The organism is Deefgea chitinilytica, assembly GCF_016881405.1.
GTDB classification, from domain to species: Bacteria; Pseudomonadota; Gammaproteobacteria; order Burkholderiales; family Chitinibacteraceae; genus Deefgea; species Deefgea chitinilytica.
In genome coordinates this window covers 1-43,144 of the sequence record NZ_WOFE01000013.1, presented here as the reverse complement: position 1 = coordinate 43,144, position 43,144 = coordinate 1, and the positions used below count along the sequence as shown (strand labels likewise).

Genomic DNA, 43,144 nt, shown 5'->3' with positions numbered 1-43,144 from the left:
CCTTTGGGTAAGTCGGCGGGCGCCAAATTGACGGTGATACGACGATTTGGAAATTCAAATCCCGCCACTTGTAAAGCCGCACGAACGCGCTCGCGCGATTCACGCACTTCGGTATCAGCCAAACCGACTAGACTGAAAGCAGGCAAGCCATTGGCTAGATGCACTTCTACTGTAACCGATTGGGCGCATAATCCATCTAGCGCCCTTGAATACAAAACGGCAAGCGACATAGTTTATTTCACGGTGCTATGCTAATTCATACAGTGTAAGCAGGAAATCAGAATTAAATGGAACAATCGACATCATCCATGCCTAATTTTCGCAATCTAGGGGTATTGTTGCGTGCCTTGGTGCTGATTCATTTGGGCGTGTTGATTTATGTATTGGTGACCATTAATCATTGGAGCGAATGGAGTAGCAAACTCACTGAGGCCAGCCTTTGGGTGGAGCCGATCCTATTGCTTTCCTTGGCTGGTCTGGCGTTTTTTAGTCCGCCTTTGCAGCGACTTAGTTATCGTCATGCCGTTGCGGCCGTGTTGATTTGGGTGCTGCTGGTATCGTGGTTTTTATCGGCCTTCTTCGAAACGATTTTGCCGACGGAACAAAAAACCATGCCATTCCGTTTTGAGCTGGTCTCAATGAGTGTGGCACTTTTGCTACTGCTGCATTATCAATTATGGATACGAGCCTTATCGCCCAGATTAGCCGAAGCTCGGCTAGTGGCATTGCAGGCGAGAATTCGACCACATTTTTTCTTTAATAGTTTGAATGCAGTGCTATCTTTAATACGCAGCCAACCGAAGCTAGCAGAAAAATTACTGGAAAATTTATCTGATTTATTCCGGGTGGCGATGGGGACCGAGACAGGGCTTTCCACAATGGCGCGCGAAGTCGAATTAGCGCAAGGTTATTTGGAAATTGAAAAAGTACGTTTAGGCGAGCGGCTACAGGTGGAATGGCATATTGATAAAATGCCTAAACAAGCGTCTATTCCACCATTGATTTTGCAGCCTTTACTCGAAAACGCGATTTACCATGGTATTGAGCCGAATATCGAGCCCGGCATTATTCAATTAAATGTATTTCGAGTCCGCGATGAAGTGCATATCGATATTCGAAATCCTTTGTTAAACCACATACCGCTCAGGCGGGGTAATGGCATGGCGCTAGACAATGTACGCGAACGTTTACTGCTTTATTATGATGCTGAAGCGAATGTCAGCATAAACTCAGGAAACGACTATTATCAAATACATATCACGCTACCCTATCGGGAGCTTTAACAATGAATACTGCGTTACGACTCTTTCTCGTTGATGATGAACTGCCTGCTCTGAATCGTCTGCAAGACATTTTGAGTGATTGCGCGCAAGAGTGCCCCAATCAAGTCATCGGTACCGCCACCAATGGCATGAGCGCCTTACCGCAAATTGCTGAGCACGATATTGATGTGGTGATTTTGGATATCCAAATGCCACAAATGAGCGGTATTGAAATCGCCAAAAAATTGATGAAGTTGGCAAAACCACCAGCCGTGATTTTCGCTACTGCATTTGAAGATTACGGCGTGGCCGCTTTTGATGTGCAAGCGGTTGATTATTTGCTCAAGCCAATACGCCAAGATCGTTTGCTCACCGCCTTAAAACGCGTTTTAGAGCTGCGTAAACCCACTAGCACCACAGAGACTCCACGGAACGAAGGCATGCGTAGTCACTTTAGCGTCACCGAACGCGGTCGTATTCATTTGATTCCCACTAGCGAAGCACGTTTTTTGAAAGCCGAGCAAAAATACATCACGCTGCGTACTCGCGATCGTGAGTATTTGCTAGAAGATTCGCTGACCAAACTTGAAGATGAATTTGGATCAAAGTTTGTGCGTATTCACCGCAATTGTTTGGTGTCTCGCGATAATATTGCAGGGTTCGAGCGCGAAGTTCAAGACGGCGGCGAAGCGCATTGGGTCGTCGTGTTGCGCGATGTGCCAGAGCGCTTGCCGGTCAGCCGTCGGCAGCAACACATCATCAAAGAATTCAAAAAAGGTCATGATGGATAATTTTAGTATTACCACCCCGTCGCTGCTTTTTCCTGCTATCTCCTTGCTGATGCTCGCCTACACCAATCGCTTTTTGGCGATTTCTAGCATTATTCGCCAGTTGTACGAGCATCACAGCAATAATCCTCATGAAAATATCTTGCGCCAACTTGGCAATCTTCGGCAACGTGTGTGGCTGATCCGCTATATGCAGGCATTTGGCATCAGCAGCTTGCTGCTGTGTATTGTGTCGATGATTTTGATTTCAATGAGCATGACCGATTACGCACAAGGATTGTTTGTCGCTAGCCTGGTTCTGATGACGGGCTCTTTGATTTTATGTCTGCTGGAAGTGATGGTCTCTGATTCCGCACTGAAAATTCTGTTGTCCGATATCGAAAAAGATCTCAAAAAGCCTTAAACCTCGTTGGGTGAATCTATGTCCAATCCAGTCAATGCCTATCCCATCGGTACGCTCGGTATCGCTTGGGGTGAGGTCGAGCGCGCCGCTTGGCTCGCGCAGCAAGTCGTTCAGCGCAGCTATCTCGCCGAAGTCGTCACGCCGCTGACGGTTATGCTGTTACATCGTGATTCGGGCTTGGCCGATGTGGCAGAGCTCGTTGAATACGGTGTCTTGGATTATCAGGCCCAAGGCTTCGCAAAATATCCCTTATATGCGGTGCGCAGCCGAAATTGGCAGCAAGAGCATCCGACCGTTTTAGTTACCGGCGGCGTGCACGGCTATGAAACTAGCGGTGTACAAGGCGCACTGCAATTTATCGCGCAATACTTTAGCCATTACAGCGCGCACGTTAATTTATTGGTTTTACCGTGCATTAGCCCGTGGGGCTATGAGACCGTCAATCGTTGGAATCCTGCTGCAATTGATCCAAATCGCTCATTTGTTGCGGCGAGTGCTTCTGCTGAAGCTGCCGCCGCAATGGACGTGGTGCAGTCGCATACAAGCAATCTGTTGGTACACATTGACCTGCACGAAACCACCGATACCGACAACAGCGAATTTGGCCCCGCCAAAGCCGCCCGTGATGGCGTGGCGTTTGAATATCACGATATTCCAGATGGTTTTTATTTGGTCGGCGACAGCGAAAACCCAGCGCCAGATTTTCAACGTGCGCTGATCGCTGCCGTTAGCCAAGTTACTCATATTGCCGAAGCCGACGCAGACGGTTGCCTGATTGGTGCGCCACTCGAGCAATGTGGTGTGATTAACTACGCTAAAAAAGCACTTGGCTTGTGCGGCGGCATGACTGAGGCGCGTTTTGTTACCACCACTGAAGTCTACCCCGACAGCCCGAGTGCAAGCCCCGCGCAATGCAATCAAGCGCAAGTTGTTACGATCTGCAAGGCGATTGAATTTGCACTACAACATTCCATCAGCAAATAAAGATCGCCCCTTATTGATTAAAAAGGTTGATGTATTGCCTTCTAGCTATTTAAAAACAATGCTTATAAGGCAATACTGGCAAAATTAATAGAAATAGGTGCTGAATCAGCTATGAAGAAAACTGCAAATTTGCTACAAGTCAGCTCTTAAACGCGAGCGGCGGCCGCACTAATGAATGCCAAATGTGCGGGAATTTGCAAAGATTTGGGGCGGATTTCTTGGATTTGCTCGATAACATTGATCAGTGGCACTCCGCGATGAATCAAGAGCATCGCCACCATTAAACCTGTGCGGCCAGAGCCGCCTTTGCAATGCACCGCGATCGTTCCTCCATCGGCCAAAATTTGCAATACTGTTGCTGCGTGAGCCGTCCACGCTGCGGCAAATTGTTCGGCAGGGGCTGCATCATCTTCGATGGGGAAGTGAAACCAAGCCAAATCATATTGCTGGCAAATATCGGGCAATGAGGCTGCGTGGTTACTTTGCAATTCCGGCGTCGGCATCAACGTCACAATTGCATTTGCACCAGCAGATTTTAATTGAGCGACTGAGCTTACCAAATCTGCTGTTTTGCTGCCGGGGCAAGGGGTAAATAAAATTTGCCCGCCCTCAGGCAAATCCAGTGTATCAAACGGATGCAAATTCATAGCCGAGCTCATCTGGAGAAAATAAATGACAATTTTACGACCGAGAAATTACAGAAATATGGCAATTATTCATTCTGGCCATGATTCAAGCGGCGCAGGGCGGCCGAAGAAATAGCCCTGCACACGCTGACAACCTAATTCACGTAAGCGATTGGCTTGCAATTCTGTTTCGACGCCTTCTCCGACGAGCAGCACTTTAAAACCCGAGGCCATACTAATAATCGCAGAGACAATCGCCTCGTCTTGGATGTTTTCCAGCATTCTGGCAATGAATGATTGATCAATTTTGAGATAATCAAAATCAAATTGGTGCAAATACGCCAGCGATGAATAACCAGTGCCAAAATCATCAATCGCAATACTCACCCCCAATTGACGCACTCGTTTTATTAAACTAGCGACAACCTCACTTTGCGTGACTAAACACGATTCGGTAATTTCAAGCGTTAGATTATGGGGTGGCAAACCGGTTTCTTGCAGAATTTGTACCAGTTGCTCATAAAAGTCAGATTGAATCATTTGTCGAACTGACACATTGACATGCACATCAAAGTCAGAGCGCCAACCTGCTTTGAGCTTATTGGCAATTTGCTGGCACGATTCGCGTAATACCCAGTTACCGATTTGCAAAATTAAACCGGAATCTTCTGCGGCAGGAATAAACACGCCTGGAGAAATCATTCCGCGTGGGCTTTGCCAACGAATCAACGCTTCAGCACCTATTGTTTCTCCCGTTTGCAAATCAATCACGGGCTGGAAATAAACGCGGAATTCTTGCCGTTCAATAGCCAATTTCAACTCATTAGTAATACGCGTTTTAGCAATCGACTGCTCAATCATGCTGACTTCAAACAGGGCATACGAGCCAAAACCTTTGGCTTTGGCTTTGCCGAGTGCAACACTGGCATTACGCAGCCAATCGTTGAGTTCGGCGCGTTTAAATTGACCATATACTAGACCAATCGAAGCGGTCACAACCACTTCATCAGCAGACTCTGCCGCTTTGAATGCTTCTGAAAAATAGGCTAAATAGCGCAGCGTGGTAAAAATTGCTTCATCATGGTTTTTGACGGCAGGAATTAATATCGTAAATTCGGCCCCAGCTGTGCGCGCCAGTAGGGCATCAGCAGGGATGTTTTCGCGCAAACGGTTGGCAATCGATTTTAATAAGGCGTCGCCCAAGGTATGACCAACGCTATCATTAATTGCTCGGTAACCATCCAAACCAATCAGGAGTAATAGCTGATGTTGTGCCGGTGAAAAGCCCCACTCATTCACAGCCACGGCCAAGCCATTCCGATTCATTAGGCCTGTCATGCTGTCAAAGCGAATCTGCCGATTCATTTGCTCAAATGACAGCGCTAATTTCGCTGCCATATCATTAAAGGTGCTTGTTAATAACGCTGTTTCGCGTAACTGAACTTTGGGCATCGGTAATGCTTGCCAATCAGCATGGCCTAATTTTTCGGCGGCTTTGGCTGCCAACAGAATTGGGCGAGTTATGCGCGAAAGAATAATCCAACCCAGCACAGCAATAACAGCACCAATTAACAGTATCAAGCCCATGGTGATCTTTTGCTCTTGCCGCAAATTACCAACTAAATCTGTTTCTGGCGTCACAATCACAATACGCCAGTGAAGATCATGATGATGATTCAGTGGCATCGACTTGAGAAACATCGCTTCGCCATTGAAGGAAAAACGAACTTTTCTATCGGTTTCATTAGCTAATTGTGCACTGGCGGCCTGAATCAGTGGATGCGTACTTTCGCTGGCTAACTTGCGCAGCCCAGTCGTAGCGGAAAAGATATTTTCATCATAAGAATTTGCTACTAAGCGTTGGGCTTGGTCGATGATAAAAATCACACCATGCCCGAGTGTCGCTTGGTCTTTTAAAAATTGATTAAATAAATCAACTCGAATATCACTGACGACGACGCCAATTAAATCATTCGCCGATGTATAAACCGGCTCGGAATAAGACAAATTGATTAAACGACGATTCGTTGGATTGGAGTATAAATCTGACCATCTTGATTGATTGGATTCGACGACAGGTTGATACCAAGGGCGCTGGCGTGGATCAAATAAAGCATTAATTCGCAGCGCTTGGCTGATCGAGATGCCAGGAAACACATGTAATTTATCCTGTGTTCTTTGATCTTTGACTAATAGTTGAGTGGTATTGCCATCGCGAGACAGGCCAATAAAAGCACCGTGTTGATTACCAAAACCAATAAAACTTAAAGCAGGCTGGGCGGCAAAGGTTTTGCGATATGTATTAATCAGTATGGGCTCAAGTTCTGCTAAATGATCGGTCGGATTTAGCCTTTGTGTTTCGATGTGACTCACAATCACTTTGTTGACGAGTTCTGGAACCGACAAAAATTGCGTTAGGCGAAAGTGAATATCATGAGCCTGCGCGGCCATGATTTTATTGCTTAGATTAAGCAATACCGTTTCTTCGTTGCGAAATTGGATCCAGCTGCTAAACAGTAAGGCGAGCATCAAAAGGCTAGCAAACGCAGCACTGACAGCAAAACGCAAAGAAATTCTAGTAATCAATTGAAGCTCGAAATCGAAACAAGGAGGCGATCTAAACTATAGCAGTATTGGCTAGGCTCTGTTGACGTTTGCTTTGCTTACTATGCTGCTCTGCGGTATAGCAGACACACCGCGCGCGTTAAACCGAATCTTAAAGCCGCAATCTTGCTAGATGGCAGATTCATATATCGACTTGATTGTCGTTAGCGCTTTGAACCTAAGCGTACACGCGGCTAGAATACAGGCCTAGATTCACTTTGGCCTTTGACCCATGTCTGATGATTTGCTCGATCCAGTAGAAACGCCTGAACTGATAGCGCCTAGCCCAAGTGGCCCAAGCCGATTTATTGAAACACAAGTCTCTGCTGTGCCCGATGATGGCGAATCGGTGCAGCTCGGTTTGTATGCCGAGAAAAGCTATCTTGAGTACGCAATGAGCGTAGTCAAAAGCCGCGCTTTGCCGCAAGTTGAAGATGGGCAAAAGCCGGTACAGCGGCGAATTTTATACGCGATGCATGAACTAGGTCTTAGCTCAACGGCCAAGCCGATGAAATCGGCGCGGATTGTCGGTGATGTACTAGGTAAATACCATCCGCACGGTGACCAATCGGCTTACGATGCTCTGGTGCGGATTGCGCAAGATTTCTCGCTACGCTATCCATTGATCGACGGTCACGGCAACTTTGGTTCGCGCGACGGTGACGGCGCGGCGGCTTATCGCTACACCGAGGCACGTTTAACGCCGGTGGCTGATTTGCTGCTCAGCGAACTTGATCAAGGTACCACCGACTTCACACCCAACTACGATGGCGCATTTGAAGAGCCAGTCTTGTTACCGGCACGCTTGCCGATGTTGCTATTGAATGGCGCGTCGGGAATTGCGGTGGGGATGGCGACCGAAATGCCGTCGCATAATTTGGGCGAAGTTGCAGACGCTAGTATCGCGCTGATTCGTAATCCGAAACTCTCTACCGCTGAATTACTCACTTACATCCAAGGCCCAGACTTACCGGGTGGTGGGCAAATTATTTCTTCGCACAAGGACATCGCTGCGGCATATGAAAATGGTCGTGGTAGCTTGAAAGTGCGTGCTCGCTGGGAAAAAGAAGACCTAGCACGGGGTCAATGGCAAATGATCGTGACCGAATTGCCGCAAGGGACTTCAAGCCAAAAAGTACTCGAAGAAATCGAAGAACTGACCAACCCGAAAGTAAAGAAGGGCAAAAAAGCGCTGACCCAAGATCAAGTGCAAACCAAGCAATTGATTCTCAGCGTACTGGATCGGGTGCGTGATGAGTCCGGTAAAGAGCAATCGGTTCGTTTGGTGTTTGAGCCTAAATCATCACGGCAGAATCCGGATGACTTGATGAATCTGTTGCTGGCGCACACCAGCTTAGAGAGTAGCCTCTCCATCAATCTGGTCACGATTGGTCGTGATGGCCGTCCGGGGCAAAAAACGCTGCGCGATTTGATTATCGAGTGGATTGATTTCCGCTTTGTTACCGTCACGCGTCGCTGTCAGCATCGCTTAGGGCAAGTCGATGACCGTATCCATATTTTGGAAGGCCGCTTAATGGTCTTGCTCAATATTGACGAAGTCATCCGCATTATTCGCAATGCCGACGAGCCTAAAGTTGATCTAATGGCGGCATTTCATTTGTCTGAGCGCCAAGCGGAAGACATTTTAGAGATTCGCCTGCGCCAATTAGCGCGTCTTGAAGGCATCAAGATTGAGCAAGAATTGAGCAATTTGCGCAATGAAAAAGCTGAGCTCGAAAACTTGCTCGCCAATCCAAGTGCAATGCAAAAACAAATCATCAAAGAAATCGAAGCAGACAAAAAGAAATACGCCGACCCACGCCGTACCTTAATCGAACAAGCTGAGCGTGCAGTGGCGGAAATCGCTGTCGTTGACGAGCCAGTGACGATTATTTTGTCGGAAAAAGGCTGGTTGCGAGCTCGCCAAGGACACGGCCTTGATTTGCAAAATCTGACATTTAAAGACGGCGATAGCCAGCTCTCGGCGATTGAATGTCGTACAGTTGATCAAATTGCGTTGTTTGGTAGCGATGGTCGGGTGTATTCGATTCAAGCCTCTGTTGTGCCGGGCGGTCGTGGCGATGGCGTGCCCGTAACGACCTTGGTAGATCTAGTGCCCAAAACACGCATTACACAAATGCTGGCGGCCAAACTCGGTGAATGGCTGGTGATTGCCAATTCAAGTGGCTACGGCTTTAGCTGCCAATTTGATAATCTGCTCAGTCGCCAAAAAGCTGGCAAAGCGTTCTTGACGCTGGAAGAGGGTGAAACGCTGTTACGCGTGACTACATTTGTTCCACGTGAAACATCGATCGTGGCCTGCCTCTCTAAAGCCGGCAAACTGCATTTGTTCCCGTACAGTGAATTTAAGCAACTCACCGGCGGTGGTCGTGGCGTGATTACGATGGCATTAGATGACAAGGATCAGCTCAATGCGATTACGATTTCCGATGGGATTACGCTGACGATTAATGTTGTCAATCGTGGTAAAGCGGCCGAGTGGGTACTGAACGAAAACGAAATGGCGCCGTACATCGGTAAACGCGCTCGCAAAGGCAAACCGATCAGCAGCGCATTTAAGTTTCCTGGATTTTAATGAGTGAGGCGAAAGGCGTTAGGAGTGAGGTGTAGAACCACTTCACTTCCATCAATAAGGTCAGTGATGAATTTACCCCCGCATTTACAAACCCTCTGGCAGCAACTCGGCATTGAGCCCGAAGTCTTGCAACATAAAGCTTTGTGCGTGTTTGATGAGGCGACCGAGCTGGTCAACGTCGAAACCGCCATCGATGGCCGCATATGGCAACTTACCCCAGCAGCTGCGCAAGCATGGTGGTCGATGCAAGCGGCCGCCTTGCATGATGGAATTGATTTAAAAATTGCCTCGGCGTATCGCGCCAGCTCACGGCAAGTTGAGCTGATTCAAAAGAAGCTCGACGCAGGAATTGGCATTGACGACATTTTGCAAGTGCTCGCACCACCGGGCTGCAGCGAACATCATACGGGTCGGGCGGTGGATATTTTCACGCCGGGTGGCCCCGTCGTTACCGAAGAATTTGAAACAACGGCCGCATTTGCTTGGCTAAGCGAACATGCAGGCGAATTTGGCTTTACGCTGTCTTTCCCGCGCAACAATCCCTATGGCTATGTGTATGAGCCATGGCACTGGTGTTTCCATCCGGCTGACGCAGCGCAGCATCTAGGGGATAGACGGTAGTTCAGATTAGGTAAATTGGTACGATATTGTGATTAAGCGCCTCGAAGAACGAGCTTTCCCCGTCCACGCGCTAAAGCGATAAAGATCATGACCTACGCTATTCACCCTGTGTGGAGTACCACCAACCAGCCGCAATCGATGCGCTATGGCCTGTATAAAGTCAGTGCCGATGGCGAACAAGAAATTGCGCAAGCGGCGCGCTTAGAGTCAGTTGAAGCCTTGCGCCAGCACTTGCTCCATCCACACCGAAATACGACAAAATAAAAGAGCACGAACTCGTGCTCTTTTTCCTGAATAATGTTGATTTACATTTCGCCGATATAATCGCTCTTACCGACATCAACCCCGTTATGGCGCAAAATTGCGTAGGCTGTGCTGAGGTGGAAATAGAGATTGGGCTGCACAAATGACAGCAGATAAAACTCTGCGCTCATCGGCTTATCTGGCATAAATGGCAGCGTAATGGTTCTTTTCTCCGCATCGACAAAAGCCGCTTGCGGTAGCGATTCTACAAAACGCAGTGTCGCGGCAATTCGCGCCTGCAGTTCGGCAAAACTATTTTCACTGTCATCGTGTTTTGGTGCTTGCGTTCCTGACAATCGTGCCACCGCGAATTTTGCGTTGTCACAAACGATTTGCACTTGTTTTACCAAGCTAAACATATCAGGCGCAAGGCGTAAACCGAGCATGGTTTCATCGCTAACTTTTTTCGCTGCAGCGTATTCAGCGGCTTTATCCAGAATATGAGCAAGCTGTTTAAGCGCGCGCGTGTAAACCGGTACGGTGAGCTGATAGTAATCGAACATGGCATTTCCTTACGGTGAGGACGAGGGGAGCACGAACCTTAATAGCATTGTTCTTTAACTATAAATATTCAAGTGCTCTAAGGTTTCAATTGCACCACGCCAAGATGGCTGACTAAGTATTTGCTCGTAAAGCTTGTTAGCCAATGCTTGCGGCTTGATACCTGCCGTATTTACTTCAATATCGTAAGTCATATCTTGATGGACAATCGGTGCTTGCCACGCGACTAAACCAATTGCCCGATCGCCACGTGCTTGCTCCCGTGCCTGCGCGATCTCAAGATCACATTGAACACCAATCAGTGCGACCGAATAACCCGCTAGTTCTGTGAGTAGTTCGCGTTTTTCATGGCGCTCACACCAGGCATTGTCGATCAATAAATGGCAACCGGCCTGCAATAAAGCGGGCAAGCAGTAGTGATAACCACGCACCAAACTCGGCCAATCGTAACCTGCGCGGCTTATCGTTTGCCCTTGTTTCATCAGCTGCAAATCACTGTCTGGTAACGCATACAAAATGCTATCAATGCTGAAATTAAGATATTGCTGTGGCAACAATTCTTGCAGTGCCTTGGCAATGCTGGTTTTTCCTGAACTACTGGTGCCGTTCAAGATAATTACTTGGGGAAGAGACATCAGATTCCTATGTGTTTCACGTGAAACAGAGGGAAACAAATGGCTCACGAAAAACACGAACAAGGGTAAATCACAAACTATTTATATTAATTTGGGCTTTACTTTCGTGCCTTTCGTGGGCTCATGCTTTTAAATTACTGCACCGATTTTGGCGGTTCAAATTCAGCGTTGGCGGCGGCTTCGGCAATTTCAGCGGCGATTTCTTCATCAGAACTGCGCGCCCAGAACATGCGGTCAGGAATAAACTGCCCCATGCCAGGACGAAACGCTTTTGATAGTGCTTGCCAAGTGTAATCTTGTGCGTCACGTACTGCATCGGCAATCTCAATACGATTAGCCAGAGCGCCAGCAATCGCCGACGCCAGCGTAGCGCCTGCGCCATGATAGCTACCGGGCAGACGCTCCCATTGATCGGTTCGCACTCGTCCTAGGCGGCTATAGAGCGTGTTCACGACCTTTGGCGTTTTTTCGTGCGTCCCGGCAATCAATACATATTCGCAGCCACACTCTAAAATGCGTTGTGCAGCGGCATCAAGTGGGATTTCTTCTTGTTCATCGGGATCATCCGATGCGAGTAAGCGGGCTTCAGTATGATTGGGCGTTACCAGTAAAGTATGCGGCAAGAGTAATTCGCGCATCGCCGCGATCAATTCTTCATTCGATAATTCTTCGCCGCGCCCCATACTGAACACGGGTTCTAAAATCAGTGGAATATCTGGATAGTCCGAAGCAATTTCAGCAATGACAGCTAGATTTTCAACGCTGCCGACCATGCCAACTTTAATCGCATCAATTCTGATGTCTTCTAAGATAAAGCGCGCTTGTTCATCAACAATCTCGGCATCGATGGCATGAAATTCTTGTACGCCAGCGCTATCTTGCACGGTCATCGCCGTCACAATCGGCAGCGTGTGGCATCCTAGCGAGGCTAGGGTCAAGACATCGGCCATTAAACCCGCGCCGCCCGAAGGATCATTGGCGGCAAAAACCAGCACGGTGGGTGGAGTTGGATTCATATGCGCAGAGTGGTTCGTGTAAAATTAGAATTCTAAACCACTCTGAGCGACTTATCCCGATGAAAAAATATATGTGCCTAATCTGTGCGTTTATTTATGACGAAGCCGAAGGGCGTCCTGAAGACGGTATCGCTGCCGGCACCAAATGGGAAGACGTGCCGATGAACTGGACCTGCCCCGATTGCGGTGCGCGTAAAGAAGATTTTGAAATGGTGCAAATTTAAGCTCACCCTAAAGGAATCACGATGAAACGTTTGTTATTAAGTGCATTGCTGGCCACGCTGCTCGCTGCTTGCCAGCAGGTGAATACCACCAGCGGCGGCGCGGTTGGCGCTAATCGCAAGCAAAGTATGTTGTTATCAAGCGCGCAAGTGGATCAAATGGCCGCTGCTAGCTATGCCGATACCATCAAGAAAGCCAATCAACAAGGTAAATTGCTCCCTGATACTGATCCAACGGTGCGCCGTGTTCGCGCAATCTCTGATCGACTCATCCCGCAAACTGTTGTTTTTCGCCCTGATGCGGCGCAATGGAAGTGGGAAGTTAACGTAGAGAAAAGCCCCGAGCTCAACGCCTACTGCATGCCGGGCGGCAAAATCATGTTTTACACTGGCATTATTGAGCGGCTTAAACTCACTGATGATGAAATCGCGCAAATCATGGGCCACGAAATCGCCCACGCGCTGCGCGAACATGGGCGTGAACGGATGAGCTCCGAGTACGGCAAAGCGATTGCGATGCAAGGCGGCATGCAATTGCTGTCGATTGCTACTGGTGGCAAATACGATGCGTATCAAGACTTAGCCGGTGGCGGGCTCAATGCCTTGGTTGATGTGACTTACTCGCTGCCTAATAGCCGCACGCATGAATCCGAAGCCGATTTAATTGGCCTGGAGCTCGCCGCACGCGCAGGTTACAACCCAAATGCCGCCGTGAGTTTATGGCAAAAAATGGCAGCCCAAGGTGGTGGTAGTGGACCTGAATTTATGTCGACCCACCCATCGAGCAATACCCGAATTGCCGAATTGCAAGCTAAAGTGCCGGTGGTGATGCCACTCTACGAGGCCGCCAAAGTGAAAGCTACGGTGAGCACGCCTCCGAAAAAAACCACTAAAGCCAAGTAAATTTTTGCAAAGGAAGCACTATGTTGTGGATTAAATCCTTGCATCTGATTTTTGTGATTAGCTGGTTTGCCGGCTTGTTTTATCTGCCGCGTTTGTTTGTCAATTTGGCGATGGCAACAGAACCTGCTGAATTAGCACGGCTCAATTTAATGGCACATAAGTTGTATCGATTTATGACACCGATTGGTGTATTGGCGCTGATTTTTGGGGTGTGGACGTGGAGCTACTATGCGTTTTACCTGGGTGAAGGCTGGCGCTGGATGCATGTTAAACTCGGTTTAGTAGCTTCATTAATTGTTTACCATGCTTGGTGCCGACAAATCGTGCGTGATTTTGCTGCCGGTAAAAACACCCGCAGCCATGTGTGGTATCGCTTTTTTAATGAACTCCCCGTGCTTGTTTTATTTGCCACCGTCGTATTGGTGATTGTGAAACCTTTTTAAATGGTCAAAAAATGAAAGCCTTGCTCCCTGTTTTATTGATTGCTTTACTCAGCGCCTGTGGCGAATCATCAAGTACCGCCGCAGGGAGCAAGCAATGTGGCGTTTACGCCATTGGCCCCAACCAGATTAAAGAAATCCTCAAAAGCCAACAAGCCGAGCCTGCACCGGGCCGCACCGCCAAGGACAAACTACCAGCCGACTTTCCGCCAGAGCTACTCGACCCGCAAGGCTATTACCGTGGCATGGCGGTGTATTGCACCGTGGAAGACGCTCGCAAAGCCTTGGTCGATCAAAAGCATAGTGATTGGGGTATCTATGAACTGAGCAGCGATTGGAAAAGCAATGTGTATTTAGCCGACGATGGCGCGAACCATCTACGTGAAAATGCCACCATCAAGCAGGCGGTTGAATAATGGCAGTGGAAATTGAACGCAAATTTCTCGTTGCCAGCGAGGCGTGGCGCGAGCAAGTCAGCCAGAGCACACGCATTGCGCAAGGCTATTTGTGCACCGACCCAGAGCGCACCGTACGCGTTCGTACCAAAGGCAAAGCAGCATTTTTAACGGTCAAAGGTAAAAACGCCGGCATCAGCCGCGCTGAGTTTGAATACGCGATTCCTGTTGAAGATGCCTTGGCGATGCTGCAACTCTGTCCAAATGTGTTGGATAAAACCCGCCATCTGGTTGACATCGATGGTCACACTTTTGAGATCGACGAATTTCACGGCGCGAATGCAGGGCTCATCGTCGCTGAATTAGAGCTAAGCAGCGAAGAGGCAACTTATCCACAGCCTGCATGGCTGGGTGCGGAAGTCTCTGGCGACGCTCGTTATTACAACAGCGCCTTGTCGGAAAATCCGTTTAGTGAATGGAAACAATAAGTGATTTTCCACGACTGGAAACCCAGCGTTTAGTTCTACGCGAAATCGTCGCCGCAGATGCTGCGGCGATTTTTTTATGCAGAGCGACGCAAATGTCATGCGCTATTTTGGCACTGACCCGATGAACAAACTCTGTGCTGTTTGGTGTATTAAAGCGGGAGTTTGCGGACTAATTAGCTATACACGTTAATAGTTGACTCAAGAAGAGGGCAATTGGTGATGAAACCTAAGTGCGCGCATCCAATTTAAAGTAGAGGCTTAGTGATTAGCATAGTGTGATCGTAGGCAAATGCTGCTTTCATCGTGTTTTCAGACACTCTGCGTCATTCCGCATCCATTGCTTGCACAAGCATATTTATACTCACAATTAAATTTCAATGTATATTCTCAAACGCCTTGTTAATCAAAGGCTGTACATAAATACACCCCGATCTAAATTGATCGGGGTGTTTGAGGTTTAGATGCTCTGATTTAGCGCATGGTTAAACCGGGATTACTTGATTTTCACTACGCGATTTAATGTGGGTACCGCCAGATTGGCATTGGCTTTGATGTAGGCTTCCAACGCATCGACGTCTTGTGCGCCACCGAGGATGTTCGTTCCCTTGGTCAACACGGTGAATAAATCGCCGCCCGAGGCCAAATAGTTATTCATCGTCACGCGATAATTCATCACGCTCGATAGCGCTACACCATTGAGTTTGATATTGGCGGTGTCGACTTTTTGCCCCGCGGGCAGCGTTGAATCCCAGCTATAGCTAAAGCCATTAGATACTAACAAGATTCGATTGGATGGCTGATTATTGGTGTAGCCAACAAATTGCTGCTCGAGTAACTCTTTGATTTGCGCGCCGGTGAGCATCATCGACACCAAGGTATTGCCAAATGGTTGTGTGGTGAATAATTGACCATAAGTCACTTGTCCTGCCACTGGAATTAAATCGGCGCGAACGCCACCCGGATTCATAAACGCAATTTGCGCAGCACCGACTGTAGCGCCCGAGGTGGCCGCTAGTTGTGCATCAGCAATTACATTGCCGAGCGTGCTTTCACCTGCTGGATTGGTGGCTTTGAGTAAACTGCCAGCTAATGTTCCAACGACGCGATTTTCGAGTGGTTTTACGAGAGCGTCGTATTTGCTGATAATCGCTGTTTGCGCGCTATCTTTGGCTACATCGTTGCTAACGACGATGTTTTTCGCCGAAGATTTAATCACATCGCGGGTTTGTGGATCTAATGTCAGGTCGATTTCTGAAATCATTCGGCCATATTGATTCGCGCTAGTGACGAGTTTGCCGTTGATTTGGCAGTTATAAGCTTGGTGTGTGTGGCCAGAAACGACGGCATCGACTGCGGTATCGAGACGTTTGACAATATCAACAATCTCACCCGAGACGCCTTTGCATTCATTCAAGTTACCGAGTTGGGTACCGCCTTCGTGCACGATGACGATGATGGATTCGATGCCTTGTGCTTTCAGTTTCGGAACCAAAGCATTGACGGTGTCGGCTTCATCTTTAAACGTCAGCCCCGCAACGCCAGCTGGTGTGACAATCGCTGGGGTGTTTTTCAAGGTCATCCCGATAAATGCGACCTTCACACCGCCAAATTCTTTGATGTGATATTCAGGGAAAATGGTTTTGCCGGTTTTGTTATCAACGACGTTGGCGGCTAAGAATTTGAACTTCGCGCCACCAAAAGTCGTTCCTGCTTTGCAACCATCCGTTGGATGGCAGCCACCGTTTTGCATTCGCATTAGCTCGGTGCTGCCTTCATCAAATTCATGATTACCAACGGCATTGAGTTCCAAGCCCATTTCATTCATCGCTTCAATCGTTGGCTCATCGTGAAACAGCGCCGATAGCAGGGGGCTGGCACCAATCAAATCACCCGCCGAGACCACGATATGGTTGGGGTTTTTGGCTTTGAGTGTTTTGAGCCATGTTGCTAGATATTCACTGCCACCCGCGGCGACTTTGATGGTTTTGGTCGTGTCAGCAGGGTCGGGGATGGTGACGCTACCGCCAGATTTGAGGTTGCCGTGAAAGTCATTTATTGCCAACAATTTAATATCAATTGGTGTGTTGTTAACGACTGGAGCGGGGGTTGTGGTTGATGGTTTGCTAGTGGGTACGGCATCCGGTTTAGAAGGCGCAACCGGTACGCTGACTGTGGAAAATCCTCCTCCACACGCAGCCAGAAGCAATGGGGTTGCACAAATTGCCAATAAAGAAGTATGCCCTTTCATTGTAATCACCTCGCATAAAGTGAGGCGAGCTTAGTCTTGCAATCTTGCAACACAGATACAATAGAATGAATATTTCATGAAACAAATGCTTGAAATTATGACTCATTTAAGTGAGTAAAGCTGATTTGTGGTTCGCTACACCGCGCATCGTTAGCCATACAAATTGGCAGTTTGCTTTGATGAATCGTTTTCAGGCAAGATGTGTCGTGTGCAATTTTGCCTTCCACTGAGTCGACCGATGAGCTTTCAATACAACGGCATTCCCCTTTATACCTTGGCGCAAGTACAAGGCTACCAGCCTCAATTACATGCGCGGATTTTGCAAGTGGCGGGCGAGTGGTTGGTTTTATTTGGCAATAAAATAGCTTTTACTGATGATGCTGATTTGGTCGGAATCTTGCACGAAGCCAATTTATTTTCGCCACAGGTGTTTGCTAGCAAGCGTGAAGCGGCTGATTTTCTTGATCAATACACTTCGTCGTTTGCTAGCGTATCGTGCTAGTTGATTGCTCATCGAGCGTAATATGCAATAAAAAAGCCACTTGATATACTCAGTGGCTTTTTTATTGCTGAGATGACTTTAACGCGATCGTGGTTTTTTGCTGAGCGCAGCGGTGAGTTTTGCGCTATTTGGCCGTGTATTATGTTGTGCTGCGGGTTTGCCAGTTGTTGGTTTGGTGCCGCTGCGGGGTATTGCCCGCTGGCTATTGTTTGCAGTGCTTCTTGACCCATTACTACGATTGGGTATTCTGCCAACCGAACCCGGCCCACCACCACCACGGGCGTTACCACGTGGCGCTTGCATTGCACGCTCTTCTGCCGTTTCCATCGGAATCAGATGTTTCGGGCTATTACCGATCAAATCGGCTCGACCCATTTCGCGCAATGTTTCGCGCAGTAGCGCCCAGTTTTTTGGATCGTGATAACGCAAGAAGGCCTTGTGCGCTTTACGGCGTTTTTCATCTTTAATGATGTCGACTTTTTCCGAGCTGCGATGAATACGCTTAAGCGGATTGCGCTTGGTGTGCCACATCGTCGTCGCCATCGCCATCGGTGTGGGCGTAAAAGCTTGCACTTGGTCTGGGCGGAAATCGTTTTTCTTTAGCCACAGCGCCAAGTTCAGCATGTCTTCATCCGAGGTGCCCGGATGCGCTGCGATAAAGTAAGGGATCAAATACTGTTTTTTGCCTGCCTCGGCGCTGAATCGATCAAACATCGTCTTAAATCGTTCAAACGTGCCAATGCCGGGCTTCATCATTTTTGAGAGCGGCCCTTCTTCGGTATGCTCCGGTGCGATTTTCAAATAGCCGCTCACATGATGCGTGACCAACTCTTTTACGTATTCAGGCGACTCCACCGCCAAGTCATAGCGCAAGCCTGAGCCAATGGTGATTTTTTTCACGCCAGGGATTTTGCGCGCCTTGCGATAGAGTTGAATCAAGCTGCTGTGATCGGTATTCAGGTTTTCGCAAATACCAGGGTAGACGCAGCTGAGGCGACGGCAGGATTTTTCAATTTTTGGGTCTTTACAGGCCAGACGATACATATTCGCCGTTGGGCCGCCGAGGTCGGAAATATGGCCAGTAAAGCCGGCGGTTTTATCGCGGATTTCTTCGATTTCGCGCAGCACCGAGCCTTCCGAGCGGCTTTGAATGATGCGGCCTTCATGCTCGGTGATCGAGCAGAAAGTACAGCCGCCAAAACAGCCGCGCATGATATTGATCGAGAAGCGAATCATGTCCCACGCCGGAATGACTTGATTGCCGTAGCTAGGATGCGGATTGCGCGCGAAATATTGGTCAAACGCGTAATCCATTTCCTTGGTTTCCAGCGGAATCGGTGGTGGATTCATCCACACATCACGCTCGCCGTGTTGCTGCACCAAGGCGCGCGCATTGCCCGGATTGGATTCCAGATGCAAAGTGCGGCTGGCGTGGGCGTAGCTCACAGGGTCATGCGTCACCGTCTCAAACGAGGGAATTCGAATCACGGTGCGGCCACGCACTTCACGGCGCGCCGCGAGGCGTGCTTCACGTGAAACAATTTGGATTGTTTGTGGTGCGCCTGCTGGGGTATTGGCTGCGGCGTCCTTTTGCTTCTCTTCTTCCGTTGCATACGGGTTGACATGAGGGTCGATCTTGCCTGGAATATCGACGATGGATGAATCGAGCTCTACCCAACCTTCAGGCATCCAGCCTTTGGGCGTTAAAAATGCCGTGCCGCGCACATCGCGGATTTCGCTCATTTTCTCGCCCGCCGCAACACGCTGCGTCACTTCCACCAAGGCGCGTTCGGCATTACCAAACAGCAGCAAGTCGGCTTTGGTATAAATCAGCGCCGATTGGCGGATTTTGTCGCTCCAGTAATCGTACTGAGCGATACGGCGCAAGCTGGCCTCGATGCCGCCTGCCATAATCTGCACGCCTGGATACGCTTCACGGCAGCGTTGGCAATACACGTTCAGCGCACGATCAGGGCGTTTCCCGGCTACGCCACCTGCGGTGTAGGCATCGTCCGAGCGCGGTTTCTTATCTGCCGTGTAGCGGTTGATCATTGAATCCATATTGCCCGACGTCACACCGAAATATAACCGCGGCTTGCCCAGTTGTTTGAAATCATCCGCCGAAGTCCAATCGGGCTGGCTGATAATCCCAACGCGAAAGCCTTGCGCCTCCAGCAAACGCCCGAGCAGCGCCATGCCAAAGCTAGGATGATCGATATAGGCGTCGCCTGTGACGATAATAATGTCGCATTCATCCCAGCCCAACTGATCCATTTCTTTGCGGCTCATCGGCAAGAATGGGGCAGGTTTGCGCGGCTTGATGCCAGCAGGCAGGTCATAAATCGGGGAATGAGTGGCGTTCATACGGATCACAAATAAAGCGAATCGCGCATTGTCGCAGATTTTTGGCTTTATGCAGAGCTAAATGCTTGTTTTTTATCGAATAAAGGTGATTTTTACGAGGTTAAAACCTTATTGAAATTAAGGTTTTAAGTAATAAGAAAGCAAAGCAATGAGAAAATGAAAGACCTAATTATTAAGCGGTGCCTGTTTTTTTTGGAATTCAGATGATACTGCTGCAGTCAGCGGTTTACTTAGACGAACTGCTTAGAGTTCATTGCGGTAATGTTTTCGAATTACAGCGATTGAATCGCAAGGTTCTCCACCAAATCGAAGCGCTTTATTTTCCACAGCGGAAAATTGTGTTTGAAGAGCTAGTGGTATCTCTGTGGTTTCACTCGCAATTACCAGCGATGACATAAGATCAAGGGCGCAATTGAAGCGATCAAAATCTGCGGCTGACTCAGCTAACTCCACAACATTTGATAGCAAGGAGAACGCTATAGCGGGCTCGATTTTTTGCTCAAGATCGCTAAAAAGTCCAACGGTCATTTCTTCTTCGTGGGCGTAAATTTTCCCCCAGCCAGAGACACGAGCATGAAAAAGTGCGCTGAGAGCTTCTGGTTTGCCTTGCAGAGCTTGCTGAAGATGCTCCTTTCCGAGCTCATGGATGCTATTCATCGCTTGCGCTCTATTTTTTGAAGTAAGTTGTGCCACTCACCGATAAGGTGAGTGGCGCTTGATTTGGAGCGTAGATTAGGTGGCGAGTAACGCCAGCGCCCACATCGCGGCTAGGTTGACTAGGCAAACTAATTGCGCGGCGCTGCCGAGGTCTTTGGCGCGTTTGGCGAGATCGTGCTTGGCCAGTGAGGTATGATCGACAGCCGCTTCAATGGCGGAATTGAGTAGCTCGACAATCATGCTGGCTAAATGGCTGGCAATCACCACAGCATGAGCCCAATGTGGCATCGGCAAGAAGAGCGATAATGGAATGCCCACAATAGCTAGCAGCGTCACTTGGCGAAAAGCCGCTTCGTTAACCCAGCCCGCTGATAAGCCATCGAGAGAATAACCCAAGGCATTGAGCACTCGTTTAACGCCAGTTTTACCTTTAAAAGGACTTTCAGTCACAGATCGTGCTCCGTTGAAGTTTCAAAAACATCTGCATAACAAACATAACTGGTAATCAGTGCCACGGGTAGCGCGATGATCAAGCCCAATAGCATCGGCAGCATCGCGAGCAGCAGCAAAACACCACCAATGATAGACATCACTAAAATCGGTTGCCAATTACGCCAAAACGCCAAGAACGATAATTTCATCGCCTCACCTGCGCTATAGCCTTGTAGCATTACCAAAGTGGGGGCATAAAAATAAGTGCTGTAGACGATAGCAAACGCCGCAAGGACTAAAATCATCACCGGCCAAATGGCTCCCATTTGCGCAAAGGTGTCTACCGTTTTATCTATCGTCAACCAGCCCAAATAGGCCGCTCCCGCGAGCAAGCCGGCCATCAACAGTACCACCAACATCGTGCCAAACAGGTATAAAACGCCGACTTTGAGCAACTCAGCAAAACGCTGTTGAAACCCGGCAAATAAATCAACTAATAAGGGCGTTTCGCCACGCGTTTGTTTTTGCGCCGCAAACATCAAACCGCCCAAAAAAACTGGCCCGAGCAAAGTCGACAGTAAACTACCTACAATCGGCAGTAGCGATATTCCAATCATCGCCAAAATAAACACGCCGCTAATTCCTAGCCATGCCGTCGGCGATTGTTTGAATAACTGAAACGCACTCACAATCCACTGCCAGCCTTGCATTGGTGGAATTTGGCGTGGCTCTACACTGACGTCAATCACATTGTCTTGGTCTAGCATGGTTGTTCTACTCGAAAACGATGAATATCCGATATCGTAGCTGACTTTTGACCGATTCTGGCAATCATCATGCGGCAGCTAGATGAAATCCATATGAAAAAGCCGCTGATAAGAGCGGCTCAGGCGGTAGACAACGTGGAAAACAACATTCATCAAGTCTCGGCAAAGCCGAGCCTAGTCAGTCAGGCTTTGAATTTGCCGCCTTGATGTTTTATTCCCACCCCTCCCGTCCCCTCCTTGAGGGGAGCCTCGCTTCGCGAGTGGGGTTTGTCTTCAATCTGAGCCGCTGAAATCAGCGGCTTTTTTGTTCAAACGATGCTGAATGAATTTAAGCAATACAAGCCAAGGCTTGGCGAGAAATCATCAACTCTTCGTTTGTTGGAATTACGTACACGGCGATTTTACTGTCTGCCAGAGAAATACGGCGTGGTTCGCCCGAGCGTACTGCATTGGCGGTTTCATCCAAATCAACGCCTAACCAACGTAACTGATGGCAAACTGCTTGGCGGGTGTGTGCGTCGTTTTCGCCAATCCCTGCGGTAAACACCAGCGCATCGATACCGCCCAAAGTCGCCGCCAAAGCGGCTGTTTCACGCACTACGCTATTGGCAAAATAGTCGGTCGCCAATTTCGCACGTGGCGAATCGGATTCTTGCAAGTCGCGCATATCGCTTGAGAAGCCAGACAAACCGAGTAGACCAGACTCTTTGTAGAGCAAGGTTTCGATTTGTTTCGCGTCCATTTTTAGGTGATTCATCAAATGCAGAATCACACCACCATCGATACGACCGCAACGCGTGCCCATTGGCAAACCATCTAGCGCGGTGAAACCCATCGTGGTTGATTGGCAAACGCCACCGAGTAAACCTGCCATTGATGAGCCATTACCCAAGTGTGCCACGACGGTACGGCCTTCAGCCGCTTTGGTGTCGATGCTTGGCAACACGCTGGCGATGTATTCATAAGACAAACCGTGGAAGCCGTAGCGACGAATGCCTTCTTTTTGCGCAAATTCATACGGCAAGGCAAACAGCTGATTTAATTCAGGCTGAGTCGTATGGAAGGCCGTATCAAAGCACGCCACTTGCGGCACATTCGGTAGTAAATCTTGTAGGATTTTGATTGGCGTAATGTTGTGTGGCTCGTGCAATGGAGCCAGTGGAATCAAGGCTTCTAAACCTTTGATAACGTCTTCAGTCACCAAAACAGGTTTCGAATATGTCGTACCGCCATGCACGACGCGATGGCCGATGACAGCGATGCTGCGGCCGGCAATGCGCGTTTGCAACCATTCCAACATAAAGCGAAGTGCATAGTCGTGCGTTTTAGGCGCGTCGGCTGGTAAAGTTTCATTGGCGACTTTATTGTCGTCTGCATCTTTCGCGCTAAATTTTGGCTCAACATACAAGCCTTCCATTTGGCCTTTGAACAGAACGACCGGATCGGTTTTACTGGTTTCAAACAATGAAAACTTGATACTCGAAGAACCGGCGTTAATCACTAAAACTAAATCACTCATTATTCACTCCAAATAAAACCATCATTATCGGGTATTGCTATACAAACATTGCAAATCAATGCCAAGAAACAAATACATCACTTCATCGCGTTGGCGACCAAGACCATCACCGCGGCGGAGGCCAAACGGGTTTGAATATCGTCGGCGCGACTAGTCAACACAATCGGTACCCGCGCCCCCAACACAATCCCAGCCGAATCAGCGCCCGCAAAATAGCTCATCTGCTTGGCCAGCATATTGCCGGACTCAATATCGGGAACGACCAAAATATCCGCTTGCCCCGCCACCGGCGACACAATTTTCTTCATTTTAGCGGCAGTCATTGAGATTGCATTGTCGAAAGCCAAAGGTCCATCAAGTTGTGCGCCGGTAATTTGCCCACGATCAGCCATTTTGCACAGCAAGGCGGCATCGAGTGTCGAAGGCATTTTTTCGTAAACGGTTTCCACCGCCGACAACAGCGCCACTTTCGGGCAAGCGATGCCTAAAATATGCGCCAAATTAATCGCGTTTTGCGTGATGTCGACTTTAGCCGCCAAATCGGGTGCGATATTGATCGCCGCATCGGTGACTAAGAGTGGCCTTGCATACGCTGGTACATCCATCACAAACACATGACTCAAACGTCGCCCTGTACGTAAACCCGTTTTCGAGCAGGTGACGGCTGACATCATTTCATCGGTGTGCAAACTGCCTTTCATCAAGGCCGCCGCTTCACCTGAACGGCATAAAGCCACCGCCAAGGCCGCAGAATCGTGGCTATGCGCGGTATCGACAATCCGAGTATTCCCTAGGTCCACATTTTCTTGCTGCGCTAGCGCGCGGATTTTGGCTTCGGGGCCGACTAAAATCGGCACGATCAATTTGGCCGTTGCCGCTGCCATCGCGCCCAATAAAGATTCCCGATCACAGGGATGCACCACCGCGGTAACGACCGCTGGCAGCAAATCAGTTTGTTGGCGCAGTTTGGCGAATACTTGAGGGCTGCGCAAAGTAAATTGTGGCACTTCTTCGTAGTGACTAATGCATTTTTCGGTTGGCGCGGTGACGGTGACATTGCCCGACACTAGCAATTCACCGTGTTGATTGTGGCAAGTTGCTGCCAAGATGACTTCATTGTGCTGAACGCATTTATGCGTGACGGTTAATGCAATGGTGAGCACATCACCTTGCCGCACATCACCATGCGCATGGAGCGCTTGTTCTTTCAAAATCGCGCCGTGCCCCGGAAATGAATTGATACACGCCGAGGTGACAAACAAAAATACGCCAATCGCCGGCGCTGCCGCGACGCCCTCGCAATCGTGCGAGCCCGCCAGCATCGTAAATAAGGCAAAATCACTGGAGCGAACCAAATGTTCACGCTGATAATTCATCCCCAGCGTAATATCATTAAACAGAATATTTTCGATGCTCATCACGCCTACCCTCGCTAATGGGAATTCGTATTGCTGCAATGCACAATCGATTGCATTATAGGCGCGTGAATATGACAAACCTTGGTTAAAATCAAGCCTAAATGAATAAAAACTACACCACTCACTTGATCTGTGCTCCCGAGCTACCGCATACCGTTGCGGTCGCATTGTTTCACGTGGAACCGGGCCAAATCGTACCGCGTGATACCTTGCTGCTAACTTTGGAATGCAAAGGAAAGACTTGGCCCGTTTTAGCGCCAGAAACCGGTGAAATCAGCAGCTTTATGGTTGGCATGGATGAGGAAGTGAATACGGGAGATTTATTGCTATTGATGGAAGTTGAAGAAGAGCCCACTGGATTTGTATACATCGAACCCGAAGACGCTCCCTCGCCGCCCATTGCACCAGCGCGCAATACGCTGATCCAGCCATCAAGCAGCAATCCACTCAAAATTACCCCAGCCGCAGCACAACTGGCGGCTAGACTCGGAGTGGATTTAAGCCAAGTGACTGCTAATGGTTTAACGGGAGAAATTGGTGAGCGCGAAGTCGAGCAATATGTACGCGATATCTTGCTGCGCTGGCAACAATTAAAGCAGTGGATTAATGAATAAAACCACCTACAAAACCGCAGATTTTTCTATCAAATAACCATGGATTAGACCCATGCTCGATAGTGCCATTGAACTCGCTCAATTAGCGGGCCACTCCCTGCTGACCCGTTTCGGTCAAAAACAAACTATCAGTACCAAGAGTGATATCAGCAATATTGTCACCGTCGCCGATACCGCTGCCGAGCAATTGATTGTGCAGGGTTTGCGCCAGCGCTTTCCGAGTCATTCGATTATTTCGGAAGAACTCGGCAGCGATTTACGCCCTTCTGACTACACCTGGGTCGTCGATCCGCTGGATGGCACCTCGAATTTCGCGGCGGGCATTCCATGGTTTGGCGTGTTGATCGCACTATTTCGTGGCACTGAACCGATTTTAGGCGTGCTGCATACGCCAGTGAATGGTGATCTGTATGTGGCTGAAAAAGGCAGCGGCGCTCAGCGTAATGGCCAGCGGATTCAGGTGAGTGATGAAACTGAACTCAGAAATGTACTATGGGCATGCGGTATGGACGCGCAGCCTAATTTAGATGCTGCTGAACGCGATATACATCTGTTAACGCAATTGCTGCAAAGGGTGCGCAATGTGCGCGCGACCAATAGTTTGATTGATGCAGCCTATACCGCCGACGGTCGTTTGGGCGGCATGCTCAATCAAAGCACCCGCCTCTGGGACATCGCCGCGCCGATGCTGATTGTGCAAGAAGCGGGTGGCCTTTATACGGCCAGCAATGGCGCACCGCTTCAATTCGATCTGTCGGCCAGTGCGCCCGAGCAAATTTATTCGGTGCTCGCTGGCGCACCGCAATTGCATGGCGCGGTGGCGGAGTTGGTGCGGGAATCCTGATATCGTACACGGTTGGTGCCCGCATCGGTACGTAGTAAGATCAATGGATTAATGGTTTTAGTGCCTACGGCACGGTGATTTACAGTCGCAGTCCGCGACGGGGACTTACTTCTCTTGCTTCGCCAAGAGAAGTAAGCAAGAGAAGGCGACCCTATATCTGCACCGACTTCGTCGGCTTGATATTGAGGGGGGTTAAATGCCCAGCCCGACGAGCTTTGCACGGCAAAGCTGAATATTGCATTTATTAAGTAGGTATATGAATTTAGCAATTTATTTAAAATGCCTCCATCCATATACCCATTAAACCAAGGTAAAACACATGACTAGCCGTAACGAACAATTATTTGAATCTGCCAAAAAACACATCCCCGGTGGGGTGAATTCTCCGGTGCGGGCTTTTGGCTCGGTGGGTGGTACGCCGCGCTTTTTTAAGAAAGGTGCTGGCGCTTATGTTTGGGATGCGGACGACAAGCAATACATCGATTATGTTGGCTCTTGGGGGCCGTTGATCCTTGGTCACGCGCATCCAGCCGTCATCGATGCGGTGGTGAATACCGCCAAAAACGGCATGAGCTTTGGCGCGCCGACCGAGGGCGAAGTCGAATTGGCTGATTTGCTATGCCAAATGCTGCCATCACTCGAGCAAGTTCGCCTTGTTTCCAGCGGTACCGAAGCGACGATGAGCGCGATCCGCCTCGCGCGCGGTTTTACTGGTCGCGATAAATTGGTCAAATTCGAAGGCTGTTACCACGGCCACGCCGATAGCTTGCTGGTGAAAGCGGGCTCTGGTTTGTTGACGTTTGGCAACCCGTCGTCAGCTGGCGTTCCGGCGGCGGTGGCGGCCGATACGGTTGTGTTGCCGTACAACGATGTCGCGGCGCTAGAGGCGCTTTTTGCTGCGAATGGTAGCGAAATTGCCGCGATCATCGTCGAACCAATTGCTGGCAATATGAATATGGTGCAACCCAGTGCCGAGTTTGTCGCTGCAATGCGTAATCTCACGACGCAGCATGGCGCGGTGTTGATTTACGACGAAGTGATGACAGGGTTTCGCGTTGGACTGCACTGCACACAAGGCTTGCATGGCATTACCCCTGATTTGACTTGTTTGGGTAAAGTGGTGGGTGGTGGTATGCCGTTGGCTGCATTTGGCGGCCGCGCCGATATCATGGCGCATTTAGCGCCGCTCGGTCCTGTATATCAAGCGGGTACTTTGTCGGGAAATCCGGTGGCGGTGGCGGCAGGATTGGCGACCTTAGCCGAAATTAGTAAACCCGGCTTCTTTGAGAATTTAAGCGCAAAAACGGCGAAGTTTGTCGCAGGTTTGAATAAAATCGGCGCAGATCACGGACTTTGCGCGCAGTCGGTTGGCGGTATGTTTGGCGTGTATTTTTCTGAGACTGTGCCAACGTCATTTGCCGATGTGATGGCCTCGGATCGCGCGAAATTTAATGCCTTTTTCCATGCGATGCTGGATCTCGGCGTTTATCTCGCGCCATCAGCGTTTGAAGCCGGTTTTGTATCGGCTGCACACACTGATGCCGATATCGAAGCAACATTGGCTGCGGCGACTATGGCGTTGAGAACAGTCGCGGTGGCGCAATGCTAAGCACCATGCCAAACGATGTCGCTATCACGCCCTTAAGCGTGGATTTCAACGGTCAGCAGCTCGCTGGTAGCGCGCATCTGCCCGCCGCCGCTGAACATGCGGTGCTGATGCTGCACGGATTTACCGGCAATCGCATTGAATTTACGTATTTCTTTGTGACGCTGGCGCGGGTGCTGGCGGCGCGCGGCATTGCCGTGTTCCGTTTTGATTTTCTGGGTTGCGGCGAAAGTGATGGCGAATTTGCTGACATTACGGTGGCCAGCCAAGTGGCGCAAACTCAGCATTTATTGACTTATTTAGCCGAGCACCATCCCGAGTATGCGCGGCATGTGCTCGGGTTTAGTATGGGTGGCTTGGTTGCGCTGCAAACCGCGCTGGCTGATCATGAGGCGATGCGCACGATGACTTTGCTGGCGCCTGCGGCTAATTTGGCGCAATTGGTCGAGGCGGTCGCAGCGAACAATTCCGCCGCGCAACGCGCCGATTGTATTGATTTTCTGGCGCTCGAAATCAGCCAAACTTTCCGGCAGGAGCTGGATCGACTCGCGCCGTTTTCTGGCCTTGCCACACTTGATATTCCGACACTGCTTGTGCATGGCGACAAAGATCAAGCGGTACCCGTGGCAATCGGTGAACAAGTTGCCGCCTGCTTGCCGCAAGCGATTTTTGAAGTGTGGCCCGATGCAGATCATACTTTTGCGCGACGTGAGCATAGGCTGCAATTGGGTGAACGCATCGCTGATTTTGTGCTGCGGCAGGTTTAGGGGCTGTTGATGTTGGAGGTGGTCAGTCGTGTGGCCGGATACTGTGCTTGAAAACTGTCGTGCTGCAATTTACATTAGCTACAAATATAAAATGATAGGGGCGTAGCAGATGGCTGAGATCAAGTTAAAACGAACGACTTGGCGTGGGGCGATTTTGCTGGAAGGGACTGAACCTTTGATGGTGAAGGTATCACAGGCGAGCGAGAATCAACTTGAGTTGACCTCGCCCAATGCTTTGCCGCTTGATGTGGTGATGCGCTTTTATCTGGATGTACTCGATGCATCACGCAAAAATCATGAATACATCCCGATGAAAGTGAAAGTGGCCGAGTCTGTTTTGGTTGCGAGCGCGCATGTTTTTCGTAGCAAACTAAAAATCACTCAGATCGATGAGAAACCTTTAGCGATGTTAAAAACCGCGCTCGATGCCCTCAATTAAGCAAATTTCTCTGATTTTCGCTGATTTTATCGCAAATTAGCAGCAATAAACTGGCCAATCAATTGAATCTCTGGCAAGCACACTGAGTGTTGGATTGGGTATGTATGCCAATCCACCGCTACGCCTAGATTTCCTACATATTCTTTGGCGCTTTGCCCTAGTGAAATGCCGACCACCGGGTCATGGCTGCCATGCGCAGCCAAGACGGGCGTCGCTTGATTAACAGCAATGCTCTCAGCAGTCAGTAAAGACTCTGCCGGCAAATACGTTGACAGCGCCACAATCCCGGCTAGTTTTTCGGGATGCGTGAGACCCGCGGTATAGGCAATTGCGCCGCCTTGGGAAAAGCCTGCTAGCACGATACGGTGGCTAGGTATACCTTTGGCGTTCTCTGCTGCGATCAAATCTCGAATGTGTTGTACCGATTGCTGCACGCCAGCGATATCAGCTTGGCGGCTGATTTGATCGAAATGCACGATGTCATACCAAGCGCGCATCACATAGCCGTTATTGCAGGTAATCGGCATCATCGGCGCATGCGGAAAAATAAACCGTACTGCCAAATCAGCTGGTAAACCCAGCTCCGGCACGATGCCCGCAAAATCATTGCCATCCGCACCCAAGCCATGCAGCCAGATGACCGAAGCAGTCGGGTTTGGAGCGGTTTCGAGGGTGACGCAAGGCAATAAAGTGGTGCTCATAATCGGTTCTCGTCTTGGCAATAAATGGTTTTTTCAGACCGCAATGCTAACAAAAATAGATGATTTTACTAGCATGAGATGGAAGGAAAACAATTGAAGCTAAGGTATATGAACGTGGCCATTGATATATATTGGCCACATTTATATACCTCGACAAAATAAAAACGCCTTCCAAAGAGAAGGCGTTTTGTAACGTTTAATCAGCTTATTCCGCTTTAAACTCAGCCAGCATCGTTTGCAATTCGCCGTTGGCGTACAGCTCTTTCATAATGTCTGAGCCACCGATAAATTCGCCCTTGATGTAGAGCTGAGGAATCGTTGGCCAGTTGGCGTATTCTTTGATGCCTTGGCGGATGTCTTGGTCAGCCAAAACGTTCACTGCCGCAAAATTCACGCCACAGTTTTTCAGGATTTGTACCGCGCCCGATGAGAAACCACATTGTGGGAATGAAGGCGTACCTTTCATATACAACACCACAGGATTTTCGGTCACTTGTTGGCGAATGGTGTCTTGAATGCTCATGATGGTGCTCACAAAGGTTGATAGATTTAGTCGGGTATTGTAAGCCGATGGCGAACGGGCGGCAAGCCCGTTGGCGTGGTGCGTTAAAGTAGCGCGCCGGAGTCCACGAAAAACACGAAAGGCACGAAATAAGGGCTGGAACAGTGAGCAGACCCAAATCTTAAAACACGGAATTAAGGGGGGGGGGCACGGAGGAGCACAGAACAAAACGTAACGCAGGTTTTCTCCGTGAAAGTCTGTGCTCTCGGTGTCCTTCGTGGTTCAAGATTTGGGCTTTAGTTCGTGCCTTTCGTGTTTTTTGTGGATTAAGGTTTTTCGTCGTTCAGCCCTGCCAAATTCCGCCGCTAACTCTATCGTTGTCGCCCAAATCACGCCAAGTCTGTACTTGCTCGTAGCCTGCCGTTTGTAGCAGTTCGCGGCAGGCTGCGCCTTGATCCCAGCCGTGCTCAAGTAATAACCATGCACCAGCTAGCAGATGCGGTTTGGCTTGGGTGATGATGCTGGCTAAATGCTGCAAGCCATCGCCGCCGTCGGTCAACGCGCCGCTGGGCTCAAAGCGTAAATCGCCTTGGCTGAGATGCACATCGTTGGCTTCGATATACGGCGGGTTGCTGACAATTAGCTCAAATTGCTCGCCCGCCACGGCACTCAGCCAATCGGATGGCACAAACCGCACGTCGGCGTTCAGCGCGGCGGCATTTTGCTGGGCAATCGCCAACGCATCGGGTGAAATATCCACTGCACTGACGCTTAAATCGGGGCGCTCTAGTTTGAGCGTAATCGGGATGCAGCCCGAGCCGGTGCCTAAATCGATTACTCGGCCTGCTTGTGGCGCGCGCGCCAAAGCCAGTTCAACCAGCAATTCGGTATCGGGGCGCGGAATCAGCACTGCTGGTGTGACGATAAATTCACGGCCATAAAATTCGCGGCTGCCCAAAATATAGGCAACTGGTTCGCCAATGCGGCGACGATTGACCAATGCCTCAAACTCAGCGATGTGCGCTGCGCTGGCCGAATCGGTGTCGTGCGCAATCAGCCAAGCGCGGTTTTTTTGCACGACGTGCAGTAATAGCATTTGCGCATCAAAACGCTCAAGGCCACTGGTTTGAATGAGTTCACGGTAAGTGGGCATATTTTTATTTAGTTAATCGTTTTTTAAGTGCCTGTGGCACAGTGTTTTAGAGCCGCAATCCGCGGCAGGGACTTACTATTCTTTGCTTCGCCAAAGAAAGTAAGCAAAGAAAGGCGACCCGGGCGCACATCGGTCCCCGATGCCCTCGATCAGTCATGAGCCAAACGATACAACTGCTTGTCTCTCTCCTTCACTCGGTGTGCTTAGACGGGATTTTTAAGCCCCATCCCAACTAGCCTGGCACAGCATTAACACTAGTTACATCAAGAAGATCGTCGCCAGCCCTAAGAAAATAAAGAATCCCAAGCTATCAGTGAGTGCAGTGATCATAACCGATGAGCCATAGGCAGGGTCGCGGCCGAATTTTTGCATTGTGAGCGGCACGAATAAACCGACCGAGGCGGCGACCAGCATATTGAGCATCATCGCACCCATCATCACCAAGCCCAAATCCCACTTGCCGTACAACAGCCAAGCCATCACGCCGAGCACCGCACCCCACATCGTGCCGTTGATAATCGCAACCCCCAATTCTTTGAGCAGTAAAACGCGGGTGTGTGAAGGCTGAATTTGTCCGAGCGCCAAACCGCGAATAATCAAGGTTGTCGTTTGCGTACCCGTGTTACCGCCAATACCAGACACAATCGGCATCAGCGCGGCCAAAGCGACCAAATGTGCGATGGTCTCTTCAAATGCACCAATCACGCGGCTGGCCAAAAAAGCGGTGCAAATATTAATCGCCAACCAAGGCCAGCGGTTTTTCACCGCTTTGCCGACGCTAGAGAACAAATCTTCTTCTTTCAAACCTGCCAAAGAGAGCACTTCGGCCTCGGATTCCTCCCGAATCACGTCAACCATTTGATCGACGGTCACGCGGCCGATGACTTTGTGATTGGAGTCGACCACAGGGGCAGAAACCAAGTCATAACGCTCAAATGCTTGTGCGGCTTCGCCGGCATCGTCAAACGGCTGGAATACGACCACGTCGTCAGCCATTTTTTCTTCGACGTATTGCTCTGGATCGCTTACTAATAAAACGTTAAGCGGCAATACCCCTTTGAGAATGTCGTTGTCGTCGACGACAAACAATTTATCGGTATGCGTGGGCAGCTCGTCAAAACGGCGTAAATAGCGCAGCACGACTTCGAGTTTCACGTCAGCGCGGATGGTGACCATTTCAAAATCCATCAGCGCACCAACTTGATCGTCGGTATACGACATCGCCGATTGCACTTCGGCGCGGTCTTCTGCGTCGAGCGTGCCCAAGACTTCGCTTTGGACTTCCTGCGGTAAATCTGGAACTAAGTCGGCGAGCTCGTCGGTATCGAGCTGCCCAGCGGCGGCGACCATTTCATGCGGCGCCATATCGGCCAACAAGGATTCACGCACCGCATCGGAGACTTCGAGCAAAATCTCGCCATCGTCGTCGGCGTCGACCAAGCCCCACACCGTCAGTCGGTCGACTGGCGGCAGCGCTTCCAAAATATAGGCAATATCGGCTGGATGCAGCGCGGCCAGCTTCATTTGTAATTCGGTCAGATTTTGCCGATGGACTAGCTGCTCGACCAGATCGTGTTTGGGGCCTTCTTGCTTATGCACCATGCCTTCAACCAGCTTGTGCCGCTCCAACAAGCGAGTGACTTGTTGCAGGCTGTTTTGCAAGCTTTCTTGCGGTTTGCGGCTCAGTAGAGTCATGGCTTTTGGCCTTGCGGTGAAGGACGATCAATGGGGATATACATCGATCGCGCAAGTTGAAATGATGCAGTGCGGCGGCAGTTTAGCACGTGACTGCGATGTGGCGAATTACCTTGTTATTTTGTCGTGGTATCCTCGCTGCGCCGCCTTGTGGAAAAGTGATTATGTCTCTGTATTCTGTGCTGCCGATTATTCTGCTTTTGATTCAGTTGATGTTTATTGTGCGCGCCATTTTACGTCCGCAGCGCGAACCTGCTTCGCGGGTGGCGTGGATTGTGGTGATTGCGCTACTCCCTGGCTTGGGGGTGATGGCGTATATTTTATTGGGCGAAACCAGCATTGGTCGGCGCCGCGTAACGCGCTTAAATCAAGCCAAATCGGCACTACAATCGGCAACGGTCACGCCGTGGCCAGAGCAAATTCCAGAGCGTTTTAGTCAACTGTTTCAATTTGGCCAATCGGTGAATGGCTTTGCGCCTGTCGCCGGGAATACGGGGCAATTATTGCCCGCCGATGGCATGATCGCTGCGATGGTTGCCGATATGGATGCGGCAACGGAGCATATTCATCTCATTTTTTATATTTGGCTGACCGATCACAGCGGCTTGCAAGTTGTCGAAGCGCTCAAGCGCGCCGCAGCGCGTGGCGTCGCTTGTCGAGCGATGGCCGATTGTTTGGGCTCTCGTGGCATGATTGCGTCCCCGCACTGGCAAGCGATGCAAGACGCTGGCGTACAAGTGGCAGTGGCGCTGCCGATTGGTAATCCATTGCTGCGCCCTTTTCATGGACGAATTGATTTACGCAATCACCGCAAAATCGTCGTTATTGATCGCTCGATCACCTACTGCGGTAGCCAAAATTGTGCCGATGCTGAATTTTTGGTCAAAGCCAAATACGCACCGTGGGTCGATGCGGTGATGCGGTTTACTGGGCCGATTGCGCAGCAAAATCATTTCTTGTTCAAAAGCGATTGGATGGCGCAAACGGGTGATGATCTGACAGACTACTTGCCGCCGATTGCGAACACGCATATTGGTCAAGGCGTCGTCGCGCAAGTGATCGGCACGGGGCCGACGCAGCCTTATGCGGCAATGCCCGAAATGTTTACGACGCTGATGTTTGCGGCCAGACGCGAATTGGTGATTACCACGCCGTATTTTGTGCCTGATGAGGCAATGCAAGCGGCGTTGTGTGCCACCGCAAGGCGTGGCGTCAGCACTACGGTGATTTTCCCGCAGCGCAATGATTCATGGATTGTCGAAGCGGCTAGCCATAGTTATTACGAAGAGCTACTCGCCGCGGGCGTGCAGATTTATGAATTTGTTGGCGGCGTATTGCACACCAAATCACTGACGCTCGATGGTGAAATGACCTTGATTGGTTCGGCGAATTTAGATCGCCGCAGTTTCGAGCTGAATTTTGAAAACAATATTTTGTTCTTTGATGCCGCACTCACTCAAGAAATGCGCCAGCGTCAACGCGAATATCTGGAACACAGCCAACTGGTCACGCTAGAAATGGTGGCGCAATGGCCCGTGCACCGCCGGCTTTGGAATAACACGATTGCGATGCTGGGGCCCTTGCTGTAATGCCACTACGGACTTGGTGATTTAGCTGGCAATCCCTAAGTCCTGATCGGCATGCAATTGATTGATTTTGTAATTGATATACAGCGCAGTGAATAGAAACGTCCAACCGCCATGAAACCAATCGGCGTATTTGGGCGAAAGTTCTAATCGGGTATTGAGGCGTTGGCGCATTTGAAACGCCCACAGCAGCGCCATCACATTACTAATCAGCGCAAATGCGGTGCTGGTTAAATTGATCGTATGCTCGGGTGGAACAAAAAACGAGGCCACGGTAAAAGCCGCACCGAGCCCATACGCGGCAATCGTGCTATTGATAAAATTGCTGGAAATCGGCGGCATATTCGGAATTTGCGCCAGTTTTTGGCTTTGCTGCTGAATGTAATATGCCGTGTAAATGCCTAGGCTAAACATACTAAAAAAATACAAACGCCAAGTGCTTTGGCTTTTCATCAGCGTAATAATTTCTTTCCTATCCACAATTATTCCTTATTTGCTTAATCAGCTGCAGAGCGTTTGCAAAGCGCCTGGCGAGAGCGAGTGGCAAGCTTGTGTGAAAACTCGGCTTAGGGCAAGCGAATAAATTCACGATAAAACTCAACAAAAGCGCGTACTTTGGCCGGAACGTGTCGCCCCGGTGGGAAAACCGCGTAAATGCCACCTTTAGGTAAAGTCCAATCGCTGAGCACGCGTACCAGTTTGCCGCTTTGTAATGCCGCTTGCGAACTCATCTCGTCCATCACCGAAATGCCTGCACCGTACTCCAGCAAAGCCAGCAAGGCATTTGGCGAATCGACTTGCAGCCGCGATTTCATTTGCACTGTTTGCGTGTTACCCGTAGCGTCACTGAGTTTCCACGTCAGCGGTGTTGGTAATAGCGACAGCGCCACCCACGCGTGCTCACTTAAATCGCTGGCGTGCCGCGGCGTGCCGTATTGCTGCAAATAGCTCGGTGCGGCGACGATGTATTGCGCAAATTCGCCCAACTGAATCGCGCGTTGCGATGAATCTTTAAGCCAGCCAACGCGAAACGATAAATCAATTCCATCGGCGACTTGATCGCTGACGCGATCTGCAGTGCGCAAATCAATCCGCAGTTGCGGATGCCGCAGCGAAAATTGCGCCAATGCGGGCGCTACCGACAAACTAGCGTGTGCCACACTCGCCGAAATCCGCAGTAAACCGGTTAATTCACCTTGCTCGCTGCCGACTTGCGTGAGCGCTTCATGCAAACCGATTAGTAGTGGCTGGCATTGCTCATGCAGCGTACGCCCCGCGTCGGTTAGGTTGACTTGCCGCGTGGTACGCGTAAACAGTGCCGTACCGAGCTGCTGCTCTAGCCGACTAATTTGCAAGCTCACTTTGGCTTTGGCCACGCCCAAACGTTCGGCCGCCGCCGTAAAGCTTTTTGCCTCAACCACCGCATTAAAAATACGTAGTGCATTCAGATCAATCTGATCAAGGGTGGCCATAGTCGTAACTGATTTAATGATGGATTGTTAAGAATTTCATAACAATGAATTATGGATTTTGCTGTTTATCGCGTCAATAAACGCAGGCAAACTGCACTCATTCGATTCACATTCAATCACTTTAAGGACAACTCAAATGAAAATCGCATTAATCGGCGCTACTGGTTTTATTGGCTCTGCACTACTTACCGAAGCTCTGAGCCGTGGTCACCATGTAACGGCATTGGCCGCGCACCCGGAAAAACTCGCCGCAGCCGACAATCTGCTTGCGGTCGGTAGCGACGTACAAAACCTCGAGCAACTGACGACGCAATTGCAAGGCTTTGACGCAGTGATCAGCGCATTTAGCGGCCACGCCAATGCTGATACCTTGGGTTATTACGTTGCCGGGATCACCAATATCATCCAAGCAGCCAAAGCCGCAGCAACGCCGCGCTTACTGGTTGTTGGTGGTGCAGGTTCACTGGAAGTGGCGCCGGGCGTGCAAGTGATCGACACACCGAACTTCCCTGCAGAATACAAAGCCTCTGCCGAAGGCGCGCGCCAAGCCTTGAATTTGCTGCGCCAAGAAAGCAGCCTGAATTGGACGATGCTCAGCCCATCAGCAATGATCGCCCCAGGCCAACGCACCAATCAATTCCGCCTCGGTGGTGACCAATTGCTGGTCGATGCGGCAGGCAATAGCCATATTTCGGTGGAAGACTACGCCGTGGCGATGATCAATGAACTAGAGCAGCCACAGCACGCGCGTCAACGGTTTACGGTGGGATATTAATTAGTTGGGTGTTGAAGCCGTTAATTCGTTGACTTAATGGGTATGTGCGCCTAGCTTTTTATTAGAAAGAGCTATGATGAGATACCTATAAAATAATAGTTTTTTTAGACTTAGTGTTGATGGTTTTAAGTGCCTGCGGCACGATGGGTTGTGGTGCGCGGGCTGCCGCGCGGCAGGTCTATTTCTTTTGCTTCTCCAAAAGAAATAGACGAAAGAAAAGGAGCCCCGGGCGCGCATCGGTCCCCGATGCCCTCGATCAGTCGTGAGCCAAACGATAAAACGGTTTGTCTCTCTCCTTCACTCGGTGCGCTTGGACGGGATTTTAAGCCCCAGCTCAACGAGCGCGGCACAGCATTAACATTCAATCAGAAAATTACTCTAGTGCCATGGGTATATTTATTTATTCATTGATAAAAATAGCCTATAGCAATATACATTTGTAAATTTAAAAGCCGCCTCTTTGGCGGCTTTTATTTAGCGTAGCGAAAAAACTAAGCCAAACACGCTTGCGCCGCGGCGCGGGCGCTGCATTCGCGGCTGCTGTAGGCACAAACGTGGCTGCTGCCTTCAGGTACGGCGTCGTAGCCATTGCGTAGCGCGACTACAATCAATTGCTCGCCAAATTTGGCGGTCAATTGCGCGACAAACGCTTTGGATGCGTCTTGCGCAAAATCTTCTCCGGGCAGTGGATAATTTTCGGTCACCGCCAAAATGCGCTGGCGCGAATTGAGTGGTACTTCTTTAAAAAACTCCTGCGCCGCGTCGTAATCAAGGCAGTGCAACTGCCCTTCGGGAACGTGCAGCGACAGCTCGGCGGCGAAATATTCAAACGCAGGGATTTCTTGATTCGGGCCGATACCACGTGGGTTGATCAGATTGGCGTAGTCGTCCATCGGCGTGGTTTGGATGACAATGATTTGCTGATCGTCTTGCAGCGGTAAATTCCCTGCTTCATCCCGCAGGATTTTCACCGCGGCGCTCGCTGCCGCAGCTTCAATTTCGCGATGCGCGGCCAAATCAAAATCCTGATACAGCGGCATAGGCACAAGGCGCGCCAGTTTGAATGCCACCACGCGCTCGGCAATCGCGTTAATTTCGGCCTCTGCCATGCGGCCATCGTTCACCGCCGCCACAATCGCTTCGATCATCGCGATTTGATTGTCGAGGTAATTCGGGTTGTGATCGTAATGCTCTTCCGACAGCATCATCATATCGATGCCGGCATGAAATGCAGTGATCGCGGCGTCTACTGGTGCAAAATTACGGCGAATTGCGCCCATATTCATACTGTCGGAAATGACGATGCCTTTAAATCCTAGCTTGCCGCGCAGCACGTCTTGCAAAATCGCTTTCGACAATGTCGCCGGATACTGTGGATCAATCTGTGGATAACAAATATGCGAGGTCATGATTAACTCGACGCCCGCATCAATTGCCGCTTGAAACGGCGCTAAATCTTCCACCAGCAAGGTCGCCAGCGATTTATCAACTTGCGGAATTTCGCGGTGCGTATCGCCCGTCGTGTCGCCGTGGCCGGGGAAATGTTTGGCGCAAGCGACGATGTCACCCTGATGCGCGCCGTTCACTGCCGCCGCGACTTGCGCCGCTACTTGGCTTGGCGTTTCGCCAAACGCACGGGTATCGATAATCGGCGAATTAGGCTGCAAATTCACATCGGCACACGGGCCGAGCACGCAGTTAAACCCTGCCGAGCGCATTTCTTGGCCAAACACTTGATACATTGCCTTAGTTAATTCAGTTTGATTCGCGCTACCGAGCGCCAAGTTACCGGGGCCGGTGGTCGATTCGGGCGTCAGTACGCTCCATGCACCTTCTTGATCGACACCGAGCAGCAGCGGAACCGCATTGCTTCGTTGATTCACGATCTCTGCCATCGCTTGCGTCAGTGTGCGCGCTTCGTCAAATGTCGTCGCATTATCTTGGCTCAGATAGCAGCCACCCAAGTTGTAACGCTCAATCAAAGGCCGCGCCGCAGCGGCGTCTGAGCCGGGAAAAGCCAGAATAAATAGCTGCCCTACTTTTTCTTCTAAAGACCAAGAGCGAACAATTTGTGCAGCTTGCGACTGAAAGGCAGAAAACATGGGCAACTCCAAAATAGGCGGGATGGATGAGGATAGCGAGGTAAAATGTCAGCAAAATGTATAGAGCTTGACTGGCTGTGTCAATTTAGGCCTTCCGCAGTGGCTGCCTCAGATTCAAACCGCTTCGCGTATTGATTCACGCGGCGAGCCTGCGACTTGCAAACTCGCGGCGAGCGAAGCCAGCACAATCAGCGCGCCGCCGAGGATGACATTCGCGCTCAAAGCTTCGCCCAAGATCAGCGCTGCAAACAATGCGCCAAATACCGGCTCGGTACCCAGCAAAAGTGCGACGCGCGATGGCGTACTACGGCGAATCGCATAGTTTTGCGCGAAAAACGCAAACAGTGTGCAAAACAGCACCAAAAACAGTGTCGCAGCCCAAAACATCGGCGATGTGGGCAGCGCAGGCAAGCCGCTCGGCGTCAGCAGCGCCAGCAGTAAGCAACCGAGCAGCAACACGCCCGCTTGCACCGCCGTCAGCGCCAATGTGGAAAGCTGCTGCCCCGCACAGCGGCGTTTGGTTTCCACCATCATCACGGCGCGCAAAACTGCCGCCGCTAAAATCAAGCCATCGCCCACATTGAATGCTGCACTTAGATTGCCACTCAGCAGTGCCGCACCCAGCATCGCCACCAGCGCCGCGCCCAAAGTGAATGAATCGGGGCGTTGCTTGAGCCGCAGCCATTCGACCAAGGGCGTTAGCACAATGCACAGCGAAATCAAAAACGCCGCATTCGCCGCCGATGTCTGCGCGATGCCGTAAGTTTCACACAGAAAAATCGCCAATAAAATCGCGCCCAACGGCAGGCCAATCCGCAGCGCATTGGCCACCTCAGTATTGCGAAAATCCCGCAAACTCGGCAGCAGTAGCGCAAATGTCAGCCCAAAACGCAAAGCCAAAAAACCCAGCACTGGATAAAAATTAATCGCAACCTTCGCCACGCCATAACTACAACCCCAGACGAGGGCAACGGCAAACAGCATCAATTCGGGTAAGGGTAGGCGGTGGCGCATGGTAGTCTCAATGGAAAAATTTAAAAACAATGTTTTGTAGCGAAGCTGCGCTCGTTGAGAATGGGTTTAACAACCCGTCCAAGCGCACCGAACGAGGGAGAGAGACAAACAGATTCACCGTTTGGCTCACGACTGACCGAGGCGACGCCAAAGCTTAGCGGTTTACCGCTTAGCGACGCGGGGCGCAGGGCTCACTGCGGAGCTGGGCGCGCTCGGGTCGCCTTTCTTTTCCACCTTTTTCTTTGGCGACGCAAAGAAAAGGGTGTCCCCGTTGCGGACTGCGACTGTAAAACTACGCGCCGCAGGCGCATAAAACACAACTACGCCATTATCAATTTATACTTGAAACTTGATAATCCACCTCAACTGCATAGGACTTATGCGCCATGAGCACGAATGATCGATTACTGGCTTTACTGCCCGATTTAGCGGTACTGGTCAAAGTGGTGGAAAGCGGCAGTTTTTCCGCCGCCGCGCGCGGGCTGAACTGCACGCCATCGAGCGTCAGTCGGCAAATTTCGCGGCTAGAGGCGGCGCTGAAAGTGCAACTGTTTGTCCGCACCACGCGCACGCTGCGGCTATCGGAAGCGGGGCAAACCATCGCGCAACACGCCGCCGACATGCTGGCCGCCGCTCGCGCCGCCGCAGCGGTCAGCGATGTGCGCGCCGTACCGCAAGGATTGGTGCGGCTGTCTGCGCCCAAAGCGTTTGCCAAGCAAGTGATTCAGCCGCTGCTCGGCGCGTTTTTGCGCCAGTATCCGGCGGTAAATGTGCAGCTCATCGTCACCGACCGCCTCACCGACCTACTGCAAGAAGACATCGATCTAGCAATCCGCATCACCGACCACCCGCCCGAAGGCCTAATCGCCAAAGCGCTGATGCCAATTGAGCAAGTCTTGGTCGCATCCAATGGGTATCTTCAGCAACGCGGCATACCACAATCGCCAGCGGAGCTTACCCAGCATGATTGTATTTATCTGGGTGAACACGCCAACGACAATCGCTGGGTTTTACGCCAAGGAGACGTCAGCCACAGCGTTGCAGTGAGCGGGCGTTTCGTCGCCAACCACACCGAAATCCGCCTTGCCGCCGCGCTGGACGACTTGGGCATCGCCAGCCTACCCCGCTTCACCGCCCAAGCAGCGCTGCTTGACGGACACCTCACGCGAGTCCTCCCCAACTGGCAACTCCAAACCGCCTACCAAGGCACGGCGTATTTGCTCTATCCACCGAATCGGTATTTAGCACCGAAGGTGAGGGTGTTGGTGGATTGGTTGGTGGGAACAGTTAATGCGGTTTGAATTACATATTGTTGCTGTAGCCACATACAAGCCCGATAGATTAGTGAAAGCAAACTCCATTCGCTTACACTAATCACCTATTTTTGCTGAGCTTGAGTATGAATTGCACTGCTTGTGGTGGCGCATTAGCGCTGAATTCGGCGACGTGCCCTTATTGTGGCGTATTAAATGCGGTCGATTTGATGGCAGTAGGTCGTTATCGACTCGCAACGCCGAGTGCATTGCACTGCCCGAATCAATGCGGAAAATTGCACGAGCTTGAGATGGGCGAGCAGTTTGAGATAGGCGCTTTGCATTGTGAAACGTGCAAAGGTCTACATATCACACGCCCAATGTTGAATACGCTTTTGTTATCAGTAGCAAAGCAAGTTCGTGAGATTAATATTGAGCGAATTGTCAAAGTCGCAACGGAGCAAGTAGTCCAACAGAAAAAACAATGGCGTTTTTGCCCGGTATGCCGGAAATCGGGTGGCATGCAATTTAATAAATTTCTCGCGCAAATGCCGGTAATGATTGATGAATGTGAAGATCATGGCATTTGGTTTGATAATGGCGAATTACGCTTGGTGATTGAGTGGGCTGAATCGGGTGGAATGCAAATATTAAAACGGCAATTAGATGCTGAAGTGCCGAAAGTTGCTCCTCGAACTTCGAAGTCGAGACCAAAGCCGGAGCCTATGTTGGCGTCACCTCAGCCTTATGAGCCTCCTCCTGCACAGGGCTTTTGGATGTTTATTTTTTTGAGTGCTGCGGCGGCGGGGTATTTTTTTCTAGGCCTGATGTTTGTTGCGCTTGTAGAGTCCAGCATACTATTTTCGGTTGTGGGTTTCTTTTTATGGCCTCTTTGTTGGTGGCTCAGTGCTTACGCTGGGGCTAAAGCGAATCAAAACGAAAACTATAGTTTCAGTACTGGCATGATATGGAGTTTTTTCACGATATTGTTTATAGGTCTTGCGCCCTTAGCTATGTTGCTGCCTTTTATTTTTGTTCCTGTAATAATTCTGCTTATTTGGATTGGGGGCGAAATTACTGGTGAAAAATAGTAAAATAAAATTGTAACTGATTAATTTGTTAGAATGGATTGAGTGCTATGAATTGCACATCGTGTGGCGCAGAAATGGCAGCCGATGCCATTGTTTGTGAATATTGTGGTTTGCATAATGCGGTTGATGTATTAGCTATACGCGATTTTAAAGTATTGGCAGAGCATAGCAATTTGATTTGCCCTGAAGGCTGTGGTGAATTACAACTGCTGCAGTTAGATGCGGATCTGAATGTTACCGTTGCACATTGCCCTAGCTGTAATGGCTTAAAATTTTCACCCGGGGCATTGCAAATTATCATTGAAAAATACGCAAAAAAAATACAGCAATTAAATATTGCGCGCATTTCCAATATTGTGAGTTCGCGCTTGCCCCGTTCACCATTTAAGTTGTTGTCATGCCCTGTTTGCAAAAAAGATATGAGTCGGCATTATTATCATCCACAATTAAAAATTGAAGTGGATGAATGCCTTGTGCATGGCGTCTGGTTGAAACGTGGTGAGCTCAGCGTGATTGCTGATTTATGGGTCGAGCTAAGCAAGAAAAACCAGAAACTTTCAGGTGTTGAACTTGGAAATATGCTGGTGAAAGAAAAAGTGGCTCGTGCTTTACCTGAGGAGTGTCCAGCCGAGATTTCAGAAACGCCACGCCCCAATTTTTTCGAAAGATACAAAAATGCGAGTACTTATATCTGGGTGATTTGTATCGTTTCTTTTTTGTATCAATGCACTCAGATATTAAATCGATGACCCTATTGCCAGACAGATGAACTCACCACTTTACACTGCATTGCGTATGCCGCACTAATGCAACTCGTAAACCGCAACCGTAGCCATG

At 50.0% G+C, this 43,144-nt stretch carries 44 protein-coding genes; 23 read left to right on the top strand and 21 right to left on the bottom strand.

Translation table 11 applies throughout. The features are described 5' to 3' along the window. Positions 1–230 (bottom strand): magnesium chelatase domain-containing protein (locus GM173_RS15435; protein ID WP_275412362.1); only part of this gene is annotated, 230 nt, incomplete at its 3' end. Positions 231–287: 57 nt separating this feature from the next. Here GM173_RS15435 and GM173_RS15430 point away from each other — a divergent pair. From GM173_RS15430 to GM173_RS15415, 4 genes are read left to right on the top strand one after another with little or no spacing between them, the layout of a single operon-like run. Then, the gene (locus tag GM173_RS15430) at positions 288–1,283 is read left to right on the top strand and encodes a sensor histidine kinase (protein ID WP_203572287.1); all 996 of its coding nucleotides are present in this window, start codon (positions 288–290) and stop codon (positions 1,281–1,283) included. A 2-nt stretch (positions 1,284–1,285) separates the two neighbouring features. Next, positions 1,286–2,053 carry a LytR/AlgR family response regulator transcription factor gene (locus GM173_RS15425; protein WP_203572286.1) on the top strand — a complete coding sequence of 256 codons (768 nt, stop codon included), beginning with the start codon at positions 1,286–1,288 and terminating at the stop codon, positions 2,051–2,053. Next, on the top strand, positions 2,046–2,453 hold the full coding sequence (locus GM173_RS15420) for a DUF2721 domain-containing protein (RefSeq protein WP_203572285.1): 408 nt from the start codon (positions 2,046–2,048) through the stop codon (positions 2,451–2,453). The genes GM173_RS15425 and GM173_RS15420 overlap by 8 nt, the downstream gene beginning before the upstream one ends. 18 nt (positions 2,454–2,471) lie before the next feature. Beyond that, on the top strand, positions 2,472–3,437 hold the full coding sequence (locus GM173_RS15415; protein ID WP_203572284.1) for a M14 family metallopeptidase: 966 nt from the start codon (positions 2,472–2,474) through the stop codon (positions 3,435–3,437). A 146-nt stretch (positions 3,438–3,583) separates the two neighbouring features. On the opposite strand, the gene GM173_RS15410 is transcribed toward GM173_RS15415, so the two are convergent. After that, the gene (locus GM173_RS15410) at positions 3,584–4,084 is read right to left on the bottom strand and encodes a phosphatase domain-containing putative toxin (RefSeq protein ID WP_203572283.1); all 501 of its coding nucleotides are present in this window, start codon (positions 4,082–4,084) and stop codon (positions 3,584–3,586) included. 69 nt (positions 4,085–4,153) lie between these two features. Next, a complete protein-coding gene (locus tag GM173_RS15405) occupies positions 4,154–6,649 on the bottom strand; it encodes a bifunctional diguanylate cyclase/phosphodiesterase (protein ID WP_203572282.1) in 2,496 nt (831 codons plus the stop codon). A 250-nt stretch (positions 6,650–6,899) separates the two neighbouring features. Between GM173_RS15405 and parC the strand changes: the two genes are divergently transcribed. The 3 genes from parC (at position 6,900) to GM173_RS15390 (ending at position 10,148) form a co-directional block, all read left to right on the top strand. Further along, on the top strand, positions 6,900–9,263 hold the full coding sequence (gene parC, locus GM173_RS15400; protein WP_203572281.1) for a DNA topoisomerase IV subunit A: 2,364 nt from the start codon (positions 6,900–6,902) through the stop codon (positions 9,261–9,263). 66 nt (positions 9,264–9,329) lie between these two features. Continuing rightward, complete coding sequence (locus tag GM173_RS15395; RefSeq protein WP_203572280.1) at positions 9,330–9,884, top strand: M15 family metallopeptidase; 555 nt, start codon at positions 9,330–9,332, stop codon at positions 9,882–9,884. An 87-nt stretch (positions 9,885–9,971) separates the two neighbouring features. Beyond that, positions 9,972–10,148, top strand: a complete 177-nt coding sequence (locus tag GM173_RS15390) for a hypothetical protein (RefSeq protein ID WP_203572279.1) — start codon at positions 9,972–9,974, stop codon at positions 10,146–10,148. A gap of 41 nt (positions 10,149–10,189) precedes the next feature. Here GM173_RS15390 and GM173_RS15385 read toward each other — a convergent pair whose 3' ends face one another. From GM173_RS15385 to thiD, 3 genes are all read right to left on the bottom strand, one after another. Beyond that, positions 10,190–10,690, bottom strand: a complete 501-nt coding sequence (locus GM173_RS15385; RefSeq protein ID WP_203572278.1) for a DUF1993 domain-containing protein — start codon at positions 10,688–10,690, stop codon at positions 10,190–10,192. A gap of 54 nt (positions 10,691–10,744) precedes the next feature. Beyond that, positions 10,745–11,323 carry a chloramphenicol phosphotransferase CPT family protein gene (locus GM173_RS15380; RefSeq protein ID WP_203572277.1) on the bottom strand — a complete coding sequence of 193 codons (579 nt, stop codon included), beginning with the start codon at positions 11,321–11,323 and terminating at the stop codon, positions 10,745–10,747. A 134-nt stretch (positions 11,324–11,457) separates the two neighbouring features. Beyond that, the gene (thiD, locus tag GM173_RS15375) at positions 11,458–12,339 is read right to left on the bottom strand and encodes a bifunctional hydroxymethylpyrimidine kinase/phosphomethylpyrimidine kinase (protein WP_203572276.1); all 882 of its coding nucleotides are present in this window, start codon (positions 12,337–12,339) and stop codon (positions 11,458–11,460) included. Between the two features lie 71 nt (positions 12,340–12,410). Between thiD and GM173_RS15370 the strand changes: the two genes are divergently transcribed. Genes GM173_RS15370 through GM173_RS15350 form a run of 5 tightly spaced genes read left to right on the top strand, consistent with a single transcriptional unit; the run spans position 12,411 to position 14,786 of the window. Next, positions 12,411–12,563 carry a rubredoxin gene (locus tag GM173_RS15370; RefSeq protein ID WP_444542503.1) on the top strand — a complete coding sequence of 51 codons (153 nt, stop codon included), beginning with the start codon at positions 12,411–12,413 and terminating at the stop codon, positions 12,561–12,563. A 21-nt stretch (positions 12,564–12,584) separates the two neighbouring features. Continuing rightward, positions 12,585–13,463, top strand: a complete 879-nt coding sequence (locus GM173_RS15365; RefSeq protein ID WP_203572274.1) for a M48 family metallopeptidase — start codon at positions 12,585–12,587, stop codon at positions 13,461–13,463. 20 nt (positions 13,464–13,483) lie between these two features. Further along, positions 13,484–13,906, top strand: a complete 423-nt coding sequence (locus GM173_RS15360; protein ID WP_203572273.1) for a CopD family protein — start codon at positions 13,484–13,486, stop codon at positions 13,904–13,906. Between the two features lie 11 nt (positions 13,907–13,917). Then, positions 13,918–14,319 carry a DVU_2496 family lipoprotein gene (locus GM173_RS15355; RefSeq protein ID WP_203572272.1) on the top strand — a complete coding sequence of 134 codons (402 nt, stop codon included), beginning with the start codon at positions 13,918–13,920 and terminating at the stop codon, positions 14,317–14,319. After that, positions 14,319–14,786, top strand: coding sequence for a CYTH domain-containing protein (locus GM173_RS15350; protein ID WP_203572271.1), 468 nt, complete (start codon positions 14,319–14,321; stop codon positions 14,784–14,786). Before GM173_RS15355 ends, GM173_RS15350 begins: the two co-directional genes overlap by 1 nt. 493 nt (positions 14,787–15,279) lie before the next feature. Here the strand turns inward: GM173_RS15350 and GM173_RS15345 are convergent, their stop codons facing one another. After that, the gene (locus tag GM173_RS15345; RefSeq protein WP_203572270.1) at positions 15,280–17,034 is read right to left on the bottom strand and encodes a bifunctional metallophosphatase/5'-nucleotidase; all 1,755 of its coding nucleotides are present in this window, start codon (positions 17,032–17,034) and stop codon (positions 15,280–15,282) included. 238 nt (positions 17,035–17,272) lie between these two features. Between GM173_RS15345 and GM173_RS15340 the strand changes: the two genes are divergently transcribed. Further along, positions 17,273–17,536 (top strand): hypothetical protein, encoded by a 264-nt coding sequence (locus GM173_RS15340; protein ID WP_203572269.1) that lies wholly within the window; start codon positions 17,273–17,275, stop codon positions 17,534–17,536. Between the two features lie 78 nt (positions 17,537–17,614). On the opposite strand, the gene GM173_RS15335 is transcribed toward GM173_RS15340, so the two are convergent. The 6 genes from GM173_RS15335 to GM173_RS15310 all read right to left on the bottom strand — a co-directional run bounded on the left by GM173_RS15335 (position 17,615) and on the right by GM173_RS15310 (position 24,693). Then, entirely contained in the window at positions 17,615–19,900 is a 2,286-nt protein-coding gene (locus tag GM173_RS15335; protein ID WP_203572268.1) for a YgiQ family radical SAM protein, read from the bottom strand. Positions 19,901–20,143: 243 nt separating this feature from the next. Then, on the bottom strand, positions 20,144–20,557 hold the full coding sequence (locus tag GM173_RS15330) for a hypothetical protein (protein WP_203572267.1): 414 nt from the start codon (positions 20,555–20,557) through the stop codon (positions 20,144–20,146). A gap of 75 nt (positions 20,558–20,632) precedes the next feature. Next, positions 20,633–21,007 (bottom strand): diacylglycerol kinase, encoded by a 375-nt coding sequence (locus GM173_RS15325; RefSeq protein ID WP_308439617.1) that lies wholly within the window; start codon positions 21,005–21,007, stop codon positions 20,633–20,635. Continuing rightward, positions 21,004–21,756: a BPSS1780 family membrane protein gene (locus GM173_RS15320; RefSeq protein WP_203572266.1), complete on the bottom strand. Its 753-nt coding sequence runs from the start codon at positions 21,754–21,756 to the stop codon at positions 21,004–21,006. The genes GM173_RS15325 and GM173_RS15320 overlap by 4 nt, the downstream gene beginning before the upstream one ends. Before the next feature lie 328 nt (positions 21,757–22,084). Then, positions 22,085–23,275, bottom strand: coding sequence for an acetate/propionate family kinase (locus GM173_RS15315; RefSeq protein ID WP_203572265.1), 1,191 nt, complete (start codon positions 23,273–23,275; stop codon positions 22,085–22,087). A gap of 77 nt (positions 23,276–23,352) precedes the next feature. Continuing rightward, the gene (locus GM173_RS15310) at positions 23,353–24,693 is read right to left on the bottom strand and encodes a bifunctional enoyl-CoA hydratase/phosphate acetyltransferase (protein WP_203572264.1); all 1,341 of its coding nucleotides are present in this window, start codon (positions 24,691–24,693) and stop codon (positions 23,353–23,355) included. A 101-nt stretch (positions 24,694–24,794) separates the two neighbouring features. Between GM173_RS15310 and GM173_RS15305 the strand changes: the two genes are divergently transcribed. From GM173_RS15305 to GM173_RS15285, 5 genes are all read left to right on the top strand, one after another. Beyond that, on the top strand, positions 24,795–25,307 hold the full coding sequence (locus tag GM173_RS15305) for an E3 binding domain-containing protein (protein ID WP_203572263.1): 513 nt from the start codon (positions 24,795–24,797) through the stop codon (positions 25,305–25,307). Between the two features lie 52 nt (positions 25,308–25,359). Continuing rightward, positions 25,360–26,151 (top strand): inositol monophosphatase family protein, encoded by a 792-nt coding sequence (locus GM173_RS15300; RefSeq protein WP_203572262.1) that lies wholly within the window; start codon positions 25,360–25,362, stop codon positions 26,149–26,151. Between the two features lie 319 nt (positions 26,152–26,470). Beyond that, positions 26,471–27,760, top strand: coding sequence for a glutamate-1-semialdehyde 2,1-aminomutase (gene hemL, locus GM173_RS15295; protein WP_203572261.1), 1,290 nt, complete (start codon positions 26,471–26,473; stop codon positions 27,758–27,760). After that, positions 27,754–28,524: an alpha/beta hydrolase family protein gene (locus tag GM173_RS15290; protein WP_203572260.1), complete on the top strand. Its 771-nt coding sequence runs from the start codon at positions 27,754–27,756 to the stop codon at positions 28,522–28,524. The genes hemL and GM173_RS15290 overlap by 7 nt, the downstream gene beginning before the upstream one ends. 109 nt (positions 28,525–28,633) lie before the next feature. Beyond that, positions 28,634–28,963 carry a hypothetical protein gene (locus GM173_RS15285; protein WP_203572259.1) on the top strand — a complete coding sequence of 110 codons (330 nt, stop codon included), beginning with the start codon at positions 28,634–28,636 and terminating at the stop codon, positions 28,961–28,963. 26 nt (positions 28,964–28,989) lie between these two features. Here the strand turns inward: GM173_RS15285 and GM173_RS15280 are convergent, their stop codons facing one another. The 4 genes from GM173_RS15280 to mgtE all read right to left on the bottom strand — a co-directional run bounded on the left by GM173_RS15280 (position 28,990) and on the right by mgtE (position 33,014). Further along, complete coding sequence (locus tag GM173_RS15280) at positions 28,990–29,664, bottom strand: alpha/beta hydrolase (RefSeq protein WP_203572258.1); 675 nt, start codon at positions 29,662–29,664, stop codon at positions 28,990–28,992. A 205-nt stretch (positions 29,665–29,869) separates the two neighbouring features. Continuing rightward, positions 29,870–30,187: a Grx4 family monothiol glutaredoxin gene (grxD, locus tag GM173_RS15275; RefSeq protein WP_239078556.1), complete on the bottom strand. Its 318-nt coding sequence runs from the start codon at positions 30,185–30,187 to the stop codon at positions 29,870–29,872. Between the two features lie 322 nt (positions 30,188–30,509). Next, complete coding sequence (prmC, locus tag GM173_RS15270) at positions 30,510–31,319, bottom strand: peptide chain release factor N(5)-glutamine methyltransferase (RefSeq protein ID WP_203572257.1); 810 nt, start codon at positions 31,317–31,319, stop codon at positions 30,510–30,512. Between the two features lie 258 nt (positions 31,320–31,577). Then, positions 31,578–33,014: a magnesium transporter gene (mgtE, locus tag GM173_RS15265; protein WP_203572256.1), complete on the bottom strand. Its 1,437-nt coding sequence runs from the start codon at positions 33,012–33,014 to the stop codon at positions 31,578–31,580. Between the two features lie 164 nt (positions 33,015–33,178). Between mgtE and cls the strand changes: the two genes are divergently transcribed. Next, positions 33,179–34,603 carry a cardiolipin synthase gene (gene cls, locus GM173_RS15260; RefSeq protein WP_203572255.1) on the top strand — a complete coding sequence of 475 codons (1,425 nt, stop codon included), beginning with the start codon at positions 33,179–33,181 and terminating at the stop codon, positions 34,601–34,603. 21 nt (positions 34,604–34,624) lie between these two features. On the opposite strand, the gene GM173_RS15255 is transcribed toward cls, so the two are convergent. Then, a complete protein-coding gene (locus GM173_RS15255) occupies positions 34,625–35,080 on the bottom strand; it encodes a hypothetical protein (RefSeq protein ID WP_203572254.1) in 456 nt (151 codons plus the stop codon). Positions 35,081–35,166: 86 nt separating this feature from the next. Then, positions 35,167–36,072 carry a LysR family transcriptional regulator gene (locus tag GM173_RS15250; protein WP_203572253.1) on the bottom strand — a complete coding sequence of 302 codons (906 nt, stop codon included), beginning with the start codon at positions 36,070–36,072 and terminating at the stop codon, positions 35,167–35,169. 136 nt (positions 36,073–36,208) lie between these two features. Here GM173_RS15250 and GM173_RS15245 point away from each other — a divergent pair, with 136 nt between their 5' ends. Further along, entirely contained in the window at positions 36,209–36,847 is a 639-nt protein-coding gene (locus GM173_RS15245) for an NAD(P)-dependent oxidoreductase (protein ID WP_203572252.1), read from the top strand. 491 nt (positions 36,848–37,338) lie between these two features. On the opposite strand, the gene GM173_RS15240 is transcribed toward GM173_RS15245, so the two are convergent. Together GM173_RS15240 and GM173_RS15235 are read right to left on the bottom strand one after the other, a co-directional pair. Then, on the bottom strand, positions 37,339–38,949 hold the full coding sequence (locus GM173_RS15240; RefSeq protein ID WP_203572251.1) for a glycoside hydrolase family 3 protein: 1,611 nt from the start codon (positions 38,947–38,949) through the stop codon (positions 37,339–37,341). A gap of 114 nt (positions 38,950–39,063) precedes the next feature. Next, on the bottom strand, positions 39,064–39,963 hold the full coding sequence (locus GM173_RS15235) for a DMT family transporter (RefSeq protein WP_203572250.1): 900 nt from the start codon (positions 39,961–39,963) through the stop codon (positions 39,064–39,066). 386 nt (positions 39,964–40,349) lie between these two features. Here GM173_RS15235 and GM173_RS15230 point away from each other — a divergent pair, with 386 nt between their 5' ends. From GM173_RS15230 to GM173_RS15220, 3 genes are all read left to right on the top strand, one after another. Beyond that, entirely contained in the window at positions 40,350–41,264 is a 915-nt protein-coding gene (locus GM173_RS15230) for a LysR family transcriptional regulator (protein WP_203572249.1), read from the top strand. A 263-nt stretch (positions 41,265–41,527) separates the two neighbouring features. Continuing rightward, positions 41,528–42,307, top strand: a complete 780-nt coding sequence (locus tag GM173_RS15225; protein WP_203572248.1) for a TFIIB-type zinc ribbon-containing protein — start codon at positions 41,528–41,530, stop codon at positions 42,305–42,307. A gap of 47 nt (positions 42,308–42,354) precedes the next feature. Beyond that, on the top strand, positions 42,355–43,056 hold the full coding sequence (locus tag GM173_RS15220; protein WP_203572247.1) for a TFIIB-type zinc ribbon-containing protein: 702 nt from the start codon (positions 42,355–42,357) through the stop codon (positions 43,054–43,056). The last annotated feature ends 88 nt before the right edge of the window (positions 43,057–43,144 follow it).

Bases quoted from the DNA above. Each gene is read 5' to 3' on its own strand.
- GM173_RS15230 (WP_203572249.1), top strand. From the start codon at position 40,350: ATGAGCACGAATGATCGATTACTGGCTTTACTGCCCGATTTAGCGGTA.
- GM173_RS15365 (WP_203572274.1), top strand. From the start codon at position 12,585: ATGAAACGTTTGTTATTAAGTGCATTGCTGGCCACGCTGCTCGCTGCT.
- GM173_RS15415 (WP_203572284.1), top strand. From the start codon at position 2,472: ATGTCCAATCCAGTCAATGCCTATCCCATCGGTACGCTCGGTATCGCT.
- GM173_RS15290 (WP_203572260.1), top strand. From the start codon at position 27,754: ATGCTAAGCACCATGCCAAACGATGTCGCTATCACGCCCTTAAGCGTG.
- GM173_RS15425 (WP_203572286.1), top strand. From the start codon at position 1,286: ATGAATACTGCGTTACGACTCTTTCTCGTTGATGATGAACTGCCTGCT.
- GM173_RS15320 (WP_203572266.1), bottom strand. From the start codon at position 21,756: ATGCTAGACCAAGACAATGTGATTGACGTCAGTGTAGAGCCACGCCAA.
- GM173_RS15355 (WP_203572272.1), top strand. From the start codon at position 13,918: ATGAAAGCCTTGCTCCCTGTTTTATTGATTGCTTTACTCAGCGCCTGT.
- GM173_RS15380 (WP_203572277.1), bottom strand. From the start codon at position 11,323: ATGTCTCTTCCCCAAGTAATTATCTTGAACGGCACCAGTAGTTCAGGA.
- GM173_RS15250 (WP_203572253.1), bottom strand. From the start codon at position 36,072: ATGGCCACCCTTGATCAGATTGATCTGAATGCACTACGTATTTTTAAT.
- thiD (WP_203572276.1), bottom strand. From the start codon at position 12,339: ATGAATCCAACTCCACCCACCGTGCTGGTTTTTGCCGCCAATGATCCT.
- hemL (WP_203572261.1), top strand. From the start codon at position 26,471: ATGACTAGCCGTAACGAACAATTATTTGAATCTGCCAAAAAACACATC.
- grxD (WP_239078556.1), bottom strand. From the start codon at position 30,187: ATGAGCATTCAAGACACCATTCGCCAACAAGTGACCGAAAATCCTGTG.
- GM173_RS15305 (WP_203572263.1), top strand. From the start codon at position 24,795: ATGAATAAAAACTACACCACTCACTTGATCTGTGCTCCCGAGCTACCG.
- GM173_RS15370 (WP_444542503.1), top strand. From the start codon at position 12,411: ATGTGCCTAATCTGTGCGTTTATTTATGACGAAGCCGAAGGGCGTCCT.
- GM173_RS15315 (WP_203572265.1), bottom strand. From the start codon at position 23,275: ATGAGTGATTTAGTTTTAGTGATTAACGCCGGTTCTTCGAGTATCAAG.
- prmC (WP_203572257.1), bottom strand. From the start codon at position 31,319: ATGCCCACTTACCGTGAACTCATTCAAACCAGTGGCCTTGAGCGTTTT.
- GM173_RS15225 (WP_203572248.1), top strand. From the start codon at position 41,528: ATGGGCGAGCAGTTTGAGATAGGCGCTTTGCATTGTGAAACGTGCAAA.
- GM173_RS15330 (WP_203572267.1), bottom strand. From the start codon at position 20,557: ATGAATAGCATCCATGAGCTCGGAAAGGAGCATCTTCAGCAAGCTCTG.
- GM173_RS15360 (WP_203572273.1), top strand. From the start codon at position 13,484: ATGTTGTGGATTAAATCCTTGCATCTGATTTTTGTGATTAGCTGGTTT.
- GM173_RS15420 (WP_203572285.1), top strand. From the start codon at position 2,046: ATGGATAATTTTAGTATTACCACCCCGTCGCTGCTTTTTCCTGCTATC.
- GM173_RS15350 (WP_203572271.1), top strand. From the start codon at position 14,319: ATGGCAGTGGAAATTGAACGCAAATTTCTCGTTGCCAGCGAGGCGTGG.
- GM173_RS15245 (WP_203572252.1), top strand. From the start codon at position 36,209: ATGAAAATCGCATTAATCGGCGCTACTGGTTTTATTGGCTCTGCACTA.
- GM173_RS15220 (WP_203572247.1), top strand. From the start codon at position 42,355: ATGAATTGCACATCGTGTGGCGCAGAAATGGCAGCCGATGCCATTGTT.
- GM173_RS15390 (WP_203572279.1), top strand. From the start codon at position 9,972: ATGACCTACGCTATTCACCCTGTGTGGAGTACCACCAACCAGCCGCAA.
- GM173_RS15395 (WP_203572280.1), top strand. From the start codon at position 9,330: ATGAATTTACCCCCGCATTTACAAACCCTCTGGCAGCAACTCGGCATT.
- GM173_RS15310 (WP_203572264.1), bottom strand. From the start codon at position 24,693: ATGAGCATCGAAAATATTCTGTTTAATGATATTACGCTGGGGATGAAT.
- mgtE (WP_203572256.1), bottom strand. From the start codon at position 33,014: ATGACTCTACTGAGCCGCAAACCGCAAGAAAGCTTGCAAAACAGCCTG.
- GM173_RS15335 (WP_203572268.1), bottom strand. From the start codon at position 19,900: ATGAACGCCACTCATTCCCCGATTTATGACCTGCCTGCTGGCATCAAG.
- GM173_RS15300 (WP_203572262.1), top strand. From the start codon at position 25,360: ATGCTCGATAGTGCCATTGAACTCGCTCAATTAGCGGGCCACTCCCTG.
- GM173_RS15340 (WP_203572269.1), top strand. From the start codon at position 17,273: ATGAGCTTTCAATACAACGGCATTCCCCTTTATACCTTGGCGCAAGTA.
- GM173_RS15285 (WP_203572259.1), top strand. From the start codon at position 28,634: ATGGCTGAGATCAAGTTAAAACGAACGACTTGGCGTGGGGCGATTTTG.
- GM173_RS15280 (WP_203572258.1), bottom strand. From the start codon at position 29,664: ATGAGCACCACTTTATTGCCTTGCGTCACCCTCGAAACCGCTCCAAAC.
- GM173_RS15410 (WP_203572283.1), bottom strand. From the start codon at position 4,084: ATGAATTTGCATCCGTTTGATACACTGGATTTGCCTGAGGGCGGGCAA.
- GM173_RS15235 (WP_203572250.1), bottom strand. From the start codon at position 39,963: ATGCGCCACCGCCTACCCTTACCCGAATTGATGCTGTTTGCCGTTGCC.
- GM173_RS15430 (WP_203572287.1), top strand. From the start codon at position 288: ATGGAACAATCGACATCATCCATGCCTAATTTTCGCAATCTAGGGGTA.
- GM173_RS15345 (WP_203572270.1), bottom strand. From the start codon at position 17,034: ATGAAAGGGCATACTTCTTTATTGGCAATTTGTGCAACCCCATTGCTT.
- GM173_RS15240 (WP_203572251.1), bottom strand. From the start codon at position 38,949: ATGTTTTCTGCCTTTCAGTCGCAAGCTGCACAAATTGTTCGCTCTTGG.
- parC (WP_203572281.1), top strand. From the start codon at position 6,900: ATGTCTGATGATTTGCTCGATCCAGTAGAAACGCCTGAACTGATAGCG.
- GM173_RS15385 (WP_203572278.1), bottom strand. From the start codon at position 10,690: ATGTTCGATTACTATCAGCTCACCGTACCGGTTTACACGCGCGCGCTT.
- cls (WP_203572255.1), top strand. From the start codon at position 33,179: ATGTCTCTGTATTCTGTGCTGCCGATTATTCTGCTTTTGATTCAGTTG.